This is a genomic window from Streptomyces sp. NPDC040718, from assembly GCF_055593565.1.
The window spans coordinates 280,336-335,130 of sequence record NZ_JBVIXO010000003.1 but is presented as its reverse complement, the minus strand read 5'-3'; the positions used below and the strand labels follow the sequence as shown (position 1 = coordinate 335,130).

At 74.0% G+C, this 54,795-nt stretch carries 53 protein-coding genes (2 of these 53 cut by a window edge); 23 read left to right on the top strand and 30 right to left on the bottom strand.

Annotation, left to right across the window (positions count from 1 at the left end):
* The 4 genes from ACZ597_RS10250 to ACZ597_RS10235 form a co-directional block, all read right to left on the bottom strand.
* Positions 1-882: the 5' portion of an electron transfer flavoprotein subunit alpha/FixB family protein gene (locus ACZ597_RS10250; protein WP_125814480.1), read on the bottom strand. Its footprint begins 81 nt before the window's first position; 882 of the gene's 963 nt are visible here — the first part of the coding sequence; its start codon is at positions 880-882; its stop codon lies off the left edge, out of view.
* 60 nt (positions 883-942) lie between these two features.
* Entirely contained in the window at positions 943-1,728 is a 786-nt protein-coding gene (locus ACZ597_RS10245) for an electron transfer flavoprotein subunit beta/FixA family protein (RefSeq protein ID WP_401242371.1), read from the bottom strand.
* 202 nt (positions 1,729-1,930) lie between these two features.
* Positions 1,931-2,461, bottom strand: coding sequence for a flavin reductase family protein (locus tag ACZ597_RS10240; protein WP_285345101.1), 531 nt, complete (start codon positions 2,459-2,461; stop codon positions 1,931-1,933).
* A 253-nt stretch (positions 2,462-2,714) separates the two neighbouring features.
* The gene (locus ACZ597_RS10235) at positions 2,715-3,089 is read right to left on the bottom strand and encodes a thioredoxin family protein (RefSeq protein ID WP_471327553.1); all 375 of its coding nucleotides are present in this window, start codon (positions 3,087-3,089) and stop codon (positions 2,715-2,717) included.
* Between the two features lie 189 nt (positions 3,090-3,278).
* Between ACZ597_RS10235 and ACZ597_RS10230 the strand changes: the two genes are divergently transcribed.
* Entirely contained in the window at positions 3,279-4,007 is a 729-nt protein-coding gene (locus ACZ597_RS10230) for a lysophospholipid acyltransferase family protein (RefSeq protein WP_471327550.1), read from the top strand.
* Between the two features lie 7 nt (positions 4,008-4,014).
* Here ACZ597_RS10230 and ACZ597_RS10225 read toward each other — a convergent pair whose 3' ends face one another.
* Entirely contained in the window at positions 4,015-4,638 is a 624-nt protein-coding gene (locus tag ACZ597_RS10225; RefSeq protein WP_471327547.1) for a CGNR zinc finger domain-containing protein, read from the bottom strand.
* Positions 4,639-4,720: 82 nt separating this feature from the next.
* Between ACZ597_RS10225 and ACZ597_RS10220 the strand changes: the two genes are divergently transcribed.
* On the top strand, positions 4,721-5,959 hold the full coding sequence (locus tag ACZ597_RS10220; RefSeq protein WP_471327545.1) for an MFS transporter: 1,239 nt from the start codon (positions 4,721-4,723) through the stop codon (positions 5,957-5,959).
* Here the strand turns inward: ACZ597_RS10220 and ACZ597_RS10215 are convergent.
* From ACZ597_RS10215 to ACZ597_RS10195, 5 genes are all read right to left on the bottom strand, one after another.
* Positions 5,895-6,494, bottom strand: a complete 600-nt coding sequence (locus ACZ597_RS10215) for a transglutaminase-like domain-containing protein (RefSeq protein WP_471327961.1) — start codon at positions 6,492-6,494, stop codon at positions 5,895-5,897. The two genes, ACZ597_RS10220 and ACZ597_RS10215, sit on opposite strands and share 65 nt — an antisense overlap.
* Before the next feature lie 86 nt (positions 6,495-6,580).
* Positions 6,581-7,642, bottom strand: a complete 1,062-nt coding sequence (locus ACZ597_RS10210; RefSeq protein ID WP_471327542.1) for a threonine aldolase family protein — start codon at positions 7,640-7,642, stop codon at positions 6,581-6,583.
* Positions 7,639-8,388: an SDR family NAD(P)-dependent oxidoreductase gene (locus ACZ597_RS10205; protein WP_405982058.1), complete on the bottom strand. Its 750-nt coding sequence runs from the start codon at positions 8,386-8,388 to the stop codon at positions 7,639-7,641. Before ACZ597_RS10205 ends, ACZ597_RS10210 begins: the two co-directional genes overlap by 4 nt.
* 26 nt (positions 8,389-8,414) lie before the next feature.
* Positions 8,415-9,821, bottom strand: a complete 1,407-nt coding sequence (locus ACZ597_RS10200; protein ID WP_471327539.1) for a DUF6421 family protein — start codon at positions 9,819-9,821, stop codon at positions 8,415-8,417.
* Positions 9,822-10,033: 212 nt separating this feature from the next.
* Positions 10,034-11,176 (bottom strand): LLM class flavin-dependent oxidoreductase, encoded by a 1,143-nt coding sequence (locus ACZ597_RS10195; protein WP_471327537.1) that lies wholly within the window; start codon positions 11,174-11,176, stop codon positions 10,034-10,036.
* A 49-nt stretch (positions 11,177-11,225) separates the two neighbouring features.
* Between ACZ597_RS10195 and ACZ597_RS10190 the strand changes: the two genes are divergently transcribed.
* Positions 11,226-11,876: a PadR family transcriptional regulator gene (locus tag ACZ597_RS10190; RefSeq protein WP_471327535.1), complete on the top strand. Its 651-nt coding sequence runs from the start codon at positions 11,226-11,228 to the stop codon at positions 11,874-11,876.
* A gap of 191 nt (positions 11,877-12,067) precedes the next feature.
* Positions 12,068-12,760, top strand: coding sequence for a glycerophosphodiester phosphodiesterase (locus ACZ597_RS10185; RefSeq protein WP_471327533.1), 693 nt, complete (start codon positions 12,068-12,070; stop codon positions 12,758-12,760).
* A gap of 10 nt (positions 12,761-12,770) precedes the next feature.
* On the opposite strand, the gene ACZ597_RS10180 is transcribed toward ACZ597_RS10185, so the two are convergent.
* Positions 12,771-13,313: a GNAT family N-acetyltransferase gene (locus ACZ597_RS10180; RefSeq protein WP_471327531.1), complete on the bottom strand. Its 543-nt coding sequence runs from the start codon at positions 13,311-13,313 to the stop codon at positions 12,771-12,773.
* Positions 13,314-13,459: 146 nt separating this feature from the next.
* On the opposite strand from ACZ597_RS10180, the gene ACZ597_RS10175 reads away from it, so the two are divergent.
* From ACZ597_RS10175 to ACZ597_RS10160, 4 genes are all read left to right on the top strand, one after another.
* Positions 13,460-14,014: a DUF5134 domain-containing protein gene (locus tag ACZ597_RS10175; protein ID WP_471327528.1), complete on the top strand. Its 555-nt coding sequence runs from the start codon at positions 13,460-13,462 to the stop codon at positions 14,012-14,014.
* Between the two features lie 93 nt (positions 14,015-14,107).
* Positions 14,108-15,046 (top strand): M56 family metallopeptidase, encoded by a 939-nt coding sequence (locus ACZ597_RS10170; protein WP_471327525.1) that lies wholly within the window; start codon positions 14,108-14,110, stop codon positions 15,044-15,046.
* Positions 15,047-15,080: 34 nt separating this feature from the next.
* Positions 15,081-15,746, top strand: a complete 666-nt coding sequence (locus tag ACZ597_RS10165) for a phosphatase PAP2 family protein (RefSeq protein ID WP_471327522.1) — start codon at positions 15,081-15,083, stop codon at positions 15,744-15,746.
* Positions 15,747-15,783: 37 nt separating this feature from the next.
* Positions 15,784-16,407 carry a TetR/AcrR family transcriptional regulator gene (locus ACZ597_RS10160; protein WP_471327519.1) on the top strand — a complete coding sequence of 208 codons (624 nt, stop codon included), beginning with the start codon at positions 15,784-15,786 and terminating at the stop codon, positions 16,405-16,407.
* Positions 16,408-16,423: 16 nt separating this feature from the next.
* On the opposite strand, the gene ACZ597_RS10155 is transcribed toward ACZ597_RS10160, so the two are convergent.
* A complete protein-coding gene (locus ACZ597_RS10155; RefSeq protein ID WP_471327516.1) occupies positions 16,424-17,911 on the bottom strand; it encodes an LVIVD repeat-containing protein in 1,488 nt (495 codons plus the stop codon).
* A 76-nt stretch (positions 17,912-17,987) separates the two neighbouring features.
* Between ACZ597_RS10155 and ACZ597_RS10150 the strand changes: the two genes are divergently transcribed.
* Genes ACZ597_RS10150 through ACZ597_RS10140 form a run of 3 tightly spaced genes read left to right on the top strand, consistent with a single transcriptional unit; the run spans position 17,988 to position 20,508 of the window.
* Positions 17,988-18,644, top strand: a complete 657-nt coding sequence (locus ACZ597_RS10150) for a DUF305 domain-containing protein (RefSeq protein WP_471327513.1) — start codon at positions 17,988-17,990, stop codon at positions 18,642-18,644.
* Between the two features lie 52 nt (positions 18,645-18,696).
* On the top strand, positions 18,697-20,055 hold the full coding sequence (locus ACZ597_RS10145; protein ID WP_471327511.1) for an FAD-dependent oxidoreductase: 1,359 nt from the start codon (positions 18,697-18,699) through the stop codon (positions 20,053-20,055).
* A gap of 36 nt (positions 20,056-20,091) precedes the next feature.
* Entirely contained in the window at positions 20,092-20,508 is a 417-nt protein-coding gene (locus ACZ597_RS10140; protein WP_471327509.1) for a hypothetical protein, read from the top strand.
* Here the strand turns inward: ACZ597_RS10140 and ACZ597_RS10135 are convergent.
* Together ACZ597_RS10135 and ACZ597_RS10130 are read right to left on the bottom strand one after the other, a co-directional pair.
* Entirely contained in the window at positions 20,505-20,858 is a 354-nt protein-coding gene (locus ACZ597_RS10135; protein WP_471327506.1) for an ArsR/SmtB family transcription factor, read from the bottom strand. The two genes, ACZ597_RS10140 and ACZ597_RS10135, sit on opposite strands and share 4 nt — an antisense overlap.
* A gap of 100 nt (positions 20,859-20,958) precedes the next feature.
* Entirely contained in the window at positions 20,959-22,059 is a 1,101-nt protein-coding gene (locus tag ACZ597_RS10130; RefSeq protein WP_471327505.1) for an NADH:flavin oxidoreductase/NADH oxidase, read from the bottom strand.
* Between the two features lie 218 nt (positions 22,060-22,277).
* On the opposite strand from ACZ597_RS10130, the gene ACZ597_RS10125 reads away from it, so the two are divergent.
* The 3 genes from ACZ597_RS10125 (at position 22,278) to ACZ597_RS10115 (ending at position 25,133) form a co-directional block, all read left to right on the top strand.
* A complete protein-coding gene (locus ACZ597_RS10125; RefSeq protein WP_471327502.1) occupies positions 22,278-23,366 on the top strand; it encodes a WD40/YVTN/BNR-like repeat-containing protein in 1,089 nt (362 codons plus the stop codon).
* A gap of 49 nt (positions 23,367-23,415) precedes the next feature.
* The gene (locus tag ACZ597_RS10120) at positions 23,416-24,102 is read left to right on the top strand and encodes a uracil-DNA glycosylase (RefSeq protein ID WP_471327499.1); all 687 of its coding nucleotides are present in this window, start codon (positions 23,416-23,418) and stop codon (positions 24,100-24,102) included.
* A gap of 110 nt (positions 24,103-24,212) precedes the next feature.
* Positions 24,213-25,133, top strand: coding sequence for a sirohydrochlorin chelatase (locus ACZ597_RS10115; RefSeq protein WP_471327498.1), 921 nt, complete (start codon positions 24,213-24,215; stop codon positions 25,131-25,133).
* A gap of 95 nt (positions 25,134-25,228) precedes the next feature.
* Here the strand turns inward: ACZ597_RS10115 and ACZ597_RS10110 are convergent, their stop codons facing one another.
* From ACZ597_RS10110 to ACZ597_RS10095, 4 genes are all read right to left on the bottom strand, one after another.
* Positions 25,229-26,296, bottom strand: coding sequence for a lactonase family protein (locus ACZ597_RS10110; protein WP_471327495.1), 1,068 nt, complete (start codon positions 26,294-26,296; stop codon positions 25,229-25,231).
* Between the two features lie 56 nt (positions 26,297-26,352).
* Positions 26,353-27,492 (bottom strand): nitric oxide synthase oxygenase, encoded by a 1,140-nt coding sequence (locus ACZ597_RS10105; protein ID WP_471327493.1) that lies wholly within the window; start codon positions 27,490-27,492, stop codon positions 26,353-26,355.
* Between the two features lie 227 nt (positions 27,493-27,719).
* Entirely contained in the window at positions 27,720-28,286 is a 567-nt protein-coding gene (locus tag ACZ597_RS10100) for a GNAT family N-acetyltransferase (protein ID WP_471327490.1), read from the bottom strand.
* A 43-nt stretch (positions 28,287-28,329) separates the two neighbouring features.
* Positions 28,330-29,835, bottom strand: coding sequence for an FUSC family protein (locus tag ACZ597_RS10095; RefSeq protein WP_471327487.1), 1,506 nt, complete (start codon positions 29,833-29,835; stop codon positions 28,330-28,332).
* A gap of 342 nt (positions 29,836-30,177) precedes the next feature.
* Between ACZ597_RS10095 and ACZ597_RS10090 the strand changes: the two genes are divergently transcribed.
* Positions 30,178-31,815 (top strand): FAD-dependent monooxygenase, encoded by a 1,638-nt coding sequence (locus tag ACZ597_RS10090; RefSeq protein ID WP_471327486.1) that lies wholly within the window; start codon positions 30,178-30,180, stop codon positions 31,813-31,815.
* A gap of 43 nt (positions 31,816-31,858) precedes the next feature.
* Positions 31,859-32,287, top strand: coding sequence for a hypothetical protein (locus tag ACZ597_RS10085; RefSeq protein WP_471327485.1), 429 nt, complete (start codon positions 31,859-31,861; stop codon positions 32,285-32,287).
* Between the two features lie 34 nt (positions 32,288-32,321).
* Here the strand turns inward: ACZ597_RS10085 and ACZ597_RS10080 are convergent, their stop codons facing one another.
* From ACZ597_RS10080 to ACZ597_RS10070, 3 genes are read right to left on the bottom strand one after another with little or no spacing between them, the layout of a single operon-like run.
* Positions 32,322-32,744: a universal stress protein gene (locus ACZ597_RS10080; protein WP_471327483.1), complete on the bottom strand. Its 423-nt coding sequence runs from the start codon at positions 32,742-32,744 to the stop codon at positions 32,322-32,324.
* A 10-nt stretch (positions 32,745-32,754) separates the two neighbouring features.
* Entirely contained in the window at positions 32,755-34,269 is a 1,515-nt protein-coding gene (locus tag ACZ597_RS10075) for an APC family permease (protein ID WP_471327480.1), read from the bottom strand.
* A gap of 55 nt (positions 34,270-34,324) precedes the next feature.
* Positions 34,325-34,777: a carboxymuconolactone decarboxylase family protein gene (locus ACZ597_RS10070; protein ID WP_007262599.1), complete on the bottom strand. Its 453-nt coding sequence runs from the start codon at positions 34,775-34,777 to the stop codon at positions 34,325-34,327.
* A gap of 46 nt (positions 34,778-34,823) precedes the next feature.
* Here ACZ597_RS10070 and pdxR point away from each other — a divergent pair, with 46 nt between their 5' ends.
* Positions 34,824-36,272, top strand: coding sequence for a MocR-like pyridoxine biosynthesis transcription factor PdxR (gene pdxR, locus ACZ597_RS10065; RefSeq protein WP_471327478.1), 1,449 nt, complete (start codon positions 34,824-34,826; stop codon positions 36,270-36,272).
* Positions 36,273-36,279: 7 nt separating this feature from the next.
* On the opposite strand, the gene ACZ597_RS10060 is transcribed toward pdxR, so the two are convergent.
* Positions 36,280-36,873, bottom strand: a complete 594-nt coding sequence (locus ACZ597_RS10060) for a histidine phosphatase family protein (protein WP_471327475.1) — start codon at positions 36,871-36,873, stop codon at positions 36,280-36,282.
* Between ACZ597_RS10060 and ACZ597_RS10055 the strand changes: the two genes are divergently transcribed.
* Complete coding sequence (locus ACZ597_RS10055) at positions 36,872-37,660, top strand: YoaK family protein (RefSeq protein WP_471327472.1); 789 nt, start codon at positions 36,872-36,874, stop codon at positions 37,658-37,660. The two genes, ACZ597_RS10060 and ACZ597_RS10055, sit on opposite strands and share 2 nt — an antisense overlap.
* A gap of 93 nt (positions 37,661-37,753) precedes the next feature.
* Positions 37,754-38,359 (top strand): RNA polymerase sigma factor, encoded by a 606-nt coding sequence (locus ACZ597_RS10050; RefSeq protein WP_471327470.1) that lies wholly within the window; start codon positions 37,754-37,756, stop codon positions 38,357-38,359.
* Here ACZ597_RS10050 and ACZ597_RS10045 read toward each other — a convergent pair.
* On the bottom strand, positions 38,283-39,269 hold the full coding sequence (locus tag ACZ597_RS10045) for a MerR family transcriptional regulator (RefSeq protein WP_471327469.1): 987 nt from the start codon (positions 39,267-39,269) through the stop codon (positions 38,283-38,285). The two genes, ACZ597_RS10050 and ACZ597_RS10045, sit on opposite strands and share 77 nt — an antisense overlap.
* A 4-nt stretch (positions 39,270-39,273) precedes the next feature.
* Complete coding sequence (locus ACZ597_RS10040) at positions 39,274-40,671, bottom strand: cryptochrome/photolyase family protein (protein ID WP_471327466.1); 1,398 nt, start codon at positions 40,669-40,671, stop codon at positions 39,274-39,276.
* Positions 40,672-40,795: 124 nt separating this feature from the next.
* Between ACZ597_RS10040 and ACZ597_RS10035 the strand changes: the two genes are divergently transcribed.
* A complete protein-coding gene (locus ACZ597_RS10035; RefSeq protein WP_471327463.1) occupies positions 40,796-41,275 on the top strand; it encodes an Lrp/AsnC family transcriptional regulator in 480 nt (159 codons plus the stop codon).
* A gap of 46 nt (positions 41,276-41,321) precedes the next feature.
* Complete coding sequence (locus ACZ597_RS10030) at positions 41,322-42,008, top strand: HAD family hydrolase (RefSeq protein WP_471327460.1); 687 nt, start codon at positions 41,322-41,324, stop codon at positions 42,006-42,008.
* Between the two features lie 43 nt (positions 42,009-42,051).
* Here the strand turns inward: ACZ597_RS10030 and ACZ597_RS10025 are convergent, their stop codons facing one another.
* Entirely contained in the window at positions 42,052-43,527 is a 1,476-nt protein-coding gene (locus ACZ597_RS10025) for an MFS transporter (protein ID WP_471327458.1), read from the bottom strand.
* A 101-nt stretch (positions 43,528-43,628) separates the two neighbouring features.
* Here ACZ597_RS10025 and ACZ597_RS10020 point away from each other — a divergent pair, with 101 nt between their 5' ends.
* On the top strand, positions 43,629-44,483 hold the full coding sequence (locus tag ACZ597_RS10020; RefSeq protein ID WP_471327455.1) for a helix-turn-helix transcriptional regulator: 855 nt from the start codon (positions 43,629-43,631) through the stop codon (positions 44,481-44,483).
* Positions 44,484-44,505: 22 nt separating this feature from the next.
* Here ACZ597_RS10020 and ACZ597_RS10015 read toward each other — a convergent pair whose 3' ends face one another.
* Positions 44,506-45,366, bottom strand: a complete 861-nt coding sequence (locus ACZ597_RS10015; protein ID WP_471327453.1) for a hypothetical protein — start codon at positions 45,364-45,366, stop codon at positions 44,506-44,508.
* A complete protein-coding gene (locus ACZ597_RS10010; protein ID WP_471327451.1) occupies positions 45,363-50,558 on the bottom strand; it encodes a caspase family protein in 5,196 nt (1,731 codons plus the stop codon). The genes ACZ597_RS10015 and ACZ597_RS10010 overlap by 4 nt, the downstream gene beginning before the upstream one ends.
* 149 nt (positions 50,559-50,707) lie before the next feature.
* Here ACZ597_RS10010 and ACZ597_RS10005 point away from each other — a divergent pair, with 149 nt between their 5' ends.
* Positions 50,708-51,868 carry an FAD-dependent oxidoreductase gene (locus ACZ597_RS10005; protein WP_471327448.1) on the top strand — a complete coding sequence of 387 codons (1,161 nt, stop codon included), beginning with the start codon at positions 50,708-50,710 and terminating at the stop codon, positions 51,866-51,868.
* On the opposite strand, the gene ACZ597_RS10000 is transcribed toward ACZ597_RS10005, so the two are convergent.
* From ACZ597_RS10000 to ACZ597_RS09990, 3 genes are all read right to left on the bottom strand, one after another.
* Positions 51,781-52,701: a hypothetical protein gene (locus ACZ597_RS10000; RefSeq protein ID WP_471327446.1), complete on the bottom strand. Its 921-nt coding sequence runs from the start codon at positions 52,699-52,701 to the stop codon at positions 51,781-51,783. The two genes, ACZ597_RS10005 and ACZ597_RS10000, sit on opposite strands and share 88 nt — an antisense overlap.
* A gap of 71 nt (positions 52,702-52,772) precedes the next feature.
* The gene (gene mltG / locus ACZ597_RS09995) at positions 52,773-53,687 is read right to left on the bottom strand and encodes an endolytic transglycosylase MltG (RefSeq protein ID WP_471327444.1); all 915 of its coding nucleotides are present in this window, start codon (positions 53,685-53,687) and stop codon (positions 52,773-52,775) included.
* A 62-nt stretch (positions 53,688-53,749) separates the two neighbouring features.
* Positions 53,750-54,795: the 3' portion of an ABC transporter ATP-binding protein gene (locus ACZ597_RS09990; RefSeq protein WP_471327443.1), read on the bottom strand. The gene runs 844 nt beyond the window's last position; 1,046 of the gene's 1,890 nt are visible here — the last part of the coding sequence; its start codon lies off the right edge, out of view; it ends in the stop codon at positions 53,750-53,752.

Below are 54,795 nucleotides of genomic sequence, written 5' to 3'. Positions count from 1 at the left end.
GTCGAAGATCGGGGCCTCGGCGTCCTTGTTGATGGCCACGATGGTCTTCGAGGTCTGCATGCCGGCCCGGTGCTGGATCGCGCCGGAGATGCCGGAGGCGATGTACAGCTGCGGGGAGACCGACTTGCCGGTCTGGCCGACCTGGTTGGAGTGCGGGTACCAGCCGGCGTCGACGGCGGCGCGCGAGGCGCCGACGGCGGCACCGAGGGAGTCCGCGAGCTCCTCGATGATCGCGAAGTTCTCGGCGCCGTTGACGCCGCGGCCGCCGGAGACCACGATCGCGGCCTCGGTCAGCTCCGGACGGCCGGTCGACTCGCGCGGGGTGCGGGAGACGACCTTGGTGCCGGTGGCCAGGGCGCCGAAGGTGACGGCGAGCGCCTCGACGGCGCCGGCGGCCGGGGCGGCCTCGACCGGGGCCGAGTTCGGCTTCACGGTGATGACCGGGGTGCCCTTGGACACGCGGGACTTGGTGGTGAACGACGCGGCGAAGGCGGCCTGCGTCGCGACCGGACCCTCGTCACCGGCCTCCAGGTCGACGGCGTCGGTGATGATGCCGGAGCCGATGCGCACGGCGAGGCGCGCGGCGATCTCCTTGCCCTCGGCGGAGGACGGGACGAGCACGGCGGCCGGGGACACGGCGTCGTACGCGGCCTGCAGCGCGTCCACCTTCGGTACGACGAGGTACTCGGCGAACTCGGGGGCGTCGGCGGTGAGGACCTTGACGGCACCGTGCTCGGCGAGCACGGCGGCGGTGGCCTCGGCACCGGCGCCGAGGGCGACGGCGACGGGCTCGCCGACGCGGCGGGCCAGCGTCAGCAGCTCGAGGGTGGGCTTGCGGACGGCACCGTCCACGTGGTCGACGTAGACGAGAACTTCAGCCATGGTGACTGCTCTCCTGCTGTTGCGAAGTGTCTGGGGGCTTGAGAGGGGTGACCGAAGTCCTTAGATGAACTTCTGGCCGGCCAGGAACTCGGCCAGCTGCTTGCCGCCCTCGCCCTCGTCCTTGACGATCGTGCCGGCGGTGCGGGCCGGACGCTGGGCCGCGGAGTCGACCGCGGTGTAGGCGCCCTCGAGGCCGACCTCTTCGGCCTCCAGGTCCAGGTCGGACAGGTCCCAGGACTCCACCGGCTTCTTCTTGGCGGCCATGATGCCCTTGAAGGACGGGTAGCGGGCCTCGCCCGACTGGTCGGTCACCGAGACGACGGCCGGGAGGGAGGCCTCCAGCTGCTCGCTCGCGGAGTCGCCGTCGCGGCGGCCCGTGACGGTGCCGTCCTCGACCTTGACCTCGGAGAGCAGGGTGACCTGCGGGACGCCCAGGCGCTCGGCCAGGATCGCCGGGAGGACGCCCATGGTGCCGTCGGTCGACGCCATACCCGTGATGACCAGGTCGTAGCCGGCCTTCTCGATCGCCTTCGCGAGGACCAGCGAGGTACCGATGACGTCGGTGCCGTGCAGGTCGTCGTCCTCGACGTGGACAGCCTTGTCGGCACCCATCGACAGCGCCTTGCGCAGCGCGTCCTTGGCGTCCTCGGGGCCCACCGTCAGGACGGTGATCTCGGCGTCGTCCGCCTCGTCGGCGATCTGCAGCGCCTGCTCGACGGCGTACTCGTCGAGCTCGGACAGCAGACCGTCGACGTCGTCGCGGTCGACCGTCAGGTCATCGGCGAAGTGCCGGTCACCGGTGGCGTCGGGCACGTACTTCACACAGACAACGATCCTCAGGCTCACGCCGGCTCTCCTACCGCATCGTCTTTTTCTGAAACCGCCTTGTGCAGGCAGCATAAGCGCCTTGTCGGGCGGGTCCCGGTCGGGGCGGCCCGCGCTCCGAAGGGAATGTTACTCGTCAGTACACAGTGGGTCTTCCCCGGTTGCAAGGCCGCTGAACTGTGATCTGTCCAACGCCGCCCGAACCCGCCCCAGCAGGGACGATTCAGTCCCGCAGCGCGTTGAAACGCCCTTGGTGGTACAGCAGGGGCCGGCCCTCCCCGGCCGGGTCGCCCGCCACCGCCTCGGCGATGACCACCCGGTGCGCCCCGGCGGGCACCCGCGCCACCACCCGGCACACCATCCACGCCAGCACCCCGCCGAGCAACGGCACGCCGTGCGGGCCGGGGGCCCACTCGGTCTGCGCCCCGAAGCGGTCGGCGCCGCTGCGCGCGAAGAGGCCGGCCAGCTCCCGCTGGTGCTCCCCGAGTATGTGGACGCCGAGGTACTCGCTGTCGCGCACCGCCGGCCAGCTGGAGGCCCCGGTGCCGATGGTGAACGAGAGCAGCGGCGGGTCCGCGGAGACCGAGTTGAGCGAGGTCGCGGTGAAGCCGGCGGGCCGGCCTCCGGTCTCGGCGGTGATCACGGCGACGCCCGCGGCGTGCCGCCGGAAGACCGAGCGGAGCAGTTCGGGAGAGCCGGGCAGGGGGTCGTCGGCGGAGCCGAGGGGTACGGGCGGGGCCGTGGGGGCCGTCATGGGGGATGCTTCCTTCTGCCGCGGGGTCGCGGGCGCGCTAGGGGACCGGGGGCCGGGGGCCTGGACTGGGGCCGTCAGCGGTCCCGACAGCGCGCGCTCGCGTGGCGGACGAGGTCCACGTGGAGCCGCCCGTAAAGCAGGAGTTCATACCGCATGCGGCCAGCCTGGCGATCTCACGCGTACACAGTCAAGCCGCAGCGGGCAGATGTCAGGCGCGTCACGCTGCGTGCGGGCGCGCGCACCGGCGCGTCCGTCACACGGCGGCACCCAGCGCGGCGATCACGTCCGCCTTGCGCGGCATCCCGGCCGCGCGCCGTACGACGCGTCCGGCGGCGTCCAGGACGAGGACGGTGGGGGTCTTCTCGATGCCCAGTGCGCGCACGAGTTCGAGGTTGCGCTCGGCGTCGATTTCGATGTGCTCGACGCCGTCCACCATTTCGGCGACTTCGGCGAGGATCCTGCGGGTGGCCCGGCAGGGCTGGCAGAAGGCGGTGGAGAACTGGACCAGGCTGGCCCGCTCCCCCGGCTCCCGCCCCAGCTCGGCGGCGCCGAGGGGTCCCTGACCGCCCGGCCGCCGCGTTCCTTCTCCGTGCCCGCGCACACCCGCTCCCGTCCGTCCTGTTCGCATGTACGTACCTTGGTCCGAGCATCCGTCCGGCGCGCGGCATTCCCCGCGTGACGAGAATCTCGCCCGCTGTGAGCGTCTGGGCTGGCCAGCGGGCCGCGTTTGGGGCACGATCCCCATGGCCGCGTACCTACGCTGCCGTAACTTCCGGCCGGGAGCACCTCCCCAGGCAGAAAGCGGGGTCTCCCCACCATGGCTGAGTTCGTATACCCCCCGGTGATCGGTGCCGCGCACACCCTCTTCCGTGCGCTGGACATCCGGATCGACATGAAGGGCACGGAGAACATCCCGCGCAAGGGCGGGGCGGTCCTGGTGTCGAACCACATCGGCTACCTCGACTTCATCTTCGCCGGCCTGACGGCGCGCCCGCAGAAGCGCCTGGTCCGCTTCATGGCCAAGGAGTCGGTGTTCCGGCACAAGGTCTCGGGCCCGCTGATGCGTGCGATGAAGCACATCCCGGTGGACCGCCAGCAGGGTGAGACCGCCTACCAGCACGCCCTGGACTCGCTGCGCTCCGGCGAGATCATCGGGGTGTTCCCGGAGGCGACGATCTCCCAGTCGTTCACCCTCAAGAGCTTCAAGTCGGGCGCGGCGCGTATGGCCCAGGAGGCCGGGGTCCCGCTGATCCCGGTGGCCCTGTGGGGCACGCAGCGGCTGTGGACCAAGGGCCGCGCGAAGAACCTCAAGCGCAGCCACATCCCGGTGACCATGCGCGTCGGCGAGCCGATCGAGGCGCCGAAGGACCAGTTCGCGGGCGCCATCACCCGCCGCCTGCGCGAGCGCGTGCAGGAGCTGCTGGAGGCGGCGCAGAGCGCCTACCCGGCCAAGCCGCAGGGCTCCGAGGACTCGTGGTGGCTCCCGGCCCACCTCGGCGGCACCGCCCCGACGGCCGCGCAGGTCAAGGAGCGCGAGGCCAACTGACGCCTCCCTACGGGCCCGCCTCCGGACCACCCTCCGGACCGCCCTCCGGACCGCCCTCCGGATCCGTCGCCGCGCCGGCGCGCCGGCGGCGCCGGTGGGCTGCGACCCTGGCGCGCGTGGCGCACGCGGGGGTGCAGTAGCGGCGGGCGCTGCCCGGGCCGGCGCCGAGGTAGAGCCGGCCGCAGCCGGCCGCGGCGCAGGCGCCCCAGACGAGGCGCCCGTACTCGGTGAGCAGCTGGGCGAGGACGAGGGCGCCGGAAGCGAGGAACCACTCCCCCCAGTGCGCCCCGTCGCCCCGGTCCACGTGCAGGTGCCAGGGGTGGCCGTCGTGCCGGGTCAGCCTGGGCCGGGTGGCGCACTCCTCCAGCAGGGCGTTCACGGCTCCGGCCGCGCGGTCCTCGTCGGTCTCGGCGAGGACCTCCGCCATGCGCCGGACCGCGGCGCGCAGTTCGTCCGCCTCCCCCTCCGTGAAGACCTCCGGAGCGAGTTCCTCCGGGCGCTCCCCGTGCCGGGCGAGCAGTTCCGCCAGGGCGGCGCGCGGCAGCGCGGGGTCCGCGCGGACCGCCTCGGCGAGCTCGATCAGCCTCCGGGCCGCCGCGAATCCACCGCTCGGGTCCCGCCGGTCCGCCATGCACGGATCCTTTCATCTTGCACTCGTCTGACGTAACGTCTTTTTCGCTTAACACGTTACCGAACGCGGAGGGGGTTCGCCGATGGGCGGGTTCGGGCGGTATCTGGCGGCGGCACTGGCCGCGCGCTTCGCGTCCGAGGGCATGGGCATGGCGGTGGTGCTGCTGGCCGTGGAGCGCACCGGCAGCGCCGCCCACGGGGCGTTCGTGCTGACCGCCTGGCTGGCGCCGCACGTGCTGGCCGCGCCGCTGGCGGGGACCGCCGCGGCCCGGGCCCGACGGCCCCGGCTGTTCTACGCGGGCGCGCTGGCGGGGTTCACGGCGGCGGTGGCTGCGCTGTCGATGCTCCTGGGGCGGGCCCCGGTACCGGTGGTGCTCGCGGTGGCGGTGCTCGGCGGCACCTGCGGGCCGGTGGTGACCGGCGGGCTCTCCAGCCTGGTCGCGGGACTGCTGCCGGCGGGCCCCGCGCGGGACCGGGCGTACGGCTGGGACGCCTCCACCTACAACGCGGCGGCGGTGACCGCCCCGGCGGCGGTCGGCGTGGTCGGGGCGCTGGTATCGGCCGGGCCCGCCATGGCGGTACTGGCGGCTTCGGCGGCGCTGGCGGCCCTGCTCGCGGCGTCGCTGCCGTACGCGGACCCGGGCGCGGGCACCTCCCCGGACGGACCCCGTGCCGGGCTGGGGGCGGGGCTGGCCGCCCTGTGGCGGGTCCGGGAGCTGAGGGCCATCACCTCGGCGACGACCCTGGCCTTCGTCGGCATCGGGTCGCTGACCACCACGTCGGTGCTGCTGGCGACGGGGCTCGGCAGTCCGCGCGCGGGCGGGGTGCTGATGACGGCCTTCGCGGCGGGTGCGCTGGCCGGGTCCCTGACGCTGGGCCGGATGACGGGCGTGGCGCCGGGCCGGCTGGCCCGCTGGGGCATGGCGGGGACCGGGGTCGCCCTCGCGGTGGCGGCGTTCACGCCGTCGGTGGCGCTGACGGCGGCGGCCTTCGCGGTGGCCGGCTACTGCGACGGGCCGCTGCTGACGGCGACGCTGCGGATCCGCTCGGAGCACGCTCCGGCGGCGGTACGGCCGCAGGTGTTCACGCTGGGGGCGGGACTCAAGATCACGGCGGCTTCGACGGGCGCCGCCCTGGTGGGGCTGGCCGCCGCCGCGCCGCCGTGGGCGCTGCTGCTCGGGATCGCCGTGCTGCAGCTCGCGGCTGCCGCGCTGCACGCGCTGGTGGCGGTACGGGAACCCGTACCGGCCCAGGGGGCTACAGAGCCGTCGGAAGGTTCCGCCACAGCTCCGGCCGGTCCGCGGACTGCTGGAGCGCCTTGAGCACGGCGGGGTGCGGGGCTGCGTGGAGCTCGGGGTAGTCGGTCTCGCCGAGCTCCGGGCGGACCGGGAAGGCGAGCCGCTCCCGGTCGAGGTCGAACCGCGCGTCCACGCCGGGCTTGTTGCCGCGCGGGTCGATCCGGGACCAGGTCCCGGCGCCGGGCAGCCGGACGGCGACGAGCCCGTGGACGATCGGGGCGGAGCCGTCGTCCTCCGTCAGGCGCTGGTAGCAGAGCGCGGCCGGGACGCCCTGGGCGCGCAGCAGGGCGGCGAGGGCGTGGGACTTGGCGTGGCAGATGCCGTTGCGGGTGGCGAGCACGTCGGAGGCGCGCCAGGAGACGCGCGGGTCCCCGGAGTCGGCCGAGTGCGGGACGGTGTCCCGGACGAACTCGAAGGCCGCTTCGGCGTATGAATATGCATCGCTGGTGGCAGACCAGAGGGCGTCGGCGGTTTCCTGCACCACGGGGTGCCAGTGGTCTATGGCCTCACCGGAGGCCAAATACGCATGGGTATCAGGGTTCTGCTGGATGAGCTGCATGGGCGGGAGCATAGGCATGCCTCCGACCGTAGATCAATAGATTTACGGTCGGAGGCATATCTATTCAGCTATGCGGAAGGAAGCGGCTAGCGGGCCAGCTCCTCCTTGAGTGCCTGCAGGAAGCCGTCCACGTCCTCTTCCTGCGTGTCGTAGCCGCACATCCAGCGGACGTGGCCGGCGGCCTCGTCCCAGAAGTAGAAGCGGTACCGCTGCTGGAGCCGCCGCGACACCTCGTGCGGCAGCTTCGCGAAGACGGCGTTGGCCTGGACCGGGTAGAGGATCTCCACCCCGTCGGTCTCGCGCACGCCGGCGGCGAGCCGCTGCGCCATGGTGTTGGCCTGGCGGGCGTTGCGCAGCCACAGGTCCTTCGCGAGCAGGGCCTCCAGCTGTACCGAGACGAAGCGCATCTTGGAGGCGAGCTGCATCGACATCTTGCGGACGTGCTTCATCTGCCGGACGGCGTCCGGGTTCACCACGACCACGGCCTCGCCGAACATCATGCCGTTCTTGGTGCCGCCGTACGACAGCACGTCGACGCCCACCGCGTTGGTGAAGGTGCGCATCGGCACGTCGAGCGAGGCCGCGGCGTTGGCTATCCGGGCGCCGTCGAGGTGCACCTTCATGCCGAGGCCGTGGGCGTGCTCGCAGATGGCCCTGATCTCGTCCGGGGTGTAGACCGTGCCGAGCTCGGTGTTCTGGGTGATCGAGACGACCTGCGGCATCGCCCGGTGCTCGTCCTCGAAGCCCCAGGCCTCCTGGTCGATCAGCTCGGGGGTGAGCTTGCCGTCAGGGGTGGGCACGGCGAGCAGCTTGAGGCCCGCCATCCGCTCCGGGGCGCCGCCCTCGTCCACGTTGATGTGGGCGGACTTGGCGCAGATCACGGCGCCCCAGCGGTCCGTCATCGCCTGGAGGGCGGTGACGTTCGCGCCGGTGCCGTTGAAGACCGGGAAGGCCTCCGCGTACGGACCGAAGTGGCTGCGGATGACCTTCTGCAGGTGCTCGGTGTACTCGTCCTCGCCGTAGGCGACCTGGTGGCCGCCGTTGGCGAGCGCGACGGCCTCCAGGATCTCCGGATGCACCCCCGCGTAGTTGTCGCTCGCGAAACCGCGGACCGCCGGATCGTGGTGGCGGCGGGCATCGGTCTTCACGGTTGTGGAGTGAGCCACAGACGCTGTCCGTTCACTTCGGAGGCGGGCCGCTCCCAGACGCCGGCGATGGCCTCGGCCAGCTCCTTGACGTCGGTGAAGCCCGCGAACTTCGCATTGGGGCGCTCGGCGCGCATCGCGTCGTGCACCAGTGCCTTGATCACCAGGATCGCAGCAGCGGCCTGCGGACCGTCCTCGCCCCCGGCCTTGCGGAACGAGTCCGCCATGGCCAGGGTCCAGGCCTCGGCGGCCGCCTTGCCGGCGTTGTACGCGGCGTTGTTGGCGACCGGCTTGTGCGCGCCGGACTGGCTGATCAGCACGTAGCGGCCGCGGTCGCTGCGCAGCAGGCCGTCGTGGAAGGCGAGCGAGGTGTGCTGGACGGTGCGGATGAGGAGCTTCTCCAGGAAGTCCCAGTCCGCGAGGTCCACGTCGGTGAAGGTCTTGCTGCCGCGCCAGCCGCCGACCAGGTGGACGAGGCCGTCGACCCGGCCGAACTCCTTCTCGGTGCGCTCGGCCCAGGCCTTGGTGGCCTCCAGGTCGAGCAGGTCGACGGTGTCGCCGGTCACGGTGGCGCCGCCGTGGGCGTAGCGGGCTGCGTCGACGGCCTCGGCCAGGCGCGCCGCGTCGGCGTCCGAGGCCACGACCGTGGCCCCCGCCTCGGCGAGGCGCATCAGCGCGGCGCGGCCGGCGGGGCCGCCGGCCCCTGCCACCGCCACGACCGCTCCGTGGAGCGTCCCATTGCCGTTCATCCGTACAGCCTCCTGTGCGCGGTCGCTCACGCGGCGGCCCGCTCGGCGTCGTCCGCGTTCGCCGGGGTGATGCCCTTCGTGGAGGCGATCACGCCCTTGAGCTTCTTGGCGAGGGCCTCGTAGAACATGCTGAGGGGAAACTCGTCGGGAAGCACGTCGTCCACGAGCTTGCGCGGCGGCTGCGTCAGGTCCAGGGCGTCGGGGCCCTTGGCCCACTTGGAGCCCGGGTGCGGGGCGAGGTAGGTGGAGACCAGCTCGTAGGCCTTGAACCAGTGGACCAGCTTCGGGCGGTCGATGCCCGCGCGGTAGAGGTCCTCGATGTCGGCGCACAGCTGGTTGGTGACCTGCGGGGCGCGCATCCAGTCGATCTTCAGCTTGTTGTCCGTCCAGCGCACGACGTCGTGCTTGTGGAGGTAGGCGAAGAGCAGCTGGCCGCCGAGGCCGTCGTAGTTGCGGTTGCGGTCGCCGGAGACGGGGAAGCGGAACATCCGGTCGAAGAGGACGGCGTACTGCACGTCACGGCCGTGCTCGTTGCCCTCGGACTCCAGCTTCACGGCCTCCTTGAAGGCGGTGAGGTCGCAGCGCAGCTCCTCCAGGCCGTACATCCAGAACGGCTGGCGCTGCTTGATCATGAAGGGGTCGAACGGCAGGTCGCCGTGGCTGTGGGTGCGGTCGTGGACCATGTCCCACAGGACGAAGGCCTTCTCGCAGCGCTCCTGGTCCTCGACCATGCGGGCGATGTCCTCGGGCAGCTCGATGCCGAGGATGTCGACGGCCGCCTCGGTGACCTTGCGGTAGCGGGCCGCCTCGCGGTCGCAGAAGATGCCGCCCCAGGTGAAGCGCTCCGGGGCCTCGCGCACGGCGATGGTCTCGGGGAAGAGCACCGCGGAGTTGGTGTCGTAGCCCGGGGTGAAGTCCTCGAAGGTGATGCCGAGGAAGAGCGGGTTGTCGTACCGGGTGCGCTCCAGCTCGGAGAGCCACTCGGGCCACACCATCTTCAGGACGACGGCCTCGAAGTTGCGGTCCGGGTTGCCGTTCTGCGTGTACATCGGGAAGACCACGAGGTGCTGGAGGCCGTCGGCGCGCTGGGCGGCCGGGTGGAAGGCCAGCAGGGAGTCGAGGAAGTCCGGGACGCCGAAGCCGTCGGAAACCCACTTGCGCAGGTCGGCGACGAGCGCGGCGTGGTACGCCGTGGCGTGCGGCAGCAGCGGGGACAGCTCCTCGACGGCGCCCACGACCCGCTCCACGGCGGCCTCGACGTCGGCGCGGGCGGGGGCGCCCTCGGCGTCGAAGTCGATCGATCCGTCCTTGGCCTGCCAGGGGCGGATCTCCTCCACGGCAGCCTTGAGCGCGGGCCAGGCGGGGTGGTCGACCACCCGCGCGCCAGCGGTTATCACGGCACCGCCGGAGCCCGGCACAAGAGTTTCCGTCATGTCACTTCCTCCACAGGAGAACCTCGCGTTAAGACAGCGTATGCATGCGAGGCTCTCCCGCTCAAGAGGAAACGAAGGAAATTATCCTGTGTGACCCCCCACTCCACCGGAAGTCTTCCCGTAACTCACGGTGGAATCCACCACTCCGCCTAGTAGTTGGGCTATCTGACCGCCCCGGCGCGTGCGCGAAAAACAAGGGGGGACTCCCCCACTCAGGCGGGCCCCGCACCACCGCGTTCCCCGCGGAAGCGCGGGATGACCTTCTCGCCCCACTGCCGCAGGGTCTCCAGACAGGCCTCCTGCGGCACCGTGCCCATCTGGACCAGGCACATCACCTCGTCCGCGCCCGCCGCCCGCAGCCGCTCCACGTACGCGATGGCCTCGTCCGCGCTCCCGTAGGCGTGGTCGGCGTGGAAGGTGGCCGTGGAGGTCGGCCGCACCGGGATGTCCAGCTCGTGCAGCCTGGCCACCACCTGCTCGGCGGCCCGGCGCATCTCCGCCGCCTCGTCGGCGCCGGCCACCACCGCCTCGTCCGGGATCCCGGCGCCGCCGTACCAGTGCCCGATGGACTGTGCGAAGAACCGCTGCCCCCGGACGCCGATCCGCCGGGCCTCCTCGGGGTCGTCGAGCACGATGGTCGGGCAGAGCACGGAGAAGTGGTCGTTGACGGCCGTCGAGACGAACCGGCTGCCGTCGCGGCCCGCGAGCGCGGCGTCGTACACGGCCCGCATCCCGGCGATGGACTCCGGCCCGGCGAAGCCCATCACCAGGGCCCCGACACCCAGTTCGGCGGCCTGCACCAGGGTCTCGCCCCGGCTGCACGCCAGGAACAGCGGCGGATGGGGCCGCTGCGCCGGGCGCGGCAGGATCGGGTGCGGGTCGATGTCCAGCAGCTCGCCGTGGTACTCCAGCTCCTCCTCCCGCCAGGCCTTCCCGATGATCCGCAGGGCCTCCTCCACCTCGGCGGTGGTGCGCTCCCGGTCCACCCCGCACAGCGAGGTCTCCTGCTCCGTGCCGCCGCGCCCGGCGCCCAGGTCCAGCCGCCCGCCGGAGAGCAGGTCGAGCATCGCGGCCCGTTCGGCCACGCGTACCGGGTGGTTGAAGTTGAAGGGCATGCACACGACTCCATGGCCGATGCGTATGGTGTTCGTCCGGGCCGCGACGAAGCTCAGGAAGACTTCGGGCGCGCTCATGTGCGCGTACCACTTCAAGGAGTGGTGCTCGACGGCCCAGATCCGGTCGAATCCCATGCGTTCGGCGAGGACCGCCTGCTCGACGCAGTCCCGGATGACCTGGTGTTCCCGTTCCACGGTCGGATCGGCCAGCTGAGCCTCGAAGATCACGGAGAATTTCACGATGCCTCCAGGGATGCGTCCCGTGCCCGGTCTTACTTCGATTAGAAATATGACTAGTAGTCAGACCTCGAAGAAGCAAGACCTCCCGCCGACCGCGTGGGCGGTGCTCGGCCTGCTGTCGTTCCCCGGCGAGCGCACCGGCTACGAGCTGAAGAAGTGGGCGGACTCCTCCCTGCGCTTCTTCTACTGGTCGCCCGCGATCAGCCAGATCTACGCCGAACTCCGCCGCCTGGAGGAACTGGGCTACGCGGCCTCCGCCCGCTCGGGGCCCGAGGAGGTCCGCGCCAAGCGCCGCTACGCCATCACGGACGCGGGCCGCGAGGCCCTCTCGGGCTGGGCCTCCGACGCCGCGGACGCCGGGCCTCCGGTGCTCAAGCACGGGCTGCTGCTGCGCATCTGGCTCGGGCACCTGGCCGAGCCGGAGCGGCTGCGCTCGATGGTCGAGGACCACCTGGAGCGGACCCGGGGCGAGCTGGCCGCCGTGCGGGAGGCCATGGAGCACGCGGCGGACGTGCCGGAATGGGCCTTCCCGGTGCTCGCGCTGCGCTGGAGCGAGCGCCAGCACCTCGCCGAGCTGGACCTGGCCGGCGCCCTGCTGGCGGACCTCCGGGAGGCGGCGGCACACGCCGCCGACGCCGGTGCTCCGGGGCCCGCAGGGACCGTCCGTCAAGCCGGCGGGGACGCGCCCACGCAGGGGTGACGCGACACGGCGCCCCGGGTCCGCCCGGCGGCGCACACCCCTGGCGGGAAGCGGCCGGAGGGCTTCCGCGGGGCTTTGCACGACCGGTCCCATCGCGGCCGGGGCGCACTAGCATGCGTCCTCACCGCGCGCGGCCGGTCGGGACACCGCGACCGCGCGGGGAGCCGCCCCTCGACGGAAGCGAGAGAACCTTGACTTTCCTCACCATCGGTCACCGCGGGGTCATGGGTGTGGAGCCGGAGAACACCCTGCGGTCGTTCGTCCGCGCGGAACGCTGCGGGATGGACGTCATCGCGCTGGACGTCCGTCTCAGCAAGGACGGCGCCCTCGTCGTACTGCACGACGCCGAGGTCGACCGCACCACGAACGGCGCGGGCGCCGTCGCCGACCTGACCCTCGCCGAGCTGCGCGAACTGGACGCCGGCCAGGGCGAGCGCGTACCGGTGCTGGAGGAGGTCCTGGACGCCGTCCGGGTCCCGCTCCAGGTGTCGGTGCAGGACCGGGCGGCCGCCGCCGTACTGGCGGAGCTGATCGTCCGCCGCGACCTGGCCTCCCGCGTGGAGGTGGCCTCCGGTGACGGCGAGGTGCTCGCGGCCGTCGCCCGGCACGCCCCCGGCGTCCGGACGGCCCTGCACCCCGGGCGGCCCGGCGCGGCCGCCGAGGACCTCGTGGACCTCGCGCTGGCGGCGGGCGCGCGCACCGTGGCCCTGGACATCCGCCGGCTGACCCTGGAGACCGTCGAGGCGGCCCACGCGGCGGGGCTGCGGGTGACCGGCCGGACGGTCAACACCCTGGACCAGCTGCGGCTGGCGCGGGCCCTGCAACTGGACGGCGCGGCCACCGACTTCCCGGAGATCCGCAGCACCGGCCGGTTCACCGCCTGACGGGCGCCCCCTACAGCGGCTTGACCAGCAGTTCGAGGGTCAGGTCGTCGCGGAGCGGGATGCCGTGGCGGGGGTCGCCGTAGAAGAAGGGGCTCAGCTCGCCGGTGCGCCGGTAGCCGCGCCGCAGGTAGAAGGCGACGAGCTCCTCGCGGATGGTCAGCACCGTCATCCGCATTTCCTTCGCGGCCCAGTCGTCACGGGCCCGGCGCTCGGCCTCGGCGAGGATCTCCTTGCCGAGGCCGGCCCCCTGGAGCTCGGGACGGACGGCGAACATCCCGAAGTAGACGTAGTCCCCCCGGTGTTCGAGCTGGCAGCAGGCGACGAGGGCACCTGCGCGCTCGACCACGAGGAGGGCTCCGTCGGGTGCGTCGATGACCTCCTGGACCATCCCGGCGTCGGTGCGCTGGCCCGTCAGGAAGTCCGCCTCGGTGGTCCAGCCGGCCCGGCTGGTGTCGCCGCGGTAGGCCTCGTCGAGGAGTGCCACCAGCGCGGGCACGTCGGCTGCCACGGCGCTGCGGAAGTTCAGGGCGGCGTCGGGCTGGGCGGTCGACATCGGGTGCTCCGTTCATCGCTGCGGCATATGACATGCCAGGTACGGCGAACAGAGCCTATCCCGGGGCGGCGTGAGGGCGGCGTGAGCAGGGAATCCCTTCTGCTGACGCCGACGAACCGGGAGGTTCCGCCGTGCACGGATCCGCGATGCCCCTCACCCTGGCCTGGCTGCTCGTGGCGCTGTGCGCGGCGAGCGGCGGGTACTGCCTGCTGCGGGCGCGCAGAGCGGACCGGCGCACGCGCGGGGCGGCCGCGGGCGAGGCGGTGATGGGTTTCGGAATGGCGGCGATGGCACTGCCCGCGGACACCGGCCCGTGGGGGCCCCCGGTCCTGCTGGCCGTCTTCTGCGGGGCGGCGCTGCACGCGCTGTGGCTGTTGCGCGGCGGCGTGCACCACGCGCACCACCTGGTCGGCTCGCTGGCGATGGCGTACATGGCCCTCGCCATGACCGCCGGGCACGGGCACGGCCGGGCGGGGCTGCCCGCGGTGACGGGGGCGCTGCTCCTCTACTACGCCGGGTACGTGCTGCTCGGCGGGGCCCGGCTGGTGACGGCGGGCGGCGCGGCTCAACCGGTGCCCGCGGCCCCGGGAGGGGTCTCGGGAAGGGGCCCCGGAGGGGGCTCGGCCGGGGCCGGGGACCTGACGCCCGCCTGCCGACTGGCCATGGGCACGGGGATGTTGGCGATGCTGCTGGCCATGTGAGGCCCGGGGGTCGGGCGCGGCGGGACGTGTCCTGCGTCACCAATGCTCCGAGGCCGTACCGGTGGGCGGGGCCGCGCTCATAGGCTGGCGGACATGATGGTCCCCGCCGCTCTCCTGTTGCTCGGCGCACTGACCGCGGTGCTCGCGCCCCGCCTGCTGGCCCGGGCCGAGTGGCCCGAGCGCGAACCGGTGGTCGCCCTGTGGGTGTGGCAGTGCGTGGTGGCCGCGACCCTGCTGTGCCTGGCGCTGTCGATGCTGCTGAGCGCGGCCGCCGCCTGGCAGGCGGTACGGGGCCGGCTGTTCGCGGTGGCCCCGCACGGGGTGGTCGACGCGTACGCGCTGGGCGCGGAGGGCGGCCCCTGGGCCACGGGTACGGCGCTGGCGCTGGCCTGCGGGGGCCTGTGGACCGGGGCGATGCTGGCGCGCGAAGTGCTGCGGGCCCGGGCCCGGCGGCGCGCCCGGGGGGCCGAACTCCTGGTCCGGGCGCCGCTGCTGCCCGGCGAGGACCCCGCCGCGGCCCGGCTGGTGGTACTGGAGGGTCCGCGGCCGGAGGCCTGGTGGCAGCCGGGGGCGGCGCCGCGGCTGGTGGTGACCACGGCGGCGCTGGGCCGGCTCAAGGGCAGCCAGCTCGACGCGGTGCTGGCGCACGAGCAGGGGCACGTGGCGGCCCGGCACGACTGGCTGCTGCACTGCTCGCGGGCGCTGGCGCAGGGGTTCCCGCAGGTGCCGGTGTTCGCGGCGTTCGAGGCGGAGATGCACCGGCTGGTGGAGCTCGCCGCCGACGACGTGGCCTCGCGGCGGTACGGGCGGCTGACCGTCGCCCTGGCCCTGGTGGGGCTGAACGAGGACCGGGGCGTCTTCGGCCCGTGCGGGCCCGAGCAGGCTCACGTACCGCAGCGGGTGCGGCGGCTGCTGTCCGCCGCGCCGCGCCTGTCGACCGCCCGCCGGCTGCGGCTGGCGGCACTGGCCGCGCTGGTTCCGGCCGTTCCGCTGCTGGTGGCCTTCGTACCGGGTCTCAGCGCGCTGGCCTGAATCGAGCGGTCCGTGTGCTGACAGGATCAAGGGCATGCGGAACACGTGGCTTTCGAGGGCCGGGGTGGGCTGCGCGCTGCTCGCGGCCGTGCTGACCGTGCTGGTGGTGACGGCCTGGCCGCCCTTGATCTCGTACGACGACCAGATCGCGCGGGGCCTGCACGCCTACGCCGTCACCCACACCGGGGTCACCCGTCTCATGCGGGTCCTCTCCGACTGGGTGTGGGACCCGTGGACGATGCGCGCCCTCGGCGCCCTGTCCTGCCTGTGGCTCTGGCGGCGCGGGGACCGTTCGCGTGCGCTGCGGGTCGGGGCGGCGATCCTGGCGGCCTCGGGGGTGCAGCAGGGGATGAAGGCGCTGCTGGGGCGGGCCCGGCCGGTGTGGCCGGATCCCGTCGACTCGGCGTACTACGCGGCCTATCCCTCCGGGCACGCGATGACGGCCACGGTGGTGTGCGGGCTGCTGCTGTGGCTGCTGCCCGCGAGGGCGCCCGCGGGCGCGGTGGCCGCGGCCTGGGCGGTCGCGGTCGTTTCGGTGCTCGGGGTCGGCTTCACCCGGCTCTACCTGGGCGTCCACTGGTTCACGGACGTGCTCGCGGGCTGGCTGCTGGGCGTGGCCCTGGTGTCGCTCGCGGCGTTTCGGCATGCCTGCCCGGGGCGATCCCCCGCGTCGCCCCGAGCAGACGGTCCCGTGCGCTGAGTATATTGGCTCGGAGCCAGTCAACGCAGGAGTAAGCATGTCCCCGCGCAGCGCATCGGTCAATGAAGAATTGCGCAGACGTTCCCGGGAGCGGCTGCTGCAGGCTACGGTCGAACTGGTTGCCGAGCGCGGGTACGAGGCCACCAAGCTCGGCGACATCGCGGACCGGGCGGGCGCGGCGCGCGGCCTGGTCTCGTACTACTTCCCCGGCAAACGCCAGCTGCTCCAGTCGGCGGTGCACCGGCTGATGCACCTGACGCTGGAAGCGGGACTGGAGCGCGAGCCCCGCACCGACGACGGCCGGGAGCTGCTGGCCCGGGCGATCGACGCGATCCTCGGGCTGGCCCGGGACCAGCCCCGGCTGATGCGCACGCACATGGCGGGCATCCTCCAGGCGGAGGGGTTCATCCGGTGTCCGGAGCAGCAGCGCCTGGCGGAGCTGCTGCGGGGCGCCGTCGCCGCCTACGGCTCGGCGGACGTGGACACCGACTATCCGCTGCTGCGTGCGCTGCTGATGGGCGCGGTGGTCGCGGTGCTGCTGCCGGGGGCGCCGATGCCGGCGGCCCGGCTGCGGGCGGAGCTGTTCCAGCGGTACGGGCTGGACTGGGAGCTGGGTGTCCCGCCGGACGGGGAGCCGCCCGGCGGAACGTTTACCCGCTAGCGCGGGGCGACCGTCGTCAGTGGTACTCGGGCTGGCTCTGCACGTTGAGCCGGTCCATCCACACCCACTTGGCGCTCTCGGTGCGCCAGTCGTCGAGCCTCAGCACGTCGAGGCCCTTGACGATGTCGTTCGAGTAGATGTGCCCGTTGTAGTAGTACGCCGACCACGAGCCGCCCGTGCCCAGCTTGTCGTTGCTCAGCGGGCCGCGCTCGAAGTAGCCGATCTCCTTCGGAGCCGCGGAGTCGGTGAAGTCCCACACCGAGACGCCGCCCTGGTACCAGGCCTGGACCATGATGTCGCGGCCGCCGCCGACCGGGATCAGCGAGCCGTTGTGGGCGACGCAGTTCTCGGTGTCGGCCTGGTGGCGCGGGATCTTGAAGTAGCCCTTGAAGACCAGCTTGCGCTGGTCGCCGCGGCCGGTGATGTCGTAGATCCCGTCGGCGCCCCGGTTGGGGCCGGTGGCCTCGTTGCAGGTGGCGCCGCCACCGCCGCCGAGCTCGTCGGTGAAGACCACCTTGTTCGCCCGCTCGTTGAAGGTCGCCGAGTGCCAGAACGCGAAGTTGACGTTGTCCTGGACGCGGTCGATGACCCTCGGCTGCTCCGGCGCGCTGATGTCGAAGAGGATCCCGTCGCCCATGCAGGCGCCGGCGGCCAGGTTCTTTGAGGGCAGCACGGTGATGTCGTGGCAGCCGGTGGTCTTGGAGACCCCGGGGTTCGTCGGTGCGCCCGGGTTGCCGCCGTCGGGGAAGAGCACCGGGAAGCCGACGACGGCGGCCTGGGTCGGGGCCTTCTTCGGGACCTTGACCACGGAGATGCCGTCGTGCGGCGGCTTGCAGTCCGGGAAGGCCTCGTTGGGCGAGTACGAGGAGACGTAGAGGTAGATGTCGCGGCCGCCCGGCACCAGGGTGTGGGTGTGGGAACCGCAGGCGGTCTCGACGGACTTGACGTACTTGGGGTTCCGCTTGTCCTTGATGTCGAAGATCTTGATCCCCTCCCACGAGGACTTCTCCGTCGCGGGCTGCGAGACGCTGTTGCAGGAGTCGTCGCTGCGGGAGGAGTCGGTGGAGAGGAAGAGCAGGTCGCCGGAGACCGAGATGTCGTTCTGGCCGCCCGGACACAGGACCTGGGTGACGACCTTGGGCGACTTGGGGTTGGCGATGTCGTAGATGGTGAAGCCGTCGTAGCTGCCGGCGTAGGCGTAGTCGCCCTGGAACGCCAGGTCGGAGTTGACCCCGGCCGGGAAGGAGCTGGGGATGTTGGCCAGGTGCTTGATGTTGGCGCTGTGCACGATCTCGTCCTTGCCGGGGATCTCCCCGGGGGCGAGTTCGCGGTCCTGAGCGGGGCCGGCGTCCTGCCGGGATCCGGGGCCCGGGGTCAGATCGCCCGGGTCTGGGGTGGCGGCCGCCGGTCCGGCGGTGGCCAGGAGCGTGGTGAGGAGTCCGGCGGCGGCCAGGGCCACCCCCAGACTCCGGTGGCGCGCTCTGACGCTGTGCTGCGAGGTCACTGTGCCTCCCGTGGGGGCCCGTACGTTTCGCTCCTCTTGGGAACGGAACCTGGACCCCGGCAGTATCTTGCTTTTCATGGACATGGCAAACGCGTTACTCGGCCGATTCCTGGGGGCGGCGCTGACCGCCGGCCTCCTCCTCACCCTCACCGGCTGCCGGGACGGGGACGGCTCCGGACGGGCCGCGGGCGACGGCTCGCCGGTGGTCGTCGCCCCCGGCAAACCGGGCGGCCCGGCCCGCACCCTCTCCCCCGAACAAGCCGCGCGGGAACGCCCCGACGACAGCCCCAACGCGGCCGACCACGCGTACGTGCGGCACATGACCGAACACCACCGGCAGGCCCTCACGATGAGCGCCCTCGCCCCCGGCCGGGCCTCGGCGGAAGGGGTGAAGCGGCTCGCGGAACGGATCGCCGCCGCCCAGGGACCCGAGATCGGGGCCATGGAGAAGTGGCTCTCCCGGTACCCCGCGCCGGGCGGCGGCTCCGGCGGCCACGACCACGCCGCGATGCCCGGCATGGCGACCGAACAGCAGCTGGCGGAGCTGACCGCCGCCCGGGGGGCCGACTTCGACCGGCTCTTCCTCCGGCTGATGACCGCCCACCACCAAGGGGCGCTCAAGATGGCCGGAGAGGCCCTCGCCCAGGGCAACAACGTCGCCGTGGAGGAGATGGCGAACGAGGTCGTGGCCACCCAGAGCGCCGAGATCGAGCGGATGCGCGCGATGGGCTGACGGCTCCGGGGGCCGGTGGCATCCTGGGAGCACCTGCGGGAGGAGTACCGCCGTGCTTCGTGTCGCCGTCGTAGGTTCGGGCCCCAGCGGGGTCTACGCCGCCCAGACCCTGGTCCAGCAGCGGGAGGTGCCGGGGGTGCGGGTCGACGTACTGGACCGGCTGCCGGCCCCGTACGGCCTCGTGCGGTACGGGGTGGCCCCCGACCACGAGAAGATCAAATCACTGACCGGAAATCTACGGTCGGTGCTGGAGGACGAGCGCATCCGCTTCCTCGGCAACGTGGAGGTCGGCGGCGAGGGGCTGCCGACCGCGCGGCTGCTGGAGCTGTACCACGCGGTCGTGTACTGCGTGGGCGCCGCCCGAGACCGGATGCTGGGAATCCCCGGCGAGGACCTGGCCGGGGTGCACTCCGCGACGGCCTTCGTGTCCTGGTACAGCGGCCACCCGGACGCCGGCTCCTTCGACCTGGCCGGGGTGCGCTCGGCGGTGGTGGTCGGCGCCGGCAACGTGGCGGTGGACGTGACGCGGATCCTGGCCCGGGGCGTACCCGAGCTGGAGCCGACCGACATGCCCCAGGCGGCACTGGGCGTGCTGGCGGGCAGCGGGGTGCGGACGGTGTCGATGGTGGCCCGGCGCGGACCCTCCCAGGCCAAGTTCACCACCAAGGAGCTCCGCGAACTGGGCACGCTGCCCGGGGTCGGCACCCGGGTGGACCCCGCCGAGCTGGCCCTCGACCCGGCGTACGACGGCCAGGACGCGGCGGCGGCGCTGCCGGCGGCGGCCCGGCGCAACCTGGACGTGCTGCGCGGATGGTCCGCGGCCGGGCCGGACGGCGGCGACGCGGCCCGGGACATCCGGCTGCGCTTCTACCTGCGGCCGGTGGAGGTGCTGGGCGGGCCCGACGGCCGGGTCCGCGGGCTCCGCTTCGAGCGGACCGCCCCGGACGGCCGGGGCGGGGTGACCGGGACGGGTGCGTACGAGGACGTCGGGGCCGAGCTGGTGCTGCGCTCGGTGGGCTACCTGGGCGTGCCGCTGCCCGGCCTGCCCTTCGACGCGGCCACCGGGACCGTGCCGCACGCGGCGGGCCGGGTGGTGCGCGGGGGCCGGGCCTCGGTGGGCGAGTACGTGGCGGGCTGGATCAAGCGCGGCCCGACCGGGGTGATCGGCACCAACCGGCCGTGCGCCAAGGAGACGGTGTCCTCGCTGCTCCAGGACGCCGGCGCGCTGGCCCGCCGCGACCTCGCCGCGGACCCGCTGGACGCCCTGCGCGCGGCGGGCCTGCACCCGGTGGAGTGGCCGGGCTGGCTGTCCATCGAGGCGGCCGAGGAGGCCCTGGGCCGCTCCCTGGGCCGCCGCTCGGTGAAGATCCCCGACTGGGCGGGCCTCCGCGCGGCGGCGGGCCTCGCGTAGGGTGACCCGTTCCGTTACCGGTCAAGGGGGTTGGGCATGGGGACTTCGTTACGCCGCGCTGTCCGCGGGGCACTGGGGGCGCTCGCCTGCGGGGTGCTCGCGGTGGGCTGCACGCAGGAGGGCGGTGCGGCTCCCGCGCCCTCGCCGCCGGGTCCGAAGTCCACGACGGCGGCCGCCCCCGCGGAGGCCGCGGCGGTTGCCGCGCGGTACCGCGCGGCGGGTGGGGACCCGGACGTCTCCGGGATCCGGCAGGAGGCCACGCCCGACGGCGTTCCGCTGCTGATCGTCTGGACCCGCAACCCGAGCCAGGACGCCCGGATCTTCGACAAGCAGGCCGCGTCGATCCCGTCGTACCTGGCGGCCGAGGAGGGGGCCCCGCTGGGGCGCGGGTACAGGATGAACGTATACGGGCCGGCGGGGACCGGGCTCCACCAGTTGGACGCGACTCCCTAGGAGGCGTCCGCGGTCCGGGCCTCCTCGGCCGTGGCGGCCGTCAGGATGCTGTCCAGGAGGCCCGGGAAGCAGGACTGGAGCTCCTCGCGGCGCAGGCCGTTCATCTTGGCCGTGCCGCGGTAGGTCTGGCGCACGACACCGCTCTCGCGCAGGACGCGGAAGTGGTGGGTGGTGGTGGACTTGGTGACCGGCAGGACGAAGTCGGAGCAGGCCAGTTCGGCGTCCGTGGAGGCGAGTTCGCGGACGATGGACAGCCGCATCGGGTCGGACAGGGCGTGCAGGACGCCCTCCAGCCGGATCTCGCGCGGCTCGGGGTGGGCGAGGGCGCGGGCCGTGTCGCGTTCCGTCATGTCCTGCTCCACTCGTTCGGCTCGGCTGCGGTTCCCATCGTACGAGAAGCGTCGTAGGAAGGGGCGGGTGCGGCGCCGGTCCGGCCGGCGCCGCACCGGGTCACCAGCTGCGGTGGTACTGGTCCGGCGTGGGGATCTCCGCGCCCAGCTCAGTGGCGGCCCGGCGGGCCCAGTAGGGGTCGCGCAGCAGCTCGCGGCCGAGGAGGACGGCGTCCGCCTCTCCGTTGGCGAGGACCTTCTCCGCCTGCTCCGGCTCGGTGATCAGGCCGACGGTGGCGACCGGCAGGGTGGTCTCGGCCTTGACCCGGGCGGCGAAGGGCACCTGGTAGCCGGGGCCGACCGGGATCTTGGCGTGCGGGGCGAGGCCGCCGGTGGAGACGTCGAGGAGGTCCACGCCGTGCTCCTGGAGCAGCCGGGCCAGCCGGACGGTCTCGTCGGCGGTCCAGCCGTCCTCCTCCAGCCAGTCGGTGGCGGAGATCCGGAAGAACAGCGGCAGCTCCTCGGGCCACACGGCCCGTACGGCGTCGACGACTTCGAGGGCGAAGCGGGTGCGGTTCTCGAAGGAGCCGCCGTAGGAGTCCGTGCGCCTGTTGCTGTGCGGGGAGAGGAACTCCCCGATGAGGTAGCCGTGGGCGCCGTGGATCTCCAGGACCTCGTAGCCGGCCGCGAGGGCCCGTTCGGCGGCGGCGGCGAACTGGCCGGTGATCTCGTGGATCCGCTCGGCCGTCAGCTCGTGGGGCACCTGGTACCCCTCGTCGAACGGCACGGCGCTCGGGGCGACGGGCTGCCAGCCGTGGCCCTCGGGGCCGACGGGGCGGCCGCCCTTCCAGGTGCGCTCGGTGGAGGCCTTGCGCCCGGCGTGTCCGATCTGGATGCCGGGGACGGAGCCCTGGGACTTGACGAAGGCCGTGATCCGGCGGAGGGCCTCCACCTGGGTGTCGTTCCAGATGCCGAGGTCGTAGGGGCTGATGCGGCCCTCCGGCGCGACGGCGGTGGCCTCCTGGATGATCAGGCCGGTGCCGCCGGTGGCGCGGGCCGCGTAGTGCGCGAAGTGCCACTCCAGCGCCACTCCCGCGTTCGGGCCGAAGGCCTCGGCGCTGTACTGGCACATCGGAGCCATCCAGACGCGGTTCGGGATGGTGACCGAACGGAGGGTGTAGGGCTGGAACAGGGCGGCGAAGGCAGCGGGTGCAGCACTCATGGGGCTCTCCAGACGTGACCGGACGCGCACCGGGGTCGGCGCTAAGTACGAGAAACACCGTACTACGAAAACTCCCGTAGTACGAGCCCTTTCGTACAACCCTCGCGAAGGGTCGAACGGGTCTTCGGCGGCCCGGCCTGCCCGACCCCTGTCGGCGGTCGGGTGCAGACTGGCTGGAAAGCTGCCGTGAAGGACAACGACGTCCGGAGGTGTCGGCCATGACCGACGTGGTACTGCTCGCGGGAACCCGCAAGGGCCTCTTCATCGGCCGCCGCCGGGGCGGGGACCCCTGGGAGTTCGACGGACCGCACTTCAACGCCCAGGCCGTCTCGGCGGTGGCCGTGGACACCCGGGGACCCCGGCCCCGGCTGCTGGTCGGCGGGGACAGCTCGCACTGGGGGCCGTCCGTCTTCACCTCGGACGACCTGGGCGCGACCTGGCACGAGCCCGCCGCGCCCGCCGTGAAGTTCCCGCAGGACACCGGAGCCTCGCTGGAACGGGTCTGGCAGCTGCACCCGGCCGGCCCCGAGGCCCCGGACGTGGTCTACGCCGGGACGGAGCCCGCCGCGCTCTTCCGCTCGGCCGACCGGGGCGAGTCCTTCGAGCTGGTCCGGCCGCTGTGGGAGCACCCGACCCGCTCGGAGTGGGTGCCGGGCGGCGGAGGCGAGGGCCTGCACACGGTGATCACCGACCCGGCCGACGCGGGCGCCGTGACGGTGGCGGTCTCCACCGCCGGGGTGTTCCGCACCCGGGACGGCGGGGCGAGCTGGGAGCCGTCCAACCACGGCGTCTCGGCGGTGTTCCTGCCGGATCCGGACCCGGAGTTCGGCCAGTGCGTGCACAAGATCGCCCAGGACGCCGGGGACCCGGGCCGGCTGTACCTCCAGAACCACTGGGGGGTCTACCGCAGCGACGACGCCGGCGCCGCGTGGACCGACATCGGCGCCGGGCTGCCCTCCGACTTCGGCTTCGCCGTGGCCGCCCACCCGCACCGCCCGGACACCGCGTACGTGTTCCCGCTGAACGCCGACTCCGACCGGGTCCCGGCGGAGCACCGCTGCCGGGTCTTCCGCACCCGGGACGCGGGCGCCACCTGGGAGCCCCTCTCCAAGGGGCTGCCGGCCGGCGACCACTACGGCACCGTCCTGCGCGACGCCCTGTGCACCGACGACGCCGACCCGGCGGGCGTGTACTTCGGCAACCGCAACGGCGAGCTCTACGCCAGCCACGACGACGGGGACAGCTGGCAGCTGCTCGCCGAGCACCTGCCGGACGTGCTGTGCGTACGAGCGGCCGTGCTGGGCTGAGCTCCCGGGCGCGACCCGTTGTCGGTGTGGGCCAGTAGAGTGATCACCCATGGCAGCACGACCGTTGAACGAGATCGTCGAGCCGGGCTGGGCCCGTGCTCTGGAGCCGGTGGCGGGGCAGATCGCCGCCATGGGCGACTTCCTGCGCACCGAGATCGCGGCAGGCAGAACGTACGTACCGGCAGGGGCGAACGTGCTGCGCGCGTTCCAGCAGCCCTTCGACGAGGTGAAGGTGCTGATCGTCGGGCAGGACCCCTACCCGACCCCCGGGCATGCCGTGGGCCTGTCCTTCTCCGTGGCGCCCGACGTCCGCCCGGTGCCGGCCAGTCTGAACAACATCTTCCTCGAAATGCACCGGGACATCGGGACGGGCCGGCCCGCGAACGGCGACCTCACGCCGTGGACGCGGCAGGGCGTCCTGCTGCTCAACCGCTCCCTCACCACCGCGCCCCGCAGCTCGAACGCCCATCAGGGCAAGGGATGGGAAGCAGTCACGGACCAGGCCATCCGGGCGCTCGCCGCGCGCGGCAAGCCGCTGGTCTCCATCCTCTGGGGCCGGGCGGCCCGCAATCTGCGACCGCTGCTCGGCGAGCTGCCGGTGGTGGAGTCCTCGCACCCCTCCCCCAAGTCCGCCGACTACGGGTTCTTCGGCTCCCGGCCGTTCAGCAGGGCCAATGACCTGCTGGTCGGCCAGGGGGCACAGCCCGTCGACTGGCGCCTGCCCGAAGTCAGTTGAACCGTATATGACATTGAACTACGACATTCAATGGATAAATACGGACAGATGCCGCCTGAGCGGGCCCTGCCCGAACACGTGGTTCCGATAAACCAGTAGCATGCGGCGCCATGAGCTCCCCCACTGGGCCCGCAAACGGCCTGCCCGTACGAATGCCGCGACCCCGCCAGACCGGACGGCACCGCCGGCCCGAGCCCGCGGTGGCGCCCGAGGGCGCACCCGCGCTGGTGCTCGCCGTGCCCGGTGCCCCCTCGGCCGCCTCGCGGGGGCTGGCCGAAGAGGTCATCAGCATCGGCCGCTCCGAGCTGCCGGGCCTGGACGCCCGGATCGGCCACCTCGAAGGCGGGGACGGCGAGGAGAGCGAGTTCCCCTCGCTGTCCGGTGTCCTGAACGCCGTCGCGCAGGAGCGGACCGCGCGCGCGGAGTTCGCCCGCGCCGCCGGTCTCGACGTGCCCGCGCCCACCGGTCCCGACGCCGTGGTCGTGCCCCTGCTGGCCGGTCCCGACGGGGACCTGCTGCGGCGGATGCGCCAGGCGCTGATGGACTCCTCGGCCGCCGCCGAGCTGGCCGACGTACTCGGCCCGCACCCGCTGCTCGCCGAGGGCCTGCACGTCCGGCTCTCGGAGGCCGGCCTGGCCCGCGCCGACCGGGCCCGTCTGTTCACCGTGGCCACCGCCGCCGACGGCATCATCCTCGCCACCACCGGCGGCGAGGAGGCCGTCCAGGCTGCCGGGATCACCGGCATGCTGCTGGCCGCCCGGCTCGCGGTGCCCGTGATCGCCGCCGCGCTGGACCAGGAGGGCTCGGTGGCGTCGGTCGCCGCCGAGCTGCGCGGTTCCGGTTCGGTCCAGCTGGCGCTGGCGCCGTACCTGATCGGCCCGGAAGCGGCCGAGGGCCTGCTGGACACGGCCTGCAAGGAGGCGGACTGCTCCGCCGCCGAGGTGCTCGGCGCCTACCCGGCGCTCGGCAAGCTGGCCGTGGCGCAGTACAGCGCCGCCCTGGGGATCCAGCTGGGCGCCGCCGCGCAGTAGGCCCGCCCGCACGTGTGACGAGGGCCCGCCCGGAATCCGTTCCCGGCGGGCCCTTCGCCGTGCCGGGCAGCCCTGGCTGATCCGAAGGGCACGGCCTAGCCGAAGACCACGCAGGTGGCTGCCGGGACGGCCACCGAGCCGGCCCGGCGCGGGTGGCCGGTCAGCGGGTCCACCTCGAACCAGGTGACGTCCCCGGAGCGCTCGTTGGCCGCGTAGAGGCGGCGGCCCGAGGGGTCGGCGGCCAGGTCGCGGGGCCACCGGCCGCCGCACGCGGTCGTCCCGGTGGGCCGCGGGTCCTGGGGGCCGCCGGCGAGGGAGAAGGTCACGAGGGCGTCGGTCCCCCGGACGGCCGCCCAGAGGAAGCGGCCGTCGGGCGAGACGGTGACCGCCGAGGGGTACGCCCGCGGGCCGTCCGGAGCGGCCCCGGAGGCGACCGGGACCTCGCCCGTGACTTCGAGGCGCCCGGCGGCCGCGTTCCAGCGGCAGACGGTCAGCTGCGGCTCCAGCTCGTGCAGTACGTAGACCACCTCGCCCGCCGGGTGGAAGGCGAGGTGGCGCGGCCCGGTCCCGGCGCGCAGGGCGGCCCTCGCGTGCTCCAGTGGAGCTCCGGTGGCCGGGTCGAGCGCGAGGACGCGTACGGCGTCGCCGCCGAGGTCCACGGTGAGCACCCAGCGGCCGGTGGGGTCGGGGAGCACCTGGTGGGCGTGCGGGGCGGTCTGGCGCTCGGGGTGGGGGCCGGAGCCGCTGTGGGTGAGGACGGAGGCGGGGCCTGCGACGCTGCCGTCGGGGGCGAGCGGCAGGCTGCTGACGCTGCCGGAGCCGTAGTTGGCGGTGAGCAGCCGGCGTCCGTTCAGGCTGAGGTGGGTGGGTCCCGAGCCGTCGACGGGAACGGGGGCGCCGAGCGGGGCGAGCCCCGAGGCGGTGGCGCGGAAGGCGGCCACGGCCCCCCTGCCGGTCTCGCTCACCGCGTAGAGCACGCCGGAATCCCGGTCGACGGTGAGGTACGAGGGGTCGGCCAGGGAGTCCGCGGACGAGAGCGGGGTCAGCGCTCCGGTGGCCGGATCCACGGCCGCGGTGGTGACACCGCGGCCGCCCCCCGAGGTGAACGAGCCGATGTAGGCCCGGTGTCCGCCGCCCTGGTCCGTGCTGTGCGCGCCGCCCACCGGTGCCTCTTTCCGCCGTCCCGGATCCGTCTCCGGAGCCGACGGTAACAGAAGGTCTAGACCAAGTCCCGTCCCCATGCCCGTTCCTGGGCGCCGGGGTGGTGGACGTACGCGGTAGAGCTCGGCCGGTCCTCGTAGGTCCGGTGGAAGACGGGGGTGGCGGCCCCGGAGATCGGCGGGACGATCCAGGACCAGTCCGCGCCCACCTCGCGGCCCTTGCGCTCCTCGCGCTCCAGGTGCGAGAGGAACCGCCGGGACTCGGTGTGGTGGTCGGCGATGGTGACCCCGGCCCGGTCGAAGGAGTCCAGTACCGCGCGGTTGAGCTCGACCAGCGCCCGGTCCTTCCAGAGCGAGCGTTCGCTGGAGGTGTCCAGGCCGAGTCTGCGGGCGACGGCCGGGAGGAGGTTGTAGCGGTCGGTGTCGGCGAGGTTGCGGGCGCCGATCTCGGTGCCCATGTACCAGCCGTTGAACGGGGCGGCCGGGTAGTGGATGCCGCCGATCTCCAGGCACATGTTGGAGATGGCGGGAACGGCGTGCCAGCGCAGCCCCCAGTCGCTCCAGTCGTCGCGCGCGTCGGGGTGCCGGATCGGGACCTCCAGCACGGCGTCCGCGGGGGTGTCGAACCAGCGGGGCTTGTCGTCGACGCCCTGCACGACCAGCGGGAGGAGGTCGAAGGGGGTACCGGCGCCGCCGGACCAGCCGAGCCGGCGGAGGGCCTCGGTGAGGGGTGCGTTGCGGGCGTCGCCGACCGTTATGGAGTGGTGGTCCCCGTATCCGGCGTAGCGCACCAGCTGCTCGCTCCAGATCAGCGGGCCCGGGCGGTCCGGGGTGGCGGGGGCGAAGACGGTGATGGTGGGCCGGACCCGGCCGCCGTTGGTCGCCTCGCGCAGGTGCTCGAAGCACTCGGCGGCGATGCCCTCGGCCTCGGTCAGCCCGCGCCGGTCGCGGACCCGCAGGGAGTTCCAGTAGAGCCGGCCTATGCAGCGGTTGCTGTTGCGCCAGGCCACGCGGGCGCCGTGGACCAGCTCCTGCGGGGTGTGCCGGTAGGTGCCGGTCTCCGCGAGCTCGGCCCGTACGGCGGCGAGCCGGGCACGCGGATCACCCGCCTGCGGATTCTCCCGGTGGAAGAGCCGGATGAACTCCTCGGCTTCCTCCCACACCTGAGCGGCGCTCGAGTGCTTCTGCAGAATTTCCATTCCGGGCGGTTACCCCCTGTCCGACCAGATCCACCCTGTACATGCCGGATGAATGTGCAATGAACAATCACCCGTTGTACACGGCGCAGGTCAGCCCGGCGGGGTTGGAGCACTCGGAACACCCCTCCGAGTGATCTCGGCGCATTGCCCTGCGCCGAGGCGGCCCGCGGGCCTATCATCCGCCGCATTCCGGATAGTTGTGGGCCGGGGGGCGCGAGGGGGCCGGATCAGCCGCAGGGGCGGCTCATGAACAGGGCGTGCTCGCCCGCCGCCGCCGTGCCGTCGTAGAGGGCGGTGTCCAGGCCGCAGAGCGTGAACCCCATGCGCCGGTAGGCGTGCACGGCGGGGGCGTTGACCGAGCTGACCTCCAGCCAGAGGTGTGCGGCGCCGCGTTCGCGCGCGAAGCCGGCCGCGAGCTCCATGAGGGCCCGGCCGACTCCCCGTCCCCGGTGGGTGGGGGCGACCTCGATGTCGTCGACGGCCAGGCGCCGGTTCCAGGGGGCGTAGGTGACGGCGGCGAAGCCGCACAGGGCTCCGGCGTCGAGGGCGACGAAGGTCCGGGAGTCCTCACCGGAGCCGTCGTCGCCGTCGTCCTGCCCGTCGTCCGGGTCCGGTGGGAAGACCTTGCGCAGCGGCGGGTCCACCGGGACCTCGCGGAGGGCGAAGCCGCCGCCGGAGGCGGTCACCTCGAACACGGTGGAGGTGAGGAAGGAGCCGTCGAGGGCCTCGATCGCCTCCCGGTCCCCGCGGCGTGCGGTGCGGTATTCGAGGGCCGGGGCCGGCGGGGTCGTCATGGCCCCGACCGTACCGCCCGCGCGGGGCGGGCGGTACGGCGGTTCAGGCGGTGACGACCAGCGGGGCGCGCGGGTCCGTGCGCAGCGGGGTGGCCAGCGCGACGAGGGCCTCCTCCAGGCCGTGCAGGTGGGCCAGGGCCGGTTCGGCGCCCGGCTCCCGGGCCGCGGTGCGCGGCGTGGCGGGCTCCGGGGCCCCCTCGGGGGCGGTGAGCGCCTCGACGGCCGCCTCCACCCGCCAGCAGGCGGCGGCGAGCCGGGCGTCGTGGGAGGCCTGGGGGTCGGCCGCGACGGCCACGAGCCCGCGCACCTCGCGGGCGCAGTCGTCGAGCAGCGCCATGACCTGCCGGGCCCTGGCCTTGCGGGCGCGCAGCGGGCTCAGCGGGTGGACGAGCGGCGCGAGGGCCGCGCGCGCACGGACCAGCAGGAGTTCGAGCTCGGCGGCGTGCGGGGCGGGGTCGGCCGCGGGGTCTCCGGCGAGCCGGTCGAGGGAGGCCGCGGTGGCGGCCCGTACGCAGTGCAGGGCGCGCTGGATCCAGGCGTCGTTGGCGCCGTGTGTGGTCACGGGGAGGATCAGCACCACGGCGAGGGCGGCGCCGAGGGCGCCGACGGCGGTCTCCTCGAAGCGCAGGAGCAGCAGTCCGGGGTGCAGCACGCCGAGGAGCCCGTAGAGCAGCCCTGCCATCACGGTGACGAAGAACATCATCCAGGAGTAGGAGGGCGCCGCCGTGTAGAAGATGCCGAAGACGCAGACGGCGACGAGGGCGGCGGTGGGCGCGGGCGCTCCGTGCAGCGGTACGGCGATCAGCAGGCCCGCGGCGATGCCGACGACGGTGCCCAGGACCCGGCGGAAGCCGCGGACCAGGGTCTCGCCGCGCGAGGCGGTGTTGACGAAGATCCACCAGGCGGTGCCGACGGCCCAGTACCAGCGGTCCTCGGACAGCACCTGGCCGATGGCCAGGGCGAAGGCGCAGGCGGCGGTGGCCTGGAAGGCCTGCCGGGTGGTGGGCCGGGCCAGGCCGGTGCCGGGCAGCGGCGGCGGCGCGGCGGCGGGCGGCGTGCGGCGCTCGATGGGCCACAGCAGGAACCGCACGGCCCCGGCCGACAGGAGCGCCAGGGCGACGGCGGCGAACAGCTCGGGCAGCTGGGCGGGCCGGGCGTGCAGGAACTGGGTGACGAAGAACATCATGAAGCCGAAGATGCCGAGGGCGTGGCCGCGCGGTCCCCAGCGGCGTGCGTAGACCCCGGCGAAGACGACGGCGAGGAAGGCCGCGTCGCGGGCGGGGGGCATCCCGTGCAGTCCGGTGGCCAGTGCCAGGACGGGAAAGCCCGTGGCGGGCAGCAGGGCGGTGGTGACCCACTGGGCGCGGACGTCCGCGTCGAGGACGGTGAACAGCGCGAGCAGTGCCGCGAGCCCGCCGGTGATGGAGGCGGTGAGCGAGAGCCCCGCCAGTTCGGCGACGGCGACGGCGAGCCCGGTGCCGATCACGGCGCGGAGTGAGTTCCGCAGTCTGGTGCGCCCCGGATCCGGAGCCACGAACATCCTCTTCATGGCGGTGTGCCGCCCCCCTCGGAGTGAAGCGCGCCGGCCCGGCGTCCGCCCGGGGGTGGTGGGCGGCGGACGGGCACGGCGAAGGCACCGCGCTCCGGACCGGCCTCGTTGCCGTCCGGCGCTGCGCGGCGCCGAAAGTACATGGATATGACACAGATAAGCAGTCGCAGGGGCATTGGCTCAAGCGACGTCCGTCACGCTGGACCGTTGGCACAGCCGCGAGGCATGTTTTCCGGCCACCGGGAGACCAACGGACTGGGCAGTTCCGGATCGTGTCGGGCGGCGGGCCGGCGGCGGGCTAGCCGTCGCGCGGAGCGGCGGCTGCGAGCACACGATGGAGGGGTGCGAGGCGATGCGGCGGACGTGCTCGTCGCGGGTGCGGGCCCGGTGGGTCTGACCGCGGCCGGGGAGCTGCGCAGGCGCGGGGTGGCCTGCCGGATCGTGGACCGGCTGCCGGCCCGGCTGCCGTACGCGAAGGCGGTGGGCATCCAGCCGCGCACGCTGGAGGTCTGGGACCGGATGGGCGTGGTCCGGGAGGCCGTGGAGGCGGCGGTCCCGATGCGCGGGCAGCTGGTGTACGTCGACGGCGTCCCGCGGGAGCGGATGGAGATGGTGCTGCCGCCCGAGGTGCCGTACGGGTTCGCCGCGCTCCCGCAGTACGAGACGGAGCGGATCCTGGAGGGGTTCCTGGCCCGGTTCGGGACCCGTATCGAGCGGGCCACGGAGCTGGTGTCCTTCGCGCAGGACGCCGCCGGGGTGACGTGCCGGCTCGTCGGCCCGGACGGCGAGGAGGAACTGCGCACCCGGTTCCTGGTGGGCTGCGACGGCGCCCACAGCCTGGTCCGCAAGGGGCTCGGGCTGACCTTCGAGGGCGGGGCCTTCGCCGAGGAGTTCATGCTGGCGGACGTACGGGTGGACTGGGACCTCCCGTACGGGTACGGCGTGCGGTCCACGCACCTCGGCCCCGACGGGAAGCCGGACGACCTGCTGGTGTGCGTCCCGCTGCCGGGCCCGGGCCGGTACCGCATGTCGATGCTGGTGCCGCCGGAGCTGTCCTCCCCGTCGGTCGCCGCGGACGGGACGGCTCACGGGCTGGAGGGCGGCCGGGCCCCGGCCCTGTCCCACGTCCAGGCCGTCCTGGACCGGCTGTCGCCGCGGCCCGTGACCGCGCGGGACATGCGCTGGTCCTCGGTCTTCCGGATCAGCCACCGGATCGTGGACCGGTACTCCGACGGGCGGGTCTTCGTCGCCGGGGACGCGGCCCACATCCACCCGCCCACCGGCGCCCAGGGCATGAACACCGGCATCCAGGACGCCTGGAACCTGGCCTGGAAGCTCTCCCTCGCGGTCGCCGGGGGCGCGCACCCCCGGCTGCTGGAGAGCTACGACGCCGAGCGCCGGCCGGTCGGCGAGGAGGTCGTCGGGCGTACGGTCCGGCACGCCACCCGGGGCTTCTCGGCCGATCGGGGGGACCCCGCCTCCTTCGTGCTGCGGGAGGCGCAGCTGCTCGTCGGCTACCCCGACAGCCCGGTCGTCCGGCGGGCGGAGGACGGTGCGGACGGCGGTGCGGACGGGGGGCCGCGGCCCGGCGAGCGGGCCCCGGACTGCGGGGGCCTGACCGGGGGGATCCCGCACTACCCGCTGCGGCTCTACGACCTGCTACGGGACCGCGAGCACGTGCTGCTGCTCCATACGGACGGCGCACCCGACTCGTACGTCCCCGCACTCGCCGCTGCGGCGGACGGGTTGCCCGCGGGGCGGCTCACGGCGTACGCGGTCCTCTCCGAGGGCGGGACCGCGCCCGCCGGGGCTGCGTGGCCCGTGTACCGCGACGCGCGGGGCGAGTTCGCCCGGCTGTACGGGGTGCGGGAGCCGACGGCCTTCGTGGTGCGGCCCGACGGCTACCTGGGGGCCCGGCTCTGCCCGCCCACGGCGGAGGGGCTGGCCGGTTACCTGGCGGGCGTGTTCGGCGGGCGGTGAGACGGCCGCGGCCGGGGCCGGCGGACAGAGTCCCTTCCTTTCCGTGATCACCGACGCCCTGGTCCGGGGCACCGGGGAGCCGTCGTTGCAGGTCGATCCCCCGTACGCCACGCGTATCGCCGCCTACGGGAGCGCGGCCACCCGTCCGTCGCTGCTGAGCGACCGGCGGCTCGGTGAGGCCGTGGCGTCCGCTTCCGCGCTCGGATCCGGCATCGGCGGCAGGTCCGCGGAACCGGACGTCGACGGGACGCGGGTCTTCGCCGCCGAAACGGACGTGTTCCTGCGGGAGTTGACCGCGGGCCGCCGGCCGGCCGGGGTGCTGCCGGAGGTCGTGGCGATCGTGGAACGGCACGCACGGGCCTCCGTCGTCCTGGACGGCTTCCACCGCCGGCTGCTCACGGAGAGCAAGCGGACGCCGTACCCGGCCGCCGAACTCGACCGCGCCGCGGCCGCCGGGGCGGCACGGGGCTGAGCGCGCTCCTGCGCGGGCGTCCGGCCGGACCCCGTCAGGGGCCGTCCTCGGTCGGCACGCACAGCACCGGGACGGGCGAGAGGTGCAGCAGCTTGTGCGGGGTGGAGCCCAGCAGGGCGCCCCGGATCGGGCTGTCGCCCCAGCTGCCGACGATGATCACCCGTGCGTGGTGGCGTTCGGCGGCGGCGAGCAGGGCCTGGGCCGGCCTGTCGTCCACCACCTCCACCGTCGAGGGGACGCCCGCCTCGTCGGCGGCCTCGACGGCCCGGGCGAGCGCGGCGCGGCCGGCCTGGAGGACGGCCTCGCGGTGGGCGCGGTACTCCTCCCCGGTGGCTCCGGGCGCGGCGGCTCCGTAGACGAGGACGAGGGGTTCCCCGAAGGCCGTGGCCACCTCCAGCGCCACCCGCAGGGCCCGCTCGGCGCCGGGGGACTCGTCGTAACCAAGGACCACGGACATCCGGGCCTCCTCAGCTCTTCCCGCGTACGAGGGCCGGGTCGACCACGCCCCTGCGCTCCAGCCAGAACCGGCCGTCGCGGACCCGCCAGAAGCACATCAGGAGCACGCCGAGGGCCGCGATGCCGATCCCGATGACCAGCGGCGGGCCCAGGCCGAACCAGGAGACGCCGCCCGCCGAGTTCCCGGGGTCGGACATGTCGATGACGGACTCCACCAGCAGCCACGACAGCAGGCCCGCGCCGACCAGCGGGCCCACTCCGATGAGGAAGAAGTTGTGGGCGTTCTCCAGCAGGTGGCGGCGGTAGTAGACGGCGCACGCCACGCCGGTGAGCGCGTAGTAGAAGGCGATCAGCAGGGAGAGCGCGGTGAGGGAGTCCAGGAGGGCGTTCTCGCTGATCTGGTTGACGACGAGGTACCAGGCGATGGCGATGCCGGCCACCCACCAGGTGCTCACCTCCGGGGTGTGGAACCTGTGGTGGATGTGCGCGAGGCGCGGCGGCAGGGCGTGCCGGCGGGCCATGGACAGGGCGGTGCGGGACGCCGGGATGATCGTCGTCTGGGTGGAGGCGAGGGCGGAGGTGCAGACGGCGAGGAGCACCATCCAGTCCCATCCGCCCATCACCTCGTGCGCGAGGACCGCGAAGATCGCCTCCTCCTCGCCGGCGTTCTCGGCGAGGAACTCGGTCCCGGCGTAGGCGACGATGGCGAAGCCGACGGACAGGTAGGTGACCAGCAGCACCAGGGTGGACCAGATGCCGGCCTTGCCGGGCGCGGTGGCGGAGTCCTCGACCTCCTCGGTGAGGTTGACGGCGGACTCCCAGCCCCAGTAGATGAACACGCCGAGCAGCAGTCCGCCGGTGAGCGCCGCCCCGCCCGCCCCGAAGGGGTTGAGCCAGGTCATCGAGGGATGGATCTCGTCGAGGGTGCTGGTGCCCGCGTACACCCGGTAGATGGCCACGACGGCGAAGACCAGCAGGAAGAACACCTGGGCCAGGATCAGGACGTCCTGGAGGTGGGCGGACAGTTCGGTGCCGATGACGCAGACGGCCGTCATCGCGAGGATGACGACCACCGTGAGCGTCTGGCGGACGACCTGGTTCGCGGCCCAGTCGTCGAGGCCCGCGGCGAGCAGGCCGAAGTGGACGGCGACGTCGGCGAGGGAGCCGATGACGAGGACCCCGGTCATGGTGATGGCCCAGCCGCCGAGCCAGCCCGCCCAGGGGCCCATGGCGCGGGTCACCCAGGAGAAGGTGGTGCCGCAGTCCTGGTCGACCTTGTTGAGGTAGTAGAAGGCGGCGGCGATGAGGAGCATCGGCACGAAGGAGGCCAGCATCACGCCCGGCGCGTAGATGCCGGCCAGGGCCACGATGGGGCCGATGACGGCGGCCAGGGAGTAGGCCGGCGAGGTGGAGTTCAGGCCGATGACGAGCGCGTCGAGGAATCCGATCGCGTTGGCCTGGAGGCGGTCCTCGGAGCCGGTGTCCCCGGTCGTGCTGCCCGCCCCGGCTCGGTCGCCGTCGTTCATGTACGCATCGTCACGCACGGAACGGCCGCGCGCGAGGCGGGCGGGGCGGGCCGGGTTACTCGGTGCCGGGGGTCTTGCGGGTGGTGACGTTCATCCGGTTCCAGGTGTTCACGGTGAAGACGAGCGCGATCAGGTGGGCCAGTTCCTCCTCGCCGAAGTGCCGTGCGGCCTCGTCGTAGACGGCGTCCGAGACGCCGCCGGGCAGCAGGGTGATCTCCTCGGTCAGGGCGAGGGCCGCGCGCTCCTTCTCGGTGAACAGGCTGGAGTCGTGCCAGGCGGACAGCTGGTAGATCCGCTCCTCCGACTCGCCGCCCTTGCGGGCGTCGCCGGTGTGGTAGTCGATGCAGTACGCGCAGCGGTTGATCTGAGAGGCGCGGATCTGGACCAGTTCCAGCAGGACGGGGTCCAGGCCCTTGCGGGCGGCGGCGTCGAGGGCGAGTACGGCCTTGAACACCCGGGGGGCGACGGCGGAGAAGTTCATGCGTTCGGGAACCTGAAAAGTTGTCATGTGAAGAACCTATGGGCGTGATCGACCGGACGTAGGGTTCATTTCCATGCGGAGATCTTGGGTCAATTCTGCGGAGGAGGGTCCCTCCGGCAACGGCAGCGATCTGCACCTGGACCTGAGCGGCGGGGGGAGTCTGCGCGCCCGGCTGACGCGGGCCCTGCGGGAGGCGGTGCACTCGGGGCGGCTGGCGCCGGGGACCCGGCTGCCGCCGTACCGGACGCTCGCCGCCGACCTGGGGATCGCCCGCAACACCGTCGCCGACGCGTACGCGGAGCTGGTCGAGGAGGGCTGGCTGTCGGCGCGCCAGGGGTCGGGAACACGGGTCGCGGAGCGGGCCGTCCCGCTGGAGCCCGAGAGGCCGCGCGCACCGGCCCGGCCCACGCGGCGGCGTACCGTCCACGATCTGCTGCCCAGTTCCCCGGACGCCTCCGCCTTCCCCCGTACCGCCTGGCTGGGTGCGGCCCGCCGGGCCCTGGCCGCCGCCCCGCACGACGCCTTCGGGGTGGGCGACCCGCGCGGCCGGATCGAGCTGCGGCACACCCTGACGGAGTACCTCGCGCGGGCTCGGGGCGTACGGACCTCCCCCGAACGGATCGTGCTCTGCTCCGGTTTCGCGCACGCGCTGGAACTGCTGGGCGGGGTCCTGTCGGGCCAGGTCGCCGTCGAGTCGTACGGGCTGCCGTTCCACCGGGAGGTCCTGGAGCGGGCCGGGAGGGCGACGGTGCCGCTGACCGTGGACGGCCGGGGCGCGCGGGTCGGGGAGCTGGCGGCGACGGGGGCGCGGGCCGTGCTGCTGACGCCCGCGCACCAGTTCCCGACGGGCGGGCCGCTGCACCCCGGGCGGCGGGCGGCGGTGGTGGACTGGGCGCGGGCCGGCGGCGGGCTGGTCATCGAGGACGACTACGACGGGGAGTTCCGCTACGACCGCCAGCCGGTCGGCGCCGTGCAGGGCCTGGATCCGGAGCGGATCGCGTACATCGGCTCCGTCAGCAAGAGCCTGTCGCCCGCGCTGCGGATGGGCTGGATGGTGCTGCCGGGCCGGCTGGTGGACGAGGTGCTGGAGGCGAAGGGGCCGCGCGAGATGTGGTCGGGGGTGACGGACCAGCTCACCCTGGCCGAGTTCGTCTCCTCGGGGGGCTACGACCGCCACCTGCGCCGGATGCGGCAGGTCTACCGGCGCCGCCGGGACCTGCTGGCGGCGCGGCTGGCGGCCGAGGCCCCGCACGTCCGGGTCAGCGGGGTCGCGGCCGGGCTGCACGCGGTGCTGGAGCTGCCGCCGGGCACCGAGGAGGCGGCCCTGCGCGCGGCGCGGCGGGCGGGACTGGCGCTGGACGGGCTGGGGCCCTACCTGCACCCGGACAGCGCCATGGCCCCGCGGGACGGGCTGGTGCTGGGCTACGGAACCCCGTCCGAGCACGCGTTCCCGGCGGCGCTCGACGCCCTGTGCCTGGCCCTGCCCGAAGCGCCGCCGGCGACGGGGCCGGACCCGGCCTGAGGGGTGGTCAGGGCCGGGTGTTCCAGCCCGCGATGACCGGGAGCCCGTGCTCCGTGGACAGCACGCTGACCGTGCCGGTGCGCAGCAGGAAGAGCCGGCCGTCCTGCGGGGGCAGGCCGAGGTAGCGGGCGGTCAGGACGCGCAGGAAGTGGCCGTGGGCGACGAGCACGACGTCGCCCCGGCCGTACCCCAGGGCCTCGGCGACGCGGGCGAGGACCCGGTCCGCGCGGGCGCCGACCTGGGCGGCCTGCTCTCCGGGGTGCTGCGCGTCGCCCGGCGGGACACCGTCGGTCCACAGGGACCAGTCGGGCCGGGTGCGCTGGATCTCGGCGGTGGTGACGCCCTCGTAGCCGCCGTAGTCCCATTCGTGGAGGTCGGGTTCGGGGATCCCGCCGGTGAGCCCGGCGAGTTCGGCCGTGGCGACGGCCCGGCTCAGCGGGCTGGTCAGCACCAGGGCGGGTGCGCGGTCGCGGAAGAAGGGGGCCAGCGAGAGGGCCTCGTCGGCGCCCCGCGCGGTCAGCGGCACGTCGGTCAGTCCCGTGTGGCGCCCGTTCGCGCTCCACGCCGTCTCCCCGTGCCTCACCAGTAGCAGTTCACTCATGACCGGACCCTATGGCGGTGCGCCGGTGCCCGGCATGTCGGTCCGCCGGAGCCGGGCGGGCGTGTCACTGTCGGGCGTCATGGACGTGCGTGAGTGCAGGCGGCTGACCGTCCTGCTGCTGGTGCTGACCTGGGTGACCGGGCTGATCGAGGCCGTCAGCCTGCTGGCACTGGGGCCGGTGTTCACCGCCATGCAGACCGGCAACGTGCTGGTCCTCGCCTTCGGCACGGCCCACCAGGGGGACCTGCCCGCGCTGGCGTCGGGGGTGTCGCTGCTGTCGTTCGCGGTCGGCGCGGTGTGCGCGGCCCGGCTGGAGGGGGCCGCGCAGGCCCGGGGGCGGCACTGGTTCGTGCTCGGCCTGGCGGTGGAGGCGGCGCTGATCCTGGCCGCCGCCTGCGTCGGATGGGGCGTGCCGCCCCGGTACGGGAACCCGGCCGCGCGGCACCTGATGACGGCGGCCGTCCTCGCGGTGGCGATGGGCTTCCGCAACGTCACCAGCATGCGGGTCAACCTGCCGGGAGTGCCGACCACCCTGGTCACCCGGTCGATGACCGCCTTCCTCGGCGGGTCGGCGCTGGGGCACGACAGCGCCTTCGGGTACGGGACGGGGGCGTGGGGGCGGCGCGCGTGGGCGATCGCCGCGATGTTCACGGGCGGGCTGACCGGCGCCCTGCTGGTGCGGGCCGGCTGCGCCGTGAACTGGCTGCTGCTGCCGGCGGCCGCGGTGGTGTGCGGGGTCGCCCTGGCGTACCTGCGGCAGCCGGCGCTGCGCCCCGGCACCTGCTGAAGGGGGCGCCGGGGCGCCCGGGGAGGACCTGGCGAATCGATGCGGAAACGCTGCGAGTGGATGCGCCCCGGGACTCCTCGGGAGGCTCGTCGCATGGACACCGTTCCCCCGCAGGGCTCCCGCCCGCAGGACGACGCCCCCGCCACCGACCCCGCCGTGGAGTCCGGGTTCGCCGCCGGCGACGAGGCCTGCGCGGAGGCCGTCTACCGGCGCTGGCGGCCCATGGTGCACGCCCTGGCCCTGCGCGCCCTGGGCGATCCGCGCGAGGCCGAGGACGTCACCCAGCAGGTGTTCCTCGCCGCCTGGCGCGGCCGCGCCGGGTACCGGCCGGGGCCCGGCGGGATCGGGGCGTGGCTGACCGGCATCACCCGGCACAAGGTGGCCGACGCGCGGGAGGCCCGGGGGCGGCTGGCCCGGGTGGCGCGGGCCGCGGCACAGCGCGCCGGGGAGCCGCGGGAGGGGGCGCAGGGGCCGCCGCCGGATCAGGCCCTGGACCGGGTGCTGGTCCTCGGGGAGCTGGCCCGGCTGCCCGCGGCCCAGCGGCGGGTGCTGTGCCTGGCCTTCTACGCCGATCTGAGCCAGAGCCAGATCGCGGAGCACACCGGGCTCCCGCTGGGCACCGTCAAGAGCCATATGCGGCGGGCCCTGCGCGCCCTGCGGCGGTCGCTGGAGCCTGCCCCGCCACCAGTTCCGCGATGACGCCGAGCCCGGACCGCAGCCCGAACAGCCGCCCGGTGCGCGGCCCCTGGGACTCCGGGCCCCAGCCGGGTCCGGCGAGCAGGAGCGCCGAGTGGCCGCGCGCGCCGCGCAGCCCCCACTCGATGCCGGCGACCGAGCGGGCCAGGGCCCGGTCCGCGGTGGTGCGGGAGTGCGCCCAGAGCACGGCGGCACGGGGACCCGTACGCCGTACCGCGTCGCACAGCGCCCCGGCGGGGAGCGCGGCCCCGAACATCCGTACCGGCACGCCCCGTTCGCCGAGGGCCGCGGCCAGGGCCTCGATGGGCAGGCTGTGCAGCTCCCCCGGCACGCACGCGAGGAGCACCGGGGGCACCCGCGCCTGGTCCGGCACGGGGCGGATCCGGTGCAGGGCGGCGGAGACCTGCCAGGACAGCAGGTGCTCCACCTCGATGTAACGCTCCCCCGCCGAGGCCCACTTGCGGCCGACCGCGTGCAGGGTGGGCGCGATGACCTCCTCCCACGCCGCGACCAGGCCGTGTTCCGCCAGGGCGGCCTCCAGCAGTTCCGCCACCGCCGGCGCGTCCAGTCGTACGGCGGCCCGTGCGAGCCCCCGCCCCTCCGGCCGCGCCTCCCCGAGCGGGAGGGCATCCGGCCCGCCCGGCACCACGGCCGCCGCCCTCCCGTCCGCGCGGGCGGCGGGTGCTGCGCCGAGCGCGACCCGGGCCGCCTCGGACGGGGGAACGCCCCGGGCGGTGAGCCGGCACATCTCCTCCAGGCGGGCGACGTCCCGGGGCGTCCAGCGGCGGTGCCGGCCGTCCTCGCGGTGGGCCGGGCCGATGGCGTAGCGGCGCTCCCAGGAGCGCAGCGTGGTCGGGGAGACCCCGAGGCGGCGGGCGACGGCGCCGGTGCTCAGGGCGGGTTCGGGGTCCATCGGCCTACGGTACGCCGCCCGGTGCGGTACCGGGCCGCGCCTGGCGGAAGCGGTCGAGGGCGTCGGCGAGTTCCACCAGCGGCGGCGGGTAGTCGTACCGGGCCCGCTCGGCCTCGGGCAGCCGCCAGGGTTCGTGGACGCGGGGCGCGGGCAGTGCGGCCAGCTCGGGCACCCAGCGGTGGACGTAGCGGCCCTCGGGGTCGTACTTGACGCCCTGCCGGACGGGGTTGAGGACCCGGTTGGGGCGGGTGTCGGTGCCGGTTCCGGCGACCCACTGCCAGTTGAGCTGGTTGTTGGCGACGTCACCGTCGACGAGGAGGTCGAGGAAGTGGCGGGCCCCGGCGCGCCAGTCCACGTAGAGGCTCTTGGCGAGGAAGCTCGCGACGAGCAGGCGGCCCCGGTTGTGGATCCAGCCCTCGTGGCGCAGCTGGCGCATGGCGGCGTCGACGACCGGGTAGCCGGTGCGGCCGTCCTTCCATGCCTGGAGCTCCTCCTCGGCGGCGGGGCCGGTGCGCCAGTGGTCGTGGCGGGTGCGGTAGTCCTCGGCGGCGGCGCCGGGGCGGGCGGCGAGGACCTGGTGGTGGAAGTCGCGCCAGCACAGCTGCCGGACGAAGGCCTCGGCTCCGGCGCCGCCCGCCGCGGTGGAGCGCTGGACGGCCTCGGCGGGCGAGAGGGTGCCGAAGTGGAGGTGCGGGGAGAGCCGGGAGGTGGCGTCGGCGGCGAGGTCGTCGTGGGTGTCCTCGTAGCGGGTGATGCCGGAGCGCAGCCAGTTCGTCAGCAGCCGCCGGGCCTCGCGTTCGCCGCCGCGCGCGAGGCCGGGGGAGGTTCCGGTGACGGCCGCGCGGCGGGGCAGTTCCTCGGAGCCGATGTCCTCGGGGACGCGTACGCGGCGCGGGGCTGCGGCCACGGCCCGCTGGGGCAGTTCCGTCCAGCGGCGCAGGTAGGGGGTGAAGACGGAGAAGTGGTCGGCGCCCGAGCCGGTGGGCAGGACCGCTCCGGGGGCGACCGCCGTGACCACCGTGTCGTGGGTGTAGAGCCGGCGGCCCTGCGCCTCCAGGGCCTCGCGCAGCCGTTCCTCGCGGGCCTGGGCGTAGCCGCTGACGCCCGCGGCCATGTGCACCTCGTCGGCGTCCGCCTCGTGGACGAGGGCGCAGACCTCGGCGACGGCGTCCCCGGAGCGCAGCACGAGGCGGCCGCCGCGTTCGCGCAGGCCCGCGTCGAGGTCGGCGAGGCAGTCGGCGAGGAAGGCCAGCCGGTTGGGCGCGGCGAAGCCGGAGTCCTGTATGGCCCGGTCGCGGACGAAGAGCGGGACGATCCGGTCGCAGGAGGAGAGGGCGGCTCGCAGCGGCGGATGGTCGTGCAGGCGCAGGTCGGAGGTGTACAGGACCACTGCGGTGTTCATGCGCTCGGCTCCGGGTAGGGGCTGGGGGCGGCGGCTGCCACCCTGTTCTTCGGCGCCGGGGGCGTGATCGGATGCGGTGGCTTCCCGGCGGCGGGACGATCCGGGCCATTGGTACAGTCCTGACATGGCGGTGGACGAGCTCGACACCCGGATCCTGCGCCTGCTGATCGAGCAGCCGCGCACCAGCGTCCGCGAGTACGCCCGGATCCTCGGCGTGGCCCGCGGCACCCTCCAGGCCCGGCTGGACCGGCTGGAGCGCACCGGGGTGATCACCGGTTCGGGTCCGGTCCTCTCCCCCGCCGCGCTGGGGCATCCGGTGCTGGCGTTCGTGCACATCGAGGTCACCCAGGGGCACCTGGACGAGGTCGGGGACGCGCTGGCGACCGTGCCCGAGATCGTCGAGGCCTTCTCGATCACCGGCGGCGGGGACCTGCTGACGCGGGTGGTGGCCCGGGATGCCGGGCATCTGGAGGACGTGATCCAGCGGCTGATCCGGCTGCCGGGCGTGGTCCGCACGCGGACGGAGGTCGCCCTGCGCGAGCGGGTCGCGCACCGCCTGCTGCCGCTGGTGGAGGCCGTGGGGCGGGCGGCGCACAAATCCTGACAGGATGGCCCGGACAGGTACACGACCGGTAGGACGGGCACAGCGGATGATCTCCGTCATATTCGATCTCGACGGCACCCTCGTGGACAGCGAGCCGAACTACTACGAGTCGGGGCGCCTCACCCTGGAGCGGCACGGCGTCCCCGATTTCACGTGGGAGCAGCACTCCCGCTTCATCGGCATCGGCACGCTGGAAACCCTGGAGGTCCTCAAGGACCGCTACGGCCTGCGTCCCCCGGTCGAGCAGCTGCTGGCGGAGCAGAACGCCGCCTACCTGGAGCTGGCCCGCACCCGCACGGAGGCCTTCCCGCGGATGCGGACCTTCGTGGAGCGGCTGCACGCGCGGGGCGTGCCGATGGCGGTGGCCTCCGGCTCCTCGCGGGCGGCGATCGACGCCGTGCTGGAGGGCACCGGGCTGGCCGCGCTGCTGACCACGGTCGTCTCCGCCGAGGAGGTCGAGCGGGGCAAGCCCGCCCCGGACGTGTTCCTGGAGGCGGCCCGCCGGCTCGGCGCCCGGCCCGCCGACTGCGTGGTGGTCGAGGACGCGGCGCCGGGGGCGCTGGCCGCGCACGCCGCCGGAATGGGCTGCCTGGCGGTCCCGTACGTGGCGGACACCGCCGGCGATCCGGCGTTCGCGGCGGCGGGGCTGCTCTTCGCGGGCGGCCAGCCGGAGTTCGACGCGGACGCCGCCGAGGAGTGGCTGTTCTCGCGCGGGGCGGCCGCCTCCGCCTGACGGCGGCGGGGGGCGTCCGGTACGGGCGCCTCCCCGGTCCCGTTCAGCGCACCACGCGCGGCAGGCGCAGGCCCAGGGCCGTCGTCACGACGATCAGGCCCAGCTGGACCAGCAGGACCACGGCGAGGGCGTCCCGCATCCCCAGCGGGGCGACCAGCGCGAGGAAGAGGCTGCCGACGGTCGCCACGCCCAGGGTCAGCGAGGACTGCTGCGTGGTGATCATGACACCGCTGCCCACCCCCGCCCGGTCCGCCGGGACGTCCGAGAGCATCAGCCGCATCAGCACCGGCTGCTGGAGGCCCTGGCCGAGGCCCGCGACGGCGACGCCCGGAGCCAGCCCGGCGATGCCGAGGTCCGGCCAGCCGTACCGGACGGCCGCCAGCACCAGGGCGATGCCGAGGGCCTGGACCAGCCCGCCGGCGGTGACGACCCGGCTGCCGAACCTGCCGGTCAGCCGCGGTCCGGCGAGGGAGGCGCCGAAGTAGCCCAGGGCCATCGGCACCAGCGCGACGCCCGCCTCCACCGGGCCCATCCGCAGGCCCTGCTGGAGGGCGACGGCCACCACGAACATGAAGCCGCTGAAGCCGACCGAGAACGGCGCCAGCATCACCAGTCCGCGCCGCAGCGACACCAGCCGCAGCAGGCTCGGCGGCACCAGCGGGGTGCGCCCGAGCCGGTCGGCGCGGCGCTCCGTCAGGTAGAAGGCCAGGGCCGCGAACGGGGACACGGCCAGCGCCGCCCAGGTCCACAGCGGCCAGCCGGCCGCCCGCCCCTCGGTCAGCGGCAGCAGCAGCGACACCAGGGTGAGGCCGAGCAGCAGCGTCCCGGGGACGTCCACGGACGCCGGCCGGTCCGAGCGGGTCTCGGGGACGGCCCGGACCGCGAGCACCAGCCCCGCCACCGCCACGGGCACGTTGACGAGGAACACCGAGCGCCAGCCCGAGCCGGCCACGTCGGCGGCGACCAGCACCCCGCCGAGGATCTGCCCGGCCACCATCGACAGGCCTCCTGTGGCCCCGTACAGGCTCATCGCGCGGGCCCGGCGCGGCCCCTGGGTGGTGGCCTGGATGGTGGCCAGCACCTGCGGAAGCATCAGCGCCGCCGCCGCGCCCTGGGCCACCCGCGCGCCGACCAGCGTCCAGGCGGTCGGGGCCAGGCCGCAGGCCAGGGAGGTCAGTCCGAAGGCCGCCATCCCGATGACGAACAGCCGCCGCCGGCCGACCGTGTCACCGATCCGCCCGCCCAGCACCAGGAGCACCGAGTACGCCACCCCGTAGCCGCCGACGACCAGTTCCAGCATGGCCGGGCCGGCGTCGAGGTCGGCGTCGATGGCGGGCAGCGCCACGTTGACGATGAAGAAGTCGATCAGTGGGAGGGCCGCGCCCAGCAGTACGGTGAACAGCCCGAGCGGGGTGAGGACGGCGGGCGCCGCGGCCGCGGCCCCGGCGGGGGCCGGGACGGACGCGGACGCGGGGACGGACGGGGACGGGTGGGTCGTGCGTACGGTTGTTTCACTCACGGAAGGAACGATCCACCGCGGCTCAGCCTGGTACCAGAGTCTCCTCATCCTGGTACCAGGAGTACCTGGCAACGGGATGGGCGGTGCCGCATCCTGGTGTCATGACCACCGTTGCCCCGGAGAGCGACCTCCGCCGCCACGAGCTCGCCGACTTCCTCCGCAGCCGCCGTGAGCGGATCACACCCGAGCAGGTCGGGCTGGTCCGGGGCCCGCGCCGGCGCACTCCCGGCCTGCGCCGCGAGGAGGTCGCGCAGCTCTCCGCCGTCGGCGTCACCTGGTACACCTGGCTGGAACAGGCACGCGAGATCCAGGTGTCGCCCCAGGTGCTGGACGCGCTGGCGCGGGCCCTGCTGCTGGACACCAGCGAGCGGGCGCACCTGTTCGCGCTGGCGGGCGGCACCGACCCGGCGCCGAACACCAGCTGCCCCAGCGTCACCCCGGCCCTGCGGGCCATGCTCGACCAGCTGGACCCGATCCCGGCGTGCGTGCAGAACAGCCGGTACGACATCCGCGCCTACAACAGGACGTACGGGCGCCTGCTGTGCGATCTGGACGCCCTGCCCCCCGAAGACCGCAATTGCGTGTGGCTGGCGTTCACCAACGCGGACTGGCGGGCCTCCCTCGTCGACATGCCGGAGGGGAACCGGCTGCTCGCGGCCAAGTTCCGGGCCTCGATGGCCGGGCACCTGGCGGAGCCCGCCTGGAAGACGCTGCTGGCCCGGCTGGAGGCGGCCTCGCCGGAGTTCCGGGAGATCTGGGCCCGGCACGAGGTGGTCGCGGCGGGCGGCAACACCAAGTACATCCGCAACGCCCACGTGGGGCTGCTGCGCCTGGAGCACACCAGCCTGTGGCTGGGACCGGCGTCGGGCGCGCGGCTGACGACCTTCGTCCCGCTGGACGAGGAGTCCCGCCGGGGCCTGGAGCGGCTCCGGGCCCTGGCCCCCGTCGCGGCCTGACCGGCGCCGGGCCCGCGGCCGGTCAGGAACTCCGGTCCGCCAGCGCCGCGCCGATCGTCCCGCCGCACTCACGGGCCGTCAGGTAGGGCCGTACGTCGTGCGCCCTGGCCCCGTTGTGGACCGGCACGTCCCGCACCCGGTCCCCGAACAGCGGCGCCAGCCCCTTGGCCAGCGCGACGAGGTCGCCCCGGTCGGCGATGTTCACCCACTGCCGCACGGGCGCGGGCCAGCGGCCGCGCCCCGCGTGCGGGGGCGGCACGAGCCGGTCGAACACCAGGTTCCGCACCCCGAGCGGCGACCCCAGGGTCACCAGCACCAGGTCCGGCCGGTCGGGGCCCGCGCACAGGGCCTCGTACGCGACGACCGAGCCGAGCGAGTGCGCGACGACCACCCGGGTGCGGTCGGTCAGGGTCCGCCCGAACCGCTCGCGGGCCGCGGCCCGCGTCCGCGGCTCGGTGAAGTAGCGCCGCACCTGCCGGGCCGCGCCGATCATCAGCCGCTCCCCCGCCCCGGCGAAGAACGCCGAGTGGCCGAGCGCGTCCAGCGCCCGCTGCACCGGGTACGGGGTCCGCAGCCGGGCCCGGTCCTGCGGCCCGGGCAGCCGGGGGTCGATCCGGGCGGCGTACTCCCACCACTGGAGCAGGAGTTCCTCTTCGATGCCCTCCTCCACGTCGGAGGCGTCCAGCTCGGGCGTCCCGACGCCGCGGTGGCCGGCCTGGCGGAAGAGGTCCCCGTAGAAGGCCATCGCGACCTCGTCCCGCGCCGGCTTCACCCCGCCCGCGAGGACGATCCCGTCGCAGAGCGCGGGGTACCACTCGGCGAGCAGCGACTCGGGGCCCACCACCTCCTGTGCGATGCCGTGCACGAACACGATCCGGCTCACGGCCGCACCTCCGCCAGGGTGAGGGCGACGACGCCCATGTCGGTCGCCACGCAGATGTGGCCTTCGCGGTCGATGGAGAAGCCGTTGATGGTGCTGCCGACGTTGATCTCGGAGGTCCAGGTGAAGGTGTTCATACGGCCGACGCGCAGCAGCCCGTGCCGGTCGGCGGCCGCCAGGACGGGCACGCCCTGGACCTCTGCGCTGCGGATCACGCTGACGCCCGAGGGGAACGGGGGGAACTCCCCCACCGTGCCGCGGTCGACGCCGATGCGACGGACGTGGACCCGGCCGTCGCCGGACCCGACGACCGCGAGCTCGGCGCCGTCGGACCGCAGCAGTTCCAGGGCGGTCGCGCCGCGCGCGTACCCGGTCATCGCCTCGCCCAGAGGTCGGCCCGTTCCCAGGTCCCACAGCCGGACGGTGCCGTCGTACGAGGCGCTCGCGAGGGTGTGTACGCCGCCGGCGACGAGGTCGCGCATGGCCGTCACCCGGGAGGTGTGCCCCTCCATCGGGCCGTAGAGCGCGGTCCCGGTACGCAGGTCCCATGCCTCCAGCGCGCGGTCCCTGTCGGCCAGCACGACGATCGGCCGCGCTCCGCACAGCACCGCGTGGGTGACGTGCACCGAGCCCGGTCGCTTCACCAGGCGCCGACGGGACACGAGGTCCCACACCTCGACCGATTCCCATCCGCAGCGCACCACCACGGGCCGTCCGTCCACGCGGAGGGTGGACGCGTGGCGGAGGTCTCCGTCGTGCGTGAGCTGCGGTGCCACCTGGCTGCCGTCCGCCAGATCGTGCTGGCGGATGGATCCGGCACCGCTGCTTCCCGTCACGACCAGGGGTCGGCCGTCCTGTCCCTCGATGATGTCGGCGAACGCCAGCCCCTTGCTGCTACCGCCCAGGGGTTCACCGACCGGGTGCATTCCCCCCACGTCCCAGACCGCGACCTCCGCGAAACCGACGGTGAGGAGGACGACCGTGCCGTCCACCCGGCCGAAGACCGGAGGGGAGTAGGTATTCACCGGCCCCAGGAGCCAGTCCGGTTCGGGAGGCGGACCGGACGGCTCGTGCCGCTCGGCCCGCCAGACGCTGACCTGCTGGCCGCCGCTGCTGATCGCCACCACGGTTTCGGCGCCCAGCCGTCCCAGCGTCGCACCGTAGACCTCGCCGTTCCGCCCGGGGAACGGGCCGGCGACCAGGTCCCCGCCGACGATCTCGAGTATCTGGATGCTGTGGGCCTCCGCTCCCGCGAGCACGACCGCCCGCCCGTGCAGGAAGGCCACCCCTTCTACCGAAGCGTCAGGGGAGAGGTCCTTCACGGCCCGGTGTCCCACCAGACGGGCACGGAGCTCCCCGCCTTCGTTCGTCACCCGCCACAGGTACGTGTGGGCCAGGGCGGTCGCCGCGGCGATCTCCAGCGCGCCGCCCTCACACCGTACGGCCAGGTGGGCGACGTCGCCCACGTGGCCGGCCAGCGGAACACCGAGGCCGGTTCCCGACTCCGCGTCCCAGATCCGGACGGTCCCGTCCCCGCTTCCGCTGACCAGGACGTGCCTGCCCGCCAGTTCACCGAACACCGCGCACGTGACGGCGTTCGTGTGACCGGCCAGCTCGGTGCCCTCGACGTGGCCTCCCTTGCGGTGCCACAACCAGACCGTGGTGTCCGATCCGCCGGTCGCCACGGCCAGCCGGCCCTGGATCACGGTGGCCGCCACCGCCGACACGCCCCCGCTGTGCCCCTCCAGGGCGGCTCCCACCTGCTCGCGGGTGCGCAGGTCCCACACCCGGGCCGTGCCGTCGGCACTTCCCGTGACGACCAACGGGCGGCCGGCGACCTCGCAGAAGGCGGCGGCGGACACCGGCCTGGTGTGGCCCGTGTCCGGCCTGTCGGCCGCCAGGTCCCAGATCCGGGCGGTGTGGTCCGCCCCCACCGTGACGGCGAGGGCCGTCTCGCCCCGGGCCACGAGGGCCACGGCGTTCGTGGCTTCCAAGTGGCCCCGCATCGGCTGGCCGAGTTGGCGGAGCGTGCGCAGGTCCCAGAGCCGGGCGGCCTTCAGAGCATTGGTGAGCACGACCGGACGGCCCGCGAACTCGCCCGTCACCACGGAGAGCACGCCGTAGAGCGACTCGTCGGTGTGCGCCGCGACCGGCTCGCCGACCTGACGGCGGTCGGCGAGGTCCCAGCAACTGAGAATGCCACTCGAGTCGCCCACCAGCGCGAGCGACCGCCCGTCGAGCTCGGCCGCACACACCGTCCACACGGATCCGGCGGGACCGATCAGCGGATTGCCGTCGAGGTGCGCGTCCCGTCCGTCCAGCACACCGTCGAGGTCCCATACGTGGACGGCCTTGTCGTCACCGCCTGTCAGGGCGATCGGACAGCCGTCGAGCGTGCCGAGGGCCACTCCACGGACCGACCGGCGGTGTGCGACGAGCTCGGCGCCCAGTTGCCGGCGGTCCACGAGGTCCCACAGGCGTGCGGTACCGTCCGCGCTCCCGGTCAGAGCCACCGGTCGGCCGTGGACCTCGCCGACGGCGATCGACAGGATCCGGTTCGTGTGGCCCGTCAGGGCCTCACCGTACTCCTGACCGGCAGAGAGGTCCCAGACCCGGACGGTGCCGTCGTCCCCGCCGGTCAGCGCGACGCTGTAGTCGCCGAGTTCACCGATCGCCAGGGCGTTGACGGTGATCCCGACGGGGAGCGGTTCACCGATCTGGCGCTGGGTCGTGAGGTCCCACACGCGGGCCGTGCAGTCCTCGCTGCCGGTGACCGCGATGGGACGGCCGTCCAGCGTGCCCACTGCGACGCAGCCCACGGGTCGGGTGTGGCCGCCCAGCAGGCGATGCGCTCCGCTGGTGGACCACCAGGCCCAGGCGGTCGACCACGGCCGCGCCACGGCGAGTTCGTCCACCCGGTCGGCGAGGCGGTCGGCCCTGCAGCGGCGGGCCGACAACTGGAGGTCGGCGGCCCGGTCGCCGAGCGGGGTTTCGGGGGTGAGCCGGTGCGCGATCTGTTCGTACGCGCCGCGCACTCCGGGGACGCCCTCGCCCTCCATCGCGGCGAACGCCCGCAGCAGCGTGAGCGGTTCACTGGCCAGCAGGAACCCGGGGTCCTCCATGAGATCGACCAGCCGCCCCGCCGCGACGGCGTGGGTGGCGAGGTGCTGTCTCACGTAGGGGAGTGCGGCGAACCAGTCCGGCCGGCCCGGTGCGGCCCGCGGCACGAGCCGCGTCAGGGCGTCGACGACCGAGTACTGGATCTCTCGCGCGCTGTGGGCGGCCGTCGCGCGCAAGTGCTCCGCGAGGGCCTTGTGGTAAAGCCGGTAGGCCGAGCGGCGGTCGTCGTCGGTGACCTCCGCGATGTACGCGGCAGCGACGTCGAGGGTCCAGGTGACGTCCTCCTCCGAGCACGGCACCGCGGAAATGGCGGAGCTGAGCCCGGTCCACACCCGGCCGCGCGGGAGCCCCTTGCCCTCCGAGAACGCCAGCGCCAGCAGCATCCGGCGCACCCGCTGCTCGTCGGGGCCGAAGCGGGCGAGGTAGTCGTCAAAGGCGTCGCCGACCTCGCTGGGCAGGTTCTCCTCCCAGCCCGGCCGGCCGACGTCCACGGGCGCCCCGTCGGAACGCAGGGTCCGGGCCGTCATACGGGCGTACAGGTAGACCCCGGCCGCCTTCTCGGCCACTCCGCGTGCGACGGTCCAGGCCAGTGCGGGGCGGTCCCGGTATGGGGTGCGAACCTCCGCTTCCTCCGCGGCGAGCAGCACCCGGGCTACGTACGCGCTGACGTCCTCGGAGCCGGCCCGGTACTCCGGCCGGTCCAGGTCGAGGCAGGTGAACGTGGGACCGAGCGGGGTGACCAGTTCGCGCCGGGTGCCCACCAGGAGGCGTACGCCCTGGATCTCGGCCATGGGGCGCAGCAGTTCGCGGGTGATGCGGCGGGGTTCGCCGTGCCCGCCGGCGTCGGCGGCGGTGTCGGAGCCGGCCTCGTCGACGGCGTCGACGACGATGACCAGCGGGGGTCCCTGGCGGCCGCGCCGGGTGAGTTCCTGGAGGAGGGCGGCCACGCCGTCGGCCTCGGTGCCGAGGGCCGAGGCGATCCGTTCGACGATCTCCTCCAGCCGTTTGTGGCGGGCGTGGACGGCGGCGGTCACGCAGTTCTCCGGCACCACGGTCCTCGGGTCGGCGTCGCCGAGGTCGAGGCGGGCCCGGTAGGCGGGGTCGGAGAGGGCGACGATCCGGCCGAGGACGGCGGACTTGCCGCAGCCGGGGACTCCGGTGACGACACGGCCGCGTCCGTCGCCGTGCTCCGCGGTCAGCCAGGCGGCGAGGTCGGCGAGCACGTTGACCCGGCCGCTGAAGTAGAGGCCCTGTTCGGACTCGAACTCCACCCCGCGCGAGCGCGGGCCGAAGTGTTCGGCGAGCTCCCTGGCGGCGACGCGCCCCTGGACCTCCAGGTCGGTGCCGGCCGGGGGTAACTCCTCCCGGTAACCGGAGTTGACGAGGAACGGGGCGAGGCCGGTGACCAGGGCGCTGGCCAGTTCGGCGCGCTGGCCCCGGCCCGCGAGGTCGAAGCGCTCGTTGACGGCCTTCACCAGCTCGGTGAGGTCGAGGTACTGCTGGCGCTGTCCGGTCCGCCCGGTCGTGGTCTCGATCGCCGCGCCCAGTACGGAGACGAAGGCCCCGTCGAGGGCGATCTCCTTGCGCCGGGCGGAGGCGAGGAACCAGAGGCCCGCGGAGGCGTCGGCGGCCGCTCCCCGGTAGATGATCGTCTGGAGGGCGGCGGCGGAGGCCTCGGCGGTGCCCGCTCCGGCCGAGCAGGTGTCGAGGATCAGCAGGAGGTGGCGGAGCCCGCCCTTGCAGAGGATGCGTACGAGGTCCTCCGTGGCCAGGGCGGTGGCCGCGAGGTCGGTGTCGCGGGTGTCCCAGCAGAGCAGGTAGTGCCGGTCGCGCTCCTCGACGGCGCCGTGGCCCGCGAAGTAGACGACCACGACGTCGTCGTCCGAGAGCCCGGTGTCGGCGGACCAGTGGCTCAGCTTCTGGCGGAGCTGTTCGGCGCCGTCGTACTCGCCCAGTCCGGAGAGGGCCCGCTCGTAGCCGAAGCCTTCGAAGAGCTGTGCCATGGCGGCTACGTCCGGGGGGACCGAGTCGAGCTGCTCCTCTTGGGGGAGGTTGCAGTACCTGCCGGTGCCCATGCCGATGAAGAAGCGCCGCCCCACCGAGCCCCCAAGAGTGCAAGCCGTCGTCCCCTGTGACGCAGCCGACTCTAGCGACGCTCCACCGCGCGGCGCAGGGCTTCGGATCATCCGGGAAGATCCCCCGCCCCCACCGAGTTGGTAGAACCGTGAACGAAATGCTGAGGGACGCGGCGGACGTGGACGTGGTGGTCGTCGGGGCCGGTCAGGCGGGGCTGTCCAGCGCCTACCACCTGGCCCGGGCCGGTATCGGCCACGTGGTGCTGGACCACTCGCCGCGCCCCGGCGGGGCCTGGCAGTTCCGCTGGCCCTCGCTGACCTACGGCAAGGTGCACGGCATGCACGCGCTGCCCGGCATGGAGCTGACCGGCGCCGATCCGCTGCGGCCCTCGTCCGAGGTGATCGGGGAGTACTTCGCGGCGTACGAGGAGCGCTTCGGCCTGCGCGTACGCCGCCCCGTGGACGTGTCGGCGGTGCGCGAGGGCGTCGGGGGCCGGCTGCTCGTCGAGTCGGCGTCCGGGAGCTGGTCGGCGCGGGCGCTGGTCAACGCCACCGGGACCTGGGACCGGCCGTTCTGGCCGCGGTACCCGGGCCAGGAGCTCTTCCGGGGGCGCCTGCTGCACACCGCGGACTACCGCGGGCCCGGGGAGTTCGCCGGGGCCCGGGTGGTCGTGGTGGGCGGCGGCACCTCTGCGGTGCAGCACCTGCTGGAGGTCTCCGAGGTGGCGGCGGGGACCACGTGGGTCACGCGGCGGCCGCCCGTGTTCCGCGAGGGGGCGTTCGGCGAGGCGGAGGGCCGGGCGGCGGTCGCCCTGGTGGAGGAGCGGGTGCGTCGGGGACTGCCCCCGCGGAGCGTGGTCAGCGTGACCGGGCTGGCCCTGACGGAGGCCGTGCGGGCGGGGCTGGACTCCGGGGTGCTGGAGCGGCTGCCCGTCTTCGACCGGATCACCCCGACCGGCATCGCGTGGGCGGACGGGCGGAGCGTGGACGCCGACGTGATCCTCTGGGCCACCGGCTTCCGGGCCGCCGTCGACCACCTGGCGCCGCTGCGGCTGCGCGAGCCGGGCGGCGGGATCCGGGTGGAGGGGACCAGGGCGGTGCGCGACGAGCGGGTCCACCTGGTGGGCTACGGCCCGTCGGCCTCCACCATCGGCGCCAACCGGGCGGGCGGCGCGGCGGTGCGCGAGATACGCCGGCTGCTGGCCCGGGGCCCGGCGGCCGCTCAGCCCGTGGCCGGACCCGGGTCCGGGCCGTCCGCGGGGAACTCCCGGTCGGCGGTTCCGGCCTCGCGGGCCTCCTCGCTCGCGTAGACGCGGCCGACGCCGTCGCGGACCTCCAGGACCGGATCCGTCCACTCCTCGGCGGGCTCGGGGACGAACACGTGCGCCACGGCCCGCTCGGCGTCGTACACCAGCAGGGAAACGATCCTGTAGAGCCAGTCCCCGATGTCCCCGAGCCGCTGGAGCGGATGGCCGGCGGGGCCGCCGACGCGGATCACGTAGAACCGGTCGTCCTGCCACCAGCCGCCGTTGTCCAGCCACCGGCCCTCCCCGACGGGGACTCCGTCCACCCACAGGCGGGCGGCGTCCGGGCCGCCCCGGAGCAGGAGCACCGCGCTGTGCCGGTCGTCGCCGGTGAAGTGGACCCTGATCTCGTGCGTCGTGAAGCAGTCGGTGAAGCGGCTGCACGCTCCGGGTACCGGTCCGGAACGGAGGCGGGCCGGGCCGTCGGGGGTGCGCGGGGCGGGATCCTGGCCGCAGACCTGCGGGGTGCGGCAGCGCCGGTCGACCCGGCGGCTGCAGCCCAGCCCCATGGCGGCCATGTCGCGCGGCGCGGCCCGGGACAGCAGGAGGGCGAGGCGTTCGCGGTAGCGGTCCGCGCCGACGAGGGCGGTGAGCTCGCGCTCGCGGTGCCACCACAGGAGCAGGTCGACTCCGTCCGGGGAACGGGCCAGCCACTCATGCCAGTCCGCCACGTCGCCGCCCCAGAGCTCTTCCAGGTGCTTGCGGGCGGCGATCGCTCCCGGGTCCTCGCCCTCGCCCTCGTCCTCGTCCGCTTCCTCCGCCTGCGGTGCGGTGCCGCCCGGTCCGCCCGGCGCGGCCGCGCGGGTCCTCGTACGACGTGTCCACCATGACCGTCCCATGCTTCGCCGCCCCCTGTCCGCGCGTCCGTCAGGCGGTCGATCGTAGGACGGGGCGCGGGCCGGGCGCCTGCTCATTTCACGGCGGGGCCCTTCACGGCGGGACCCTTCGCGGGCGGTCCGGCGGCGGCGGCCGGGCCGGCGGCGGCGCGCTGCCGGTTGAACTCCGCGACGTGTTTCCTGTGCTCCCCGTAGGTCGCCGAGAAGCGCGTGTCACCGGGCTTGACGGTCACGAAGAACAGCCAGTCGCCGGGCGTCGGCGCGACCGCGGCGGCCATGGCCCGCAGACCGGGGCTGTCGATGGGGGTGGGCGGCAGGCCCTGGCGTGCGTAGGTGTTGAAGGGGTGGTCGATGCGGGTGTCGCCGAGCGTGGTGTCCACGGTGTTGCGGCCGAGGGCGTAGTTGATGGTGGAGTCCATCTGCAGCGGCATCGACTTGGCCAGCCGGTTGTGCACGACCCGGGAGACCTTTCCCATGTCGGCCGGGTCGTCGGCCTCCGCCTCGATGACGCTGGCGAGGGTGGCCGTCTGGTACGGGGTCATCCCGTGCGCCTTGCCGCCGTCCTTGACGGCCTTGGTGGCGAGGTTCTGGTTGGCCGTCCGCACCATGAGCGAGAGGAGCGCGGCCGGCGTGGACTTCTTCGTCACCGGGTAGGTCGCCGGGAAGAGGTAGCCCTCCGGGTTTCCCTTCGCCTCCGCCGGCAGCTCCAGGGCCGCTGTGGCGACGGCCGATTTGGCGGTGCCCGTGGGGAGCCGCAGTTCGCGGTCGACCGCGGCGTAGACCTGCGCGGCCCGCCAGCCCTCGGGGATGAGCAGCCGGCGCGGCTTCTCGGGCACTTCCTCCTCGGGCAGCAGGGGTTCGATCACCACCGTGGCGAGCCCGATGCCGAGGAGCGCACCGAAGAGGAGCACCAGGCGGCCTCGGCGGGTGAGCCGGGAGCGGCGCGATGGCGGCTGGTGCGGCTGGTGCGGCTCGTACGCGTCAGGCATGCGGGCACGTTAACCCCCGGACCGGAGCCTTCCGGGCATCACACCCCGCTCCAGTCATACGATCACACGTTCACCGGAGTGGGTACGGGCTCCCCCGCGGGCCCCCTTCCGGAGTCGCCCCGCTCCCGGTCGGGCGCCTGGGCGGCGTCCCGGTCCCGGCGGACCAGTGCGGCGTAGCGGCCGCCGGCGCCGAGCAGCTCCTCGTGCGTCCCGCGCTCGGCTATCCGGCCGGCGTCCAGCACCACGATCTGGTCGGCGTCGCGGATGGTGGAGAGGCGGTGGGCGATGGTGATGGTGGTGCGGCCCTTGGACAGGTTGTCGATGGCCCGCTGCACGGCGTGCTCGGTGCGGGTGTCGAGGGCGCTGGTGGCCTCGTCGAGGATGAGCACCGGCGGGTCGCGCAGGATCGTGCGCGCGATGGCCAGCCGCTGTTTCTCGCCGCCGGAGAAGCGGTAGCCCCGCTCTCCGACCAGGGTGTCGTAGCCGTCGGGCAGGGACTCGATGTGGTCGTGGATCTGTGCCGCGCGGGCGGCCTCGACGATCTCCTCCTGCGTGGCGTCCGGCTTGGCGAAGCGCAGGTTGTCGGCGACCGAGGCGTGGAAGAGGTAGGTCTCCTGGGAGACCACGCCTATGGACCGGGCCAGCGAGTCGAAGTCGAGGTCGCGTACGTCCACCCCGTCGAGGGCGACCCGGCCGCCGGTCACGTCGTAGAGCCGCGGCACCAGGTAGCTGAGGGTGCTCTTGCCGGAGCCCGTGGGGCCGACCACGGCGAGGGAGCCGCCGGCCGGGACGGTGATGTCGATGCCGGTGAGGGTGGGGCCGGTCTTGGCCTCGTAGGCGAAGTGGACGTCCTCCAGGCGGACCTCGCCCCTGGCGCGGTCCAGGCGGACGGGCTGCGACCGCTCGGTGATGTCCACCGGCAGGTCGAGGTACTCGAAGATCCGGGCGAAGAGCGCGAGCGAGGTCTGGATCTGCACGCCGGTGGACAGCAGGCTCACGGCGGGCCGGAACAGGCCCTGCTGGAGGGTGACGAAGGCGACGAGGGTGCCGACGGAGAGCGAGGGCGCGCCGGTCTGCAGGGCGATGCCCGCGGCCCAGTAGATGAGCG

Bases quoted from the DNA above. Each gene is read 5' to 3' on its own strand.
- ACZ597_RS10240 (WP_285345101.1), bottom strand. From the start codon at position 2,461: ATGACGGCCCCCACGGCCCCGCCCGTACCCCTCGGCTCCGCCGACGAC.
- ACZ597_RS10235 (WP_471327553.1), bottom strand. From the start codon at position 3,089: ATGCGAACAGGACGGACGGGAGCGGGTGTGCGCGGGCACGGAGAAGGA.
- ACZ597_RS10230 (WP_471327550.1), top strand. From the start codon at position 3,279: ATGGCTGAGTTCGTATACCCCCCGGTGATCGGTGCCGCGCACACCCTC.
- ACZ597_RS10225 (WP_471327547.1), bottom strand. From the start codon at position 4,638: ATGGCGGACCGGCGGGACCCGAGCGGTGGATTCGCGGCGGCCCGGAGG.
- ACZ597_RS10220 (WP_471327545.1), top strand. From the start codon at position 4,721: ATGGGCGGGTTCGGGCGGTATCTGGCGGCGGCACTGGCCGCGCGCTTC.
- ACZ597_RS10215 (WP_471327961.1), bottom strand. From the start codon at position 6,494: ATGCAGCTCATCCAGCAGAACCCTGATACCCATGCGTATTTGGCCTCC.
- ACZ597_RS10205 (WP_405982058.1), bottom strand. From the start codon at position 8,388: ATGAACGGCAATGGGACGCTCCACGGAGCGGTCGTGGCGGTGGCAGGG.
- ACZ597_RS10200 (WP_471327539.1), bottom strand. From the start codon at position 9,821: ATGACGGAAACTCTTGTGCCGGGCTCCGGCGGTGCCGTGATAACCGCT.
- ACZ597_RS10190 (WP_471327535.1), top strand. From the start codon at position 11,226: ATGACTAGTAGTCAGACCTCGAAGAAGCAAGACCTCCCGCCGACCGCG.
- ACZ597_RS10180 (WP_471327531.1), bottom strand. From the start codon at position 13,313: ATGTCGACCGCCCAGCCCGACGCCGCCCTGAACTTCCGCAGCGCCGTG.
- ACZ597_RS10175 (WP_471327528.1), top strand. From the start codon at position 13,460: ATGCCCCTCACCCTGGCCTGGCTGCTCGTGGCGCTGTGCGCGGCGAGC.
- ACZ597_RS10170 (WP_471327525.1), top strand. From the start codon at position 14,108: ATGATGGTCCCCGCCGCTCTCCTGTTGCTCGGCGCACTGACCGCGGTG.
- ACZ597_RS10165 (WP_471327522.1), top strand. From the start codon at position 15,081: ATGCGGAACACGTGGCTTTCGAGGGCCGGGGTGGGCTGCGCGCTGCTC.
- ACZ597_RS10160 (WP_471327519.1), top strand. From the start codon at position 15,784: ATGTCCCCGCGCAGCGCATCGGTCAATGAAGAATTGCGCAGACGTTCC.
- ACZ597_RS10150 (WP_471327513.1), top strand. From the start codon at position 17,988: ATGGACATGGCAAACGCGTTACTCGGCCGATTCCTGGGGGCGGCGCTG.
- ACZ597_RS10140 (WP_471327509.1), top strand. From the start codon at position 20,092: ATGGGGACTTCGTTACGCCGCGCTGTCCGCGGGGCACTGGGGGCGCTC.
- ACZ597_RS10135 (WP_471327506.1), bottom strand. From the start codon at position 20,858: ATGACGGAACGCGACACGGCCCGCGCCCTCGCCCACCCCGAGCCGCGC.
- ACZ597_RS10130 (WP_471327505.1), bottom strand. From the start codon at position 22,059: ATGAGTGCTGCACCCGCTGCCTTCGCCGCCCTGTTCCAGCCCTACACC.
- ACZ597_RS10125 (WP_471327502.1), top strand. From the start codon at position 22,278: ATGACCGACGTGGTACTGCTCGCGGGAACCCGCAAGGGCCTCTTCATC.
- ACZ597_RS10120 (WP_471327499.1), top strand. From the start codon at position 23,416: ATGGCAGCACGACCGTTGAACGAGATCGTCGAGCCGGGCTGGGCCCGT.
- ACZ597_RS10115 (WP_471327498.1), top strand. From the start codon at position 24,213: ATGAGCTCCCCCACTGGGCCCGCAAACGGCCTGCCCGTACGAATGCCG.
- ACZ597_RS10105 (WP_471327493.1), bottom strand. From the start codon at position 27,492: ATGGAAATTCTGCAGAAGCACTCGAGCGCCGCTCAGGTGTGGGAGGAA.
- ACZ597_RS10100 (WP_471327490.1), bottom strand. From the start codon at position 28,286: ATGACGACCCCGCCGGCCCCGGCCCTCGAATACCGCACCGCACGCCGC.
- ACZ597_RS10095 (WP_471327487.1), bottom strand. From the start codon at position 29,835: ATGAAGAGGATGTTCGTGGCTCCGGATCCGGGGCGCACCAGACTGCGG.
- ACZ597_RS10080 (WP_471327483.1), bottom strand. From the start codon at position 32,744: ATGTCCGTGGTCCTTGGTTACGACGAGTCCCCCGGCGCCGAGCGGGCC.
- ACZ597_RS10075 (WP_471327480.1), bottom strand. From the start codon at position 34,269: ATGAACGACGGCGACCGAGCCGGGGCGGGCAGCACGACCGGGGACACC.
- ACZ597_RS10070 (WP_007262599.1), bottom strand. From the start codon at position 34,777: ATGACAACTTTTCAGGTTCCCGAACGCATGAACTTCTCCGCCGTCGCC.
- pdxR (WP_471327478.1), top strand. From the start codon at position 34,824: ATGCGGAGATCTTGGGTCAATTCTGCGGAGGAGGGTCCCTCCGGCAAC.
- ACZ597_RS10055 (WP_471327472.1), top strand. From the start codon at position 36,872: ATGACCGGACCCTATGGCGGTGCGCCGGTGCCCGGCATGTCGGTCCGC.
- ACZ597_RS10060 (WP_471327475.1), bottom strand. From the start codon at position 36,873: ATGAGTGAACTGCTACTGGTGAGGCACGGGGAGACGGCGTGGAGCGCG.
- ACZ597_RS10050 (WP_471327470.1), top strand. From the start codon at position 37,754: ATGGACACCGTTCCCCCGCAGGGCTCCCGCCCGCAGGACGACGCCCCC.
- ACZ597_RS10045 (WP_471327469.1), bottom strand. From the start codon at position 39,269: ATGGACCCCGAACCCGCCCTGAGCACCGGCGCCGTCGCCCGCCGCCTC.
- ACZ597_RS10040 (WP_471327466.1), bottom strand. From the start codon at position 40,671: ATGAACACCGCAGTGGTCCTGTACACCTCCGACCTGCGCCTGCACGAC.
- ACZ597_RS10035 (WP_471327463.1), top strand. From the start codon at position 40,796: ATGGCGGTGGACGAGCTCGACACCCGGATCCTGCGCCTGCTGATCGAG.
- ACZ597_RS10030 (WP_471327460.1), top strand. From the start codon at position 41,322: ATGATCTCCGTCATATTCGATCTCGACGGCACCCTCGTGGACAGCGAG.
- ACZ597_RS10020 (WP_471327455.1), top strand. From the start codon at position 43,629: ATGACCACCGTTGCCCCGGAGAGCGACCTCCGCCGCCACGAGCTCGCC.
- ACZ597_RS10010 (WP_471327451.1), bottom strand. From the start codon at position 50,558: ATGGGCACCGGCAGGTACTGCAACCTCCCCCAAGAGGAGCAGCTCGAC.
- ACZ597_RS10000 (WP_471327446.1), bottom strand. From the start codon at position 52,701: ATGGGACGGTCATGGTGGACACGTCGTACGAGGACCCGCGCGGCCGCG.
- mltG (WP_471327444.1), bottom strand. From the start codon at position 53,687: ATGCCTGACGCGTACGAGCCGCACCAGCCGCACCAGCCGCCATCGCGC.